Annotated in this window: 34 protein-coding genes, 2 tRNA genes and 4 pseudogenes (1 of these 40 running past the window's edge); 18 read left to right on the top strand and 22 right to left on the bottom strand. The window is 40.7% G+C overall.

Going from position 1 to position 44,578, the window contains the following annotated elements:
* Positions 1-117: 117 nt before the first annotated feature.
* The 5 genes and pseudogenes from QZR76_RS08635 to QZR76_RS08615 form a co-directional block, all read left to right on the top strand.
* Positions 118-783 (top strand): annotated as a pseudogene (locus QZR76_RS08635) (FecR domain-containing protein); the annotation flags it as partial.
* A gap of 36 nt (positions 784-819) precedes the next feature.
* Positions 820-1,353: an antirestriction protein ArdA gene (locus tag QZR76_RS08630; RefSeq protein ID WP_294142248.1), complete on the top strand. Its 534-nt coding sequence runs from the start codon at positions 820-822 to the stop codon at positions 1,351-1,353.
* 43 nt (positions 1,354-1,396) lie between these two features.
* Positions 1,397-1,609: a hypothetical protein gene (locus tag QZR76_RS08625; protein WP_294142244.1), complete on the top strand. Its 213-nt coding sequence runs from the start codon at positions 1,397-1,399 to the stop codon at positions 1,607-1,609.
* A gap of 55 nt (positions 1,610-1,664) precedes the next feature.
* Positions 1,665-1,811 (top strand): DUF3873 family protein, encoded by a 147-nt coding sequence (locus tag QZR76_RS08620; protein ID WP_294142247.1) that lies wholly within the window; start codon positions 1,665-1,667, stop codon positions 1,809-1,811.
* A gap of 159 nt (positions 1,812-1,970) precedes the next feature.
* Positions 1,971-2,816, top strand: a complete 846-nt coding sequence (locus QZR76_RS08615) for a Swt1 family HEPN domain-containing protein (protein WP_294142242.1) — start codon at positions 1,971-1,973, stop codon at positions 2,814-2,816.
* A gap of 219 nt (positions 2,817-3,035) precedes the next feature.
* Here QZR76_RS08615 and QZR76_RS08610 read toward each other — a convergent pair.
* Positions 3,036-3,432 (bottom strand): annotated as a pseudogene (locus QZR76_RS08610) (DUF3872 domain-containing protein).
* A 22-nt stretch (positions 3,433-3,454) separates the two neighbouring features.
* Positions 3,455-4,039, bottom strand: a pseudogene (locus QZR76_RS08605) (conjugal transfer protein TraO).
* Between QZR76_RS08605 and QZR76_RS08600 the strand changes: the two are divergent.
* The 4 genes from QZR76_RS08600 to QZR76_RS08585 all read left to right on the top strand — a co-directional run bounded on the left by QZR76_RS08600 (position 3,971) and on the right by QZR76_RS08585 (position 6,649).
* Positions 3,971-4,315, top strand: a complete 345-nt coding sequence (locus QZR76_RS08600) for a transposase (RefSeq protein ID WP_294142239.1) — start codon at positions 3,971-3,973, stop codon at positions 4,313-4,315. The pseudogene QZR76_RS08605 and the gene QZR76_RS08600 sit on opposite strands and share 69 nt — an antisense overlap.
* 212 nt (positions 4,316-4,527) lie before the next feature.
* The gene (locus tag QZR76_RS08595) at positions 4,528-5,370 is read left to right on the top strand and encodes an ABC transporter ATP-binding protein (RefSeq protein ID WP_294142238.1); all 843 of its coding nucleotides are present in this window, start codon (positions 4,528-4,530) and stop codon (positions 5,368-5,370) included.
* Positions 5,371-5,384: 14 nt separating this feature from the next.
* Complete coding sequence (locus QZR76_RS08590) at positions 5,385-6,287, top strand: hypothetical protein (protein WP_294142236.1); 903 nt, start codon at positions 5,385-5,387, stop codon at positions 6,285-6,287.
* On the top strand, positions 6,284-6,649 hold the full coding sequence (locus QZR76_RS08585) for a GntR family transcriptional regulator (protein ID WP_294142235.1): 366 nt from the start codon (positions 6,284-6,286) through the stop codon (positions 6,647-6,649). The genes QZR76_RS08590 and QZR76_RS08585 overlap by 4 nt, the downstream gene beginning before the upstream one ends.
* 76 nt (positions 6,650-6,725) lie before the next feature.
* Here the strand turns inward: QZR76_RS08585 and bla are convergent, their stop codons facing one another.
* Positions 6,726-7,619, bottom strand: a complete 894-nt coding sequence (bla, locus tag QZR76_RS08580; RefSeq protein WP_294142233.1) for a class A beta-lactamase, subclass A2 — start codon at positions 7,617-7,619, stop codon at positions 6,726-6,728.
* A 588-nt stretch (positions 7,620-8,207) separates the two neighbouring features.
* Between bla and QZR76_RS08575 the strand changes: the two genes are divergently transcribed.
* The gene (locus tag QZR76_RS08575) at positions 8,208-9,107 is read left to right on the top strand and encodes a hypothetical protein (RefSeq protein ID WP_294142231.1); all 900 of its coding nucleotides are present in this window, start codon (positions 8,208-8,210) and stop codon (positions 9,105-9,107) included.
* A gap of 7 nt (positions 9,108-9,114) precedes the next feature.
* Complete coding sequence (locus QZR76_RS08570; protein WP_294142246.1) at positions 9,115-9,336, top strand: cysteine peptidase family C39 domain-containing protein; 222 nt, start codon at positions 9,115-9,117, stop codon at positions 9,334-9,336.
* 415 nt (positions 9,337-9,751) lie between these two features.
* Here QZR76_RS08570 and QZR76_RS08565 read toward each other — a convergent pair.
* Positions 9,752-9,971: pseudogene (locus QZR76_RS08565) on the bottom strand (SLC13 family permease); the annotation flags it as partial.
* A 318-nt stretch (positions 9,972-10,289) separates the two neighbouring features.
* Here QZR76_RS08565 and QZR76_RS08560 point away from each other — a divergent pair.
* From QZR76_RS08560 to QZR76_RS08550, 3 genes are all read left to right on the top strand, one after another.
* Positions 10,290-10,769 carry a 4-fold beta flower protein gene (locus tag QZR76_RS08560; protein ID WP_294142229.1) on the top strand — a complete coding sequence of 160 codons (480 nt, stop codon included), beginning with the start codon at positions 10,290-10,292 and terminating at the stop codon, positions 10,767-10,769.
* A gap of 358 nt (positions 10,770-11,127) precedes the next feature.
* A complete protein-coding gene (locus QZR76_RS08555; RefSeq protein WP_294142228.1) occupies positions 11,128-11,439 on the top strand; it encodes a hypothetical protein in 312 nt (103 codons plus the stop codon).
* Between the two features lie 15 nt (positions 11,440-11,454).
* Complete coding sequence (locus QZR76_RS08550; protein WP_294142226.1) at positions 11,455-12,867, top strand: aldo/keto reductase; 1,413 nt, start codon at positions 11,455-11,457, stop codon at positions 12,865-12,867.
* Positions 12,868-13,046: 179 nt separating this feature from the next.
* Here QZR76_RS08550 and QZR76_RS08545 read toward each other — a convergent pair whose 3' ends face one another.
* From QZR76_RS08545 to QZR76_RS08530, 4 genes are all read right to left on the bottom strand, one after another.
* Entirely contained in the window at positions 13,047-13,898 is an 852-nt protein-coding gene (locus QZR76_RS08545; protein WP_294142224.1) for a GNAT family N-acetyltransferase, read from the bottom strand.
* A 68-nt stretch (positions 13,899-13,966) separates the two neighbouring features.
* Entirely contained in the window at positions 13,967-17,389 is a 3,423-nt protein-coding gene (locus tag QZR76_RS08540) for a hypothetical protein (protein ID WP_294142222.1), read from the bottom strand.
* 69 nt (positions 17,390-17,458) lie between these two features.
* Positions 17,459-20,854 carry a hypothetical protein gene (locus tag QZR76_RS08535; RefSeq protein ID WP_294142220.1) on the bottom strand — a complete coding sequence of 1,132 codons (3,396 nt, stop codon included), beginning with the start codon at positions 20,852-20,854 and terminating at the stop codon, positions 17,459-17,461.
* A 123-nt stretch (positions 20,855-20,977) separates the two neighbouring features.
* Positions 20,978-21,379: a hypothetical protein gene (locus tag QZR76_RS08530; protein WP_294142218.1), complete on the bottom strand. Its 402-nt coding sequence runs from the start codon at positions 21,377-21,379 to the stop codon at positions 20,978-20,980.
* Positions 21,380-21,766: 387 nt separating this feature from the next.
* Here QZR76_RS08530 and QZR76_RS08525 point away from each other — a divergent pair, with 387 nt between their 5' ends.
* Positions 21,767-22,729 (top strand): hypothetical protein, encoded by a 963-nt coding sequence (locus QZR76_RS08525; RefSeq protein WP_294142215.1) that lies wholly within the window; start codon positions 21,767-21,769, stop codon positions 22,727-22,729.
* A gap of 168 nt (positions 22,730-22,897) precedes the next feature.
* Here QZR76_RS08525 and QZR76_RS08520 read toward each other — a convergent pair whose 3' ends face one another.
* The 9 genes from QZR76_RS08520 to QZR76_RS08480 all read right to left on the bottom strand — a co-directional run bounded on the left by QZR76_RS08520 (position 22,898) and on the right by QZR76_RS08480 (position 33,427).
* Positions 22,898-23,674, bottom strand: a complete 777-nt coding sequence (locus QZR76_RS08520; RefSeq protein WP_294142213.1) for a hypothetical protein — start codon at positions 23,672-23,674, stop codon at positions 22,898-22,900.
* 209 nt (positions 23,675-23,883) lie between these two features.
* On the bottom strand, positions 23,884-25,383 hold the full coding sequence (locus QZR76_RS08515) for a PKD-like family lipoprotein (protein WP_294142211.1): 1,500 nt from the start codon (positions 25,381-25,383) through the stop codon (positions 23,884-23,886).
* An 18-nt stretch (positions 25,384-25,401) separates the two neighbouring features.
* Complete coding sequence (locus QZR76_RS08510) at positions 25,402-26,094, bottom strand: DUF4843 domain-containing protein (RefSeq protein WP_294142209.1); 693 nt, start codon at positions 26,092-26,094, stop codon at positions 25,402-25,404.
* 12 nt (positions 26,095-26,106) lie between these two features.
* Positions 26,107-27,570: a RagB/SusD family nutrient uptake outer membrane protein gene (locus tag QZR76_RS08505; protein ID WP_294142206.1), complete on the bottom strand. Its 1,464-nt coding sequence runs from the start codon at positions 27,568-27,570 to the stop codon at positions 26,107-26,109.
* An 18-nt stretch (positions 27,571-27,588) separates the two neighbouring features.
* A complete protein-coding gene (locus QZR76_RS08500; RefSeq protein WP_294142203.1) occupies positions 27,589-30,969 on the bottom strand; it encodes a SusC/RagA family TonB-linked outer membrane protein in 3,381 nt (1,126 codons plus the stop codon).
* Positions 30,970-31,190: 221 nt separating this feature from the next.
* A complete protein-coding gene (locus QZR76_RS08495) occupies positions 31,191-32,243 on the bottom strand; it encodes a FecR family protein (RefSeq protein ID WP_294142202.1) in 1,053 nt (350 codons plus the stop codon).
* Between the two features lie 81 nt (positions 32,244-32,324).
* Positions 32,325-32,843, bottom strand: a complete 519-nt coding sequence (locus tag QZR76_RS08490) for a sigma-70 family RNA polymerase sigma factor (protein WP_294142200.1) — start codon at positions 32,841-32,843, stop codon at positions 32,325-32,327.
* Between the two features lie 361 nt (positions 32,844-33,204).
* Positions 33,205-33,288, bottom strand: a tRNA-Leu gene (locus QZR76_RS08485).
* A 68-nt stretch (positions 33,289-33,356) separates the two neighbouring features.
* Positions 33,357-33,427, bottom strand: a tRNA-Gln gene (locus QZR76_RS08480).
* 188 nt (positions 33,428-33,615) lie between these two features.
* Here QZR76_RS08480 and QZR76_RS08475 point away from each other — a divergent pair.
* From QZR76_RS08475 to rfaE1, 3 genes are all read left to right on the top strand, one after another.
* Complete coding sequence (locus QZR76_RS08475; protein WP_294142198.1) at positions 33,616-36,792, top strand: DUF2723 domain-containing protein; 3,177 nt, start codon at positions 33,616-33,618, stop codon at positions 36,790-36,792.
* A gap of 90 nt (positions 36,793-36,882) precedes the next feature.
* A protein-coding gene (gene prfB / locus QZR76_RS08470) for a peptide chain release factor 2 (RefSeq protein WP_294142197.1) occupies positions 36,883-37,996 on the top strand; the annotation gives its coding sequence in 2 pieces (ribosomal slippage) (positions 36,883-36,945 and positions 36,947-37,996; 1,113 coding nt in all).
* Between the two features lie 48 nt (positions 37,997-38,044).
* The gene (gene rfaE1, locus QZR76_RS08465; RefSeq protein WP_294142196.1) at positions 38,045-38,992 is read left to right on the top strand and encodes a D-glycero-beta-D-manno-heptose-7-phosphate kinase; all 948 of its coding nucleotides are present in this window, start codon (positions 38,045-38,047) and stop codon (positions 38,990-38,992) included.
* On the opposite strand, the gene QZR76_RS08460 is transcribed toward rfaE1, so the two are convergent.
* The 5 genes from QZR76_RS08460 to QZR76_RS08440 form a co-directional block, all read right to left on the bottom strand.
* Positions 38,963-39,361, bottom strand: a complete 399-nt coding sequence (locus tag QZR76_RS08460; protein ID WP_294142195.1) for a hypothetical protein — start codon at positions 39,359-39,361, stop codon at positions 38,963-38,965. The two genes, rfaE1 and QZR76_RS08460, sit on opposite strands and share 30 nt — an antisense overlap.
* Before the next feature lie 283 nt (positions 39,362-39,644).
* Positions 39,645-41,243 carry a hypothetical protein gene (locus QZR76_RS08455; protein ID WP_294142194.1) on the bottom strand — a complete coding sequence of 533 codons (1,599 nt, stop codon included), beginning with the start codon at positions 41,241-41,243 and terminating at the stop codon, positions 39,645-39,647.
* A gap of 47 nt (positions 41,244-41,290) precedes the next feature.
* Entirely contained in the window at positions 41,291-42,316 is a 1,026-nt protein-coding gene (locus QZR76_RS08450) for a DUF6562 domain-containing protein (protein WP_294142193.1), read from the bottom strand.
* Between the two features lie 8 nt (positions 42,317-42,324).
* Complete coding sequence (locus tag QZR76_RS08445) at positions 42,325-43,509, bottom strand: DUF3575 domain-containing protein (protein WP_294142192.1); 1,185 nt, start codon at positions 43,507-43,509, stop codon at positions 42,325-42,327.
* A 710-nt stretch (positions 43,510-44,219) separates the two neighbouring features.
* Positions 44,220-44,578, bottom strand: the 3' end of a protein-coding gene (locus QZR76_RS08440) for a helix-turn-helix domain-containing protein (RefSeq protein WP_294142191.1). Its footprint extends 748 nt past the window's final position; 359 of the gene's 1,107 nt are visible here — the last part of the coding sequence; the start codon falls outside the window, past its right edge; it ends in the stop codon at positions 44,220-44,222.

Raw genomic sequence — 44,578 nt, 5'->3', positions numbered from 1 at the left:
GATCGGAATAGTGTCCGTTTAGTGTTACCTAATAACCAGGTTGTCGCTTTATCCAAGAAGGCGGAGATTATTCCGATTTCGCATCTGGATTCTATAGGCGTATCCCGCTCCTCGGGGATGCCGACGCTGGATTACTCGCGGTTGAAAAATAGTGTGTTGTCAGATTCCATTCAATACCACACGTTGATCGTTCCAACGGGAAAGATGCAATCGCTTGTTTTGTCGGATGGGACACGGGTAACAGTTAATGCCAAGTCTACTTTGAAATACCCGGTTGTATTCTCGGATTCGCTCCGGGAAGTGTACCTGGAGGGGGAGGCTTTATTTGAGGTTACAAAAGATCAAGGTAAACCTTTTATCGTTTCTGGAAAAGATTTTGAGGTGGATGTTTTAGGTACGGTTTTTAACGTGATGAGTTATGACGAGGAACCGATGTCCCGGATCACTTTGATAGAAGGGAACGTGAGAACAACTGCGGGAAAGGTGTCTGTTTTATTGAAACCCGGGGAACAAGCTTCTATATTGCCGGAGCAGATTCACGTGGAAAAAGTGAACACGGATGCTGTTGTTGCCTGGGTGGATAGGAAGATTACTTTTGACTCCGAACGATTGGATTTAATAATGAGGAAAATATGTCGCTGGTATAATGTGCAAGTTCTTTATGAAGCTCCTGTTATGAGAGAACGGTGTTTCACGGGTGCTTTATTGTGTGATCATCCGTTGGAAGCTTTTCTGGAGTGGATGAGTACGACGACAGATATGCAATTTGTATTGAGTGATGGATTAATTACAATTAAAAACATTAAAAATCAAACGGATATGGAAGCAACGACATTATCAGCAGTAAAAGTTTATGTAGGCACTTACGGCAAGTATAACAACGGTTCATTATCCGGCGCATGGCTCGACCTGTCGGATTATTCGGACAAGGAAGAATTTTACGAAGCGTGCCGGGAACTGCACAAGGGCGAGGAAGACCCGGAATTTATGTTTCGAGATTACGAGAATATCCCGGAAAACTTGATTTCCGAAAGCTGGTTATGCGATAAGTTCTTTGAACTTCGGGATGCCATCGAAAAGCTAAGCGATACCCAGCAAGAAGCGTTTTTCGTATGGTGCGACCACCACAACAGCGACCTAAGCGAAGAAGATGCAGACGACCTTATTTCTTCCTTTGAGAATGAATATCAGGGAGAATATAAAGACGAGGAAGATTACGCCTATGAAATCGTAGAGGAATGTTACGAACTGCCGGAGTTCGCAAAGACCTACTTTGATTATTCGGCTTTTGCCCGTGACCTGTTTATGACTAATTACTGGATGGATAATGGTTTTGTTTTCCGTTGCGCCTGATTACTAACCGGGTGGAGCAATCCACCCACAACACACCAAGACAATGAAAGTATATAATAAGATAACAACTTTTTTACGGTGGTTCATACTTGCTTTTATCATCTATCAGGTAGTCACCAGCACCGCCGGAATGTGGATAGCCCTAATTATAAGCTTTTTTATTATCCGGTTCGTTCTCCGGCTGTTTATCTCTGCCGTTTACCTGCTTTGTATGGCGCTTATTTTCATTGTGCTGCTTTCACTTCTGATTATCTGATAACTCATTATAAATTATAGTAGTATGGAAACTTTAAACAAAAACGGGGGTAAGTATTACCCAAACACCGGGAGAAGAAAAATATGTAAAATGCTGCTTAGGCGCATTTAGGGGTCAAATCTATTATCAATATGATTACCGCCATATGGATGGAGAACTATTCTCCACGCTTGCCCAAACACTTGACGAGTGCCGCAAATGACGGGATGAATGGCTGAAAAAACAAAGGTAAAAAGAAAATCCAGCAGGACTACTTTCTTTCATGAGCCTTTGCGGGAAAGAACGTAGCAAAGAAACCTGATTTCATTTCTCCAAATAAGCTTAAAATCATATATTTGCATAATAAATAAATAATAGATATATGGTTGATTTTACTTATGAAATACCTGATGAAAGAGCTTATTTTAAAGCAGTAGTAGATATTGCCAAAAATGACCCGGCACACAAGAGAATAAATCTATATAATATAATAAAAGATGGTTATTGTGAAATATCTGCTGGGAGTAGCTATTCACAAAAAAGATGGAATGCAATGGCTACTACAGTGAACTTCTATATACCTCAATCGCAGTTCTCGGCTAATAGCTCAAACTTGCCGACCTTAAAAACTGCTTTAAAAAGTATATGTTCTGCCGTTATGCCCCCCAATGCAGGATATGATATTTTGGATGTTAATATTTCTCCCGTGTTGGAAAATGATAATGACAACCTTTTAAACGATGTTATAGAAACTGTAAATCAGACAAAATTGGAAATTCTTTCTGATGAAATAAAGGAAAAAGGGAAAGAGATGTCGGAGCTATATATTACTTTATATTGTATCGAAAACTCTCTCCGTGATTTCATAGATAAAACTTTATCAGGTCAGTTGGGGAAGGATTATTTTAACAAAATCACAGTCCCAAATGATTTGCAAAAAGGAATTACTACGAGACAGAGTGAAGAAAAGCAAAATAAATGGTTACCATTGCGGGGAGACAAAGAACTTTATTATTTAGACTTTATAGATTTATCTAAACTTATTCTAAACAATTGGGAATATTTTAAAAAATATTTTCCATCACAAGGATGGATTTCAACTAAATTGGAGGAATTATATAAGGTAAGATGCTTAATTGCTCATAATAGTTATGCAGGTAATGATGAAAAAGACCTTGTAGGATTATATTATAAACAAATTGTTAGACAAATAGCAAATGCTACTTGATGAAGAAAGCCATCAAATTTGATGGCTTTCTTCATTCTACTCTAAGTTGTTTTTCTATAGCTGCTTATCTCACTGACCGCCGGAACTGCGTCCGTTTTCCATGTGGTATTTACAAAAAATGAAATACCGTTTATATCCTATTCTATTTTAACCATGTTTTTTTTTACTTTAATTGTTTTCTTCTTCCTTGCTGTTATCATTATTAAATGAAAACGTAAGCTACTGTAACTGTCCGAAGCTGTCCTGAAAATACACATCTATCGTTTGTTGGTCGGTGGATGCAGAGGTATAGTAAAGCCGGAATGTTTCATCCGGAAACGGGTACAGGTCATTCGGCAGTAAAACCGTCCCATCGGACATTTTCAGCGTTCCCGCCCCGTCCGGCTGGAAATAGCGGAGAAATACTTTGTTTCCTCAAACCGTCCGTCCCGGTGAAGCTGGTAGCGTATTTCCGCCGTTTCATCCACCTTTAATTTTTCGGTACAGGCATCGTTTCGATACTGAACAGGTAAGACTGCTGTATATCCACGTTGTCACTACACGCACCCACCAACAACAAGGTAGCCACCATGTAGCACCCTGTTAGCATCTTATAAATTACATTTCTCATATACATTATAATATAATAGGTTAGTTTATCACATTATAAATTTCAGCCCCACACCAAATTGTGTGTGGAACTTTCCGATTGAAGAACCGAACAGGTATCTTTCCCGTGCGTTAATCAGGAATACCACCCGGTCAGTAATGTAACTTTCCAGTTCCAGCGTCAACGCACTGCCATAGACAAAACCGTCCTTATCCGTCAGCATCGAGCCATCGGGCAACAGCTTGTCACCCCAGTTGCTTGTTTCGTACCCGACAAGGGCAGACAATCCCAGCGAAAGGAAAAAGGTTTTCTTCCTGTCTGAAAGGAAGTTCACGTGGTAACCGCCCTCATCTGTAAAGTGGCTCACGAGTATTTACAAATCCTTATAGAGGTAATGCTTTTCGAGATATTCCCCGCCGATAACCCACCTGTTCCCGTTTTTGGTGTAGGTACTCATGGCAGCCCCGAAGTAATAAACGCAATCTCTTTTACTGTTCCAGTGAACACCGTCCGCTATGCCGCCCGTGACCTGCAAGCCTTTCATGCCCGGCAAATATCGTTGTGCGTGTGCCCGGTTAAAAGTCAGGCACAGCACAATGAGGGATATAATACAACATTTAAAGACTTTATTCAAAGATGGCAGAAGAGTTATCCACCACTCAAAAGATATCAACATGAAAGGTACAGGTTCTACTTTACATACTTTAAATATGAAAGGGAAATCAGGGGCATGATTTACACCACGAACTGGATCGAAAGACTGAACAGGGATTATAAAAGGGTTATTAACATGAGAGGGGCCATGCCAAATCCACGGGCCGTCATGCTGTTAATGGGAACGGTGGCACAAAATGCGGATATTTATAAATATCCTATTTATAATTTCTTAGAATCGAGTTTATTTTATTAAAAAAAATAGATTTGCAAAGATGATAGAAAAAAGGAGTACATACACACTTTTAGGGACACTATCACGAAGTTCCGAGTCATCCCTCTATTTTGCTTTATCAGTTAATTAAAGTTAAATGTCGATCATTCCGTTTGATTACTCGAATAAACCACATACTTTTACAGTGTACTATTTTACTAATGCACACATAAACCAATTAAAGTATAAACACAATGATGATCGAAGTAAAGAACTTATCTTTCAGTTATGGAAAGAGAAAACAAAAAATCTTTAACGACTCCTCGCTGACATTAGACAAAGGTTCAGTTTACGGTCTTTTAGGAAAGAACGGTACAGGTAAATCTACTTTGCTTTATTTAATGACAGGCTTACTTCGTCCCCAAGCAGGACAGATATTTTACAAGGGCGTGAATGTTGCAAGTCGCTATCCGATAACTTTACAGGATATGTTCCTTGTATCTGAAGAGTTTACACTACCATCGGTTAGCCTGAAACAATATTTGAAGCTGAATAGTCCGTTTTATCCGAATTTCAGCCGTGAATTGCTGAGGACCTGCCTTCGTAATTTCGATATGAATGAGGATATTCATTTTGGCGAACTCTCCATGGGACAGAAAAAGAAAGCATTTATGTGTTTCGCATTAGCAACCAATACGTCTCTGTTGTTAATGGATGAACCCAGTAATGGATTGGATATTCCTTCAAAAAGTCAATTCCGCAAAGTACTTGCTTCCGGCATGACAGATGAAAAATCGGTAATCATCTCAACCCACCAGGTGAGAGATATTGATAGCTTGCTGGATCATGTAATTATTATCGACGGTACCCGTGTACTACTGAATACATCGGTAAAAACCATCTGCGATAAAGTATATTTCGCAGAACAAGGAATAAACGAACCAACAGATAATGCACTGTATATTCAATCATCAGTCCAAGGAAACAGCGTAATCTTCCCGAATACGAATAACGAGGAATCGAATCTGAACCTGGAAGTATTATTTAACGCTATGCTGACAGAAAAGGAAAAAATGCAATCAATATTTAACAAGTAACATACGAATACATTATGAATACGAATAACTTTTTTAGCCTATCGCGCATGGTCATGGTAATGAAACGCGAAATTCTGGAAAATTGGAAAACGAACCTATATCGTTTGATCGGCCTTTATGCGGCATTCGCACTAACGTTGATATTCGGTATGATAAGGGTAAATAACGAATCGCGTTGGCTGGATAATCCCGATTGGGCGATAGGACATTTTTGTCAAGGCATAATGATCGTCTTTATGATAATTACCGGGATCGCATCTTTTATTTATGCGGCCAATATCATGGAAAACATGAAAACGAAGGAGGAACGTATATCATTTCTTATGCTCCCGGCTACTATGATTGAAAAGTTTGTAGTAAAATTCTTATACGTTACGGTAGGTCTGTTTATAGCTATCCTGATAACGGTATCGTTAGCAGAGATTACCCGTCTTCTCCTGCTCCCTTTATTTAACGTTCCTGTTACTTTGCATCAGACAATATTACCGAAAATGTTCTCTATGTTTATGGATATGATTCGTATAAGTGGTAAAGATAGTCTCGTTGTCTACACTGGATACGAAGTTCTCAATTATGGATTGGTTACAGCATGTATCTGGACTTCGGTGATTTGGCATCACTCTTTGTTCATATTAGGCGGTAATTATTGGTATAAAAAACCTTTCTTAAAAACATTGGGAACACTTTGGGCCGTAATGTTTATATTAAGCTCTATTACATCAACTGTCATAAAATGGACGAGTACCGGAAATACATTTGTTTTGTGGGACTCGGCGAGGACCAATTGGACAACAATAAATAGTGTATTGGCTGTAAGCATAGCTCTCTTCGCTTCATTTACCATTTTCAACTGGTGGTTGAGTTACAAACTCTTTACCCGCTCGCAAATTATTAAACCGAAATTCCGTTTACTATGAAATTTAAAGAGAGTAAATCCATTTACTTGCAGATAGCCGACCGGATATGTGATGAAATCCTGCAAGAACAATATAGAGAAGAAGAGCGTATTCCATCAGTCAGGGAATACGCCGCCACCGTGGAGGTAAATGCAAATACAGTTGTCCGTACTTACGATTACCTTCAAGGACAAGAAATTGTCTACAATAAACGCGGCATCGGTTATTTTGTATCGGCAGGAGCTAAAGACCGGATTATGACTCTGCGCAAGGCTACATTCCTGTACGAAGACCTGCCGGAATTTTTCAAACAAATGAAGACATTGGATGTTTCAATAAAGGAAATAGAGAGGAGGTATGAGGAATACCTGACTCAGAATTAACATGATAACCGAAGCAAAACTACTCTTATAGAATTTTTTCGCTACCGGAGGGGAAATAAATCTTACCGGTAACAACCTATGTCTCACTTATATATTGATATACAACTCGTGAAATATCAGCTATGATTTGAGAAGTCTCTTGTATGGTTTCCGCGGAGTCTTTTATAAAAACGGCAATCGTGTATCTCTCTCCGTTTGGCAGATATACAAAACCCACATCATTGATTCCAATAATTTGACCTTTAGCATTAAGGTCTCCTGTTCCCGTTTTATGGCCAATAATTGCTTTTGTTCCCTCCAAAGGAAAGGGTAATCGGTCTTTTCCGGTCTCGCAGGTAATCATCGCCCGTTTAATAAAGTCCTGATACTCTATATCGAACAATGCCCGAGTAAGCAGCAATTCTATGACTTTGGCCGCTTCAAGCGGAGTACTCCAATTTAGATAGCAGGTATTCACGTCTTTATGCATTTCATCTTCAGTTACTTCAATGGAAAAATCCCGGATACCCAAACTTCGTATATATTTGTCGGTTGCTTTTGTCCCAACGGTTTGAGCGAAAAGAATATCACATGCATTATTATCGCTTAAATGTAATGTGTATTTCAACAAATCTTTAATCGAAAGAGAGATTTCTCCTTGGGGATATTTATCACGAAGCGGACTATATGTATCAGGTTTCAGATCGGATTGCCGAATATAAACAAACGTATCGAAAGACAACTTCTCTTTTTGACAATAATCAGCAACAGCCAAGGCTTGGTACAGTTTAAATACACTCATCATAGGATACTGATAATCATTGTTTACCGTAACCGTATCCCTGCCGTTAAGAATAACGGCTATACCGACCTGTGCTCTCTTTCCGGCGATCACTTCCTGCAATTGTTTTTGTAACTTTTCATGTTCTGCCTTTACCATTACCGGCAAAACAAGTAAACTTAAAGTAAACCACAAATCTTTTAACCTCATAAAATCATTTTATGTTATTCAGTAATGCCCAAAACTACACCCAATTTTTATTATATACAAGATTCGATTTCCCAATCTACAAGCGAAAAATGGCTCGATTAATACTCAAATAATAATTATTTATTTTTTACAAAATACTATAATTAACATCAATATACATGTTACAAAATAGTTTTTTTTAAGAATTTCCCTATCTTGGAGCAAACTCATTTATTAAATTTAATTTATTTACAACAAATAGCTATTAATGATTCCGAAATAGTTCGGATCATAACCTTTAAAATCTTGAAGCTATGGAAGCAGATATTGTCAAATACCCTGCCATATTTTAGTAGCCGTTTATCAGGCGATACTATTGACATATCAAATTCTTAGGGATTCCAATGGAGTACCGGGAAAAACGAATGAAATTGAATTTAAAGGTATTGCTGACGAGACTGAATTTGTCCGTATAGCATGCCCTAAGCATGGCATTCACGAGATGCAAGCGATGCCTGGACAGCAATTTATAATAAAATGCTCTTGGATACAGGAATATTAAAACAATACAAAATAAATAGTCTACCAATCTACTAATTTACAATAACCATGACAGGAATAAGATTCTATTATTTTATTATTTTAATCGTGATGACAATATCTTGCCAACAGCAACAACGCATTGAAGTTAATTTTAAATACGATGATGAGTCTAAGATGCTTCTTATTCCTGTCATTATTGATTCATCTACTCATATGTTCAATTTTGACACAGGGGCAGCTGGATCTATTATTGCAGATTCCAATGCTTTCGGATTAAAAATCAACAAAAAAGATAGTGCTATAATCGTGTGGAGCATTTTGGACAAAAAGATTCCCGCATACTATACGTTTCCACAAGCTCATTTTATTTTGCCACTCAAAAGAAAAGTTAAATTTTTAATTGAGCCCAACATGGGTAGGTCCGTAATTGGAACAAATATCATAAAACAGTTTTACTGGTGGTTTGATCTGGGAAAAAAGAGACTAAAAATTTCAAATAGGCGTTTTGAAATTGACGATTTAGAGAAGTGGTTAAAAATACCTTACAAGTATGTCAAAGGAGCAATGACTATTGATGTTGTAATCAATGATAGTATTCAAATGGGCGAATACACTTTTGATACGGGTGCTGGACGTAATAGCGCCGATCATGTGCCCGTAATTCTTATGAACGAACTTAAAACCAGCGAGCAAGGGAAAGCGATAGAATCCAAAATAAACAAAACGAATATAACTTGGACACAAATAATAAACGATGGGTTTGATAATAATCGCGGAGGCGTATTTGTCTGTTACGATACGATAAACATACTGGGACATCATTTTTACCATTGTGCCATTTCAATTCAGAGGAATGATCATATGAATGCTAAAGACGGGTTAAAGCTTGTCACCTTAGGTTTTATCCGCCAATTCAGCCAGATGTACCTCGATACCCGTAACAACACGATATATTTAAAGCCATGAAAAAAGTATATTAGTCAAACAACGGGATATTACAGACTGCGGAGCCGCCTGTTTGGCGTCCGTTGCCGCATACTACGATTTATATCTATCCGTTGCCAGAATACGACAAATCGCCCACACGGATCGCCAGGGCATTAACTTCCTTGGGATGGTCGAATCCGCCCAGCAATTGGGATTTGCCGCCAAAGGGATTAAGGCCATAGAAGAGGTTAAAGGTAAAAAAGAGTAGTTTATATAAGATCCCACTTCCGGTAATTGCATACGCCATCGTTAATCAAACTCTATTATTACCTATATCTCAAAAAATCCCACGATCACGTATCAAGGGAATTTTTACAAAGTACGGTGTGATTTTACTCCTAAATACCTTGAATTGAAAAATGGACACAAAGGATATATAAAATACGGAATGAATGCAAGTTGCCGTTTTATTGTTGCACGCCGTAGTGTTTTTGAACTACTATACGACAAAATAGAAGATTGGATAAATCCTTTAAACAATAAAAAAACAGCTGACATTTCCAAGAAAGGCAGATAAAACGACCATATAAAACAGAAGCTTTTCTTTCACTACCCTCCGTTCTTATTCCTTCCTCTTCACTTTTAATTTTTGGTCACAGTTTATGATTTAACTCTTTGTTTGTAAAGGTATATTGCCAGGCAGACATCACCAAAGCATTAGGAGGAGTTGAAAACGGAGAAACAAAACACATGCTGCACCAAGCGTTACCGCAAAAAGAAATGGCATGGGACTAGTCCCTATTTAAACTGCACTCTGCATCGCAATGGGAGCAAGAAGTACCGCCGTAGTCGTATTACTGATAAACATGAGGTCGTAAAATAAATCCCTGCCATCATAAGCATAAATATCAATTAATGTTTTATAATTCGTTACTATGTTTATTGCAAAATAAGAAACAATCTTCTATTTATTTTTGATTTTTAATTAAATTGCAAACTATCAACTACTTAACATACAAATCACATCATTCTTTCGTTCTTTGTTCTTGTTATAATAAACCAGATATTAACACAACCGAAACAACCCTTATTATTTTGTACTTCTCTAAAAGTATATATATTTGCACTCTGAAAAATAATGGATGATCCGAAAGACAAGCCAAAACTATTGAAGTCCCTTTCCGAACCGCCATTTTCAAAAATCTTTACAGCATTATTACTATGAAAAATTTATATTTGACAATATTTTCTATTCTCGCTTTGTGTGCCGGATGTAATTCCGATGACAATGGTGACGACAATAAGCCTCAAGATGAGTTACAAATAACATTATACGACGAAAACAAAGAGGCGATCGCTTATATTGATTATAAAGACGAAGCGACAATATATACATTTGAGGGAGAACCTGTCGCTTACATTGAACCGAAAGAGCAGGTCTATAGTTTTAATGGCAAACTCTTGGGATGGTATTCGGATGGAATTCTATATGACAATAAGACTTATCATGCCGTCGGTGCAAAACACGGAATTGTAAAAGGGGGAATTAATACCGTAGTCACACATCCCGAAAAAATAAAAGGCGTTAAACAAGTTAAACCGATCAAGCCTGTCAAAGGAAATGACTTTACCTCTCCCGTCCTGATAGATAGCTGGAGCGAAACGACCCTTACAGATTTTTTCGATATCGGGAAAAAATAAAAATTCACCGCAATAAATTTTTAATACAAGAATTTCATTTTTCCAGAATATATTATTGTCTCCTCCTCCATTTCAATTATTAAGACTCTCAATTACTTAATCCCTTGTTAATTGCAGAGTGAAGATTTTTAATTTAAAATCGTAAACATTTTAAGACAAGACATTATAGTTAAATACAACAATCCGTAAGATTGGTAAGAAAACCTGTAATTCATCTACTACCCGGTTAAAAATAACACCGTAATTTTGTAATGTAAAAAATTAATACGACGAGGAAGTATCGTCTATTGTAATCAGAAAATTATTGTGACATCCGCCTGAATGCCCGATAAAAGTAATAACATTAATAAAAATGACTATGAATCGAAAAACGATTTTTACAGCCATACTGATGTCGGTATCATACTTTGGCACTTATGCACAACAAGTCAAAAAAGAAAAAAACATACAAAAAGAGAGGACGTTCCAACAGATGTTCCAGCAAGGCGAGAAGTTACCCGCAGAATTTTCCAAACATTTTATTGATCAGACCTATCTTGCACCGTTAACACGAAATAAAACCCTTAATGTTCCCGTATCAAACATCAGTTCGTCACACACAACTGCTACTCTATATCGGTTGTCCGCATACACTCAACGCGATTCCCTGTTTAAACAAAGTAATACCTGAAAATAAATAGGAAAAATGGAAAACAAGAAAAAGAAAGAAATAGACCGCCGTGACTTCCTGAAAATATTGGGAACTGCCGGAGCCGCAATAACCGTAACCGGACTGCCCGGTTGCGGAAATAACAAAAACAGTTCCGCCGACAATATATCAGGAGAGAAACAACCGGGTGAAATGACCTATCGCACCCATCCGACCAACGGAGACCGCGTATCGATTCTTGGCTACGGTTGCATGCGTTGGCCTACAATCTCCAACAGTAGTGCCCGGGAAAATGGTGACGAGATCGATCAGGAAACCGTCAACGAACTGGTCGATTACGCTATTGCCCATGGGGTAAACTATTTCGATACGTCACCTGCCTATTGCAAAGGACGTTCGGAACATGCGACGGGCATTGCACTCAGTCGTCATCCGCGCAACAAATATTTTATCGCTACCAAATTATCGAACTTCGCCCCCTCCACCTGGAGCAGAGAGGCATCGATTGCCATGTATCGCAACTCGTTAAAAGAGTTACAGGTTGACTACATCGATTACCTATTACTGCATGGCGTTGGAATGGGAACCGGCATGAAAGAGTTCGAAGCACGCTACATCGATAACGGAATATTAAATTTTCTACTCACGGAACGGGAAGCTGGACGTATCCGTAATCTCGGATTCTCTTATCACGGGGATATCCGTGTGTTCGATTACCTACTCTCCCGGCACGACGAAATCAAATGGGATTTCGTGCAAATTCAGCTCAATTACGTGGACTGGAAACATGCTAAAGAGGTGAATACCCGCAATACGGATGCCGAATATCTTTACGGAGAGTTGGAAAAACGGAGTATTCCGGCCGTTATCATGGAACCGTTGCTGGGCGGACGTCTTTCAAATGTACACGACCATATCGCCGCCAAATTGAAACAACGCCGTCCCGAATCGAGCGTCGCATCCTGGGCGTTCCGCTTCGCCGGTTCGTTTCCGGGTGTACTAACCGTTCTGAGTGGTATGACCTACATGGAACACTTGAAGGACAATTTACGCACCTACTCGCCGCTCGAAGAACTGACCACCGAAGACAAAGAATTTCTGGAGGAAACGGCTCAACAACTGCTCCGTTACCCGACCATCCCCTGCAACGACTGCAAATACTGTATGCCGTGTCCTTACGGGCTGGATATTCCGGGCATTCTACTCCACTTCAACAAGTGCATCAACGAAGGCAACATGCCATCTTCATCACAGGACACGAACTACCGCAAAGCCCGCCGGGTATTCCTTATCGGCTACGACCGTTCCGTTCCGCGTTTACGGCAAGCCAATCATTGCATCGGCTGTGACCAATGCAATCCGCATTGTCCACAAAACATTAACATACCTGCTCAGATGCAACGCATTGATAAATTCGTCGAGGATCTGAAACAAGGACGGGTATTCTAAGATGAATATAATAATACGACTCTGAAAAAACAACAAGCTATCGATATATTATAAATTGAAAAAGTGCCGCTTTACTAACGGCACTTTTTTCAGGACATTTTATTCTTTCTCCAAAACCTATCGGATAAAAATCGAACAGCAAAAGAAACATAAAACAGTAATTTTACTATAAAATCACGCTATAACTGTTTTATCATTTCAAATTGCTTTCCTTGTATATCTATATTTCTCGCCTTTAGGAAATCCGTGATCGAAGGTGATAAAATATCCGTATTTATGATTTTCACTGTATCATTTTGATTTAATTTAATCATTTCATGAAGTAACACGGAAGCAATTCCTCTCCTTCTGTATCGTTTATCGACCGCTATTTGGGTTATATCTCCGGAAGCAGGTTCAAAAACACAGTAGCCGACAAGTTTCTCTCCAGTAAAGACGCCCAAACAAACAAAATCATCGGTAGCTCTTTGGATGGATTCAAAACTATTCTGCCAGGATGGGGTAAAATCCCAAAATTCAGGAATAGAATCAAACTCCTCAAGATCAATTTGCCTAAGTATACCGGAGGTATTCGAATTTTTAACGTCATCTCGAACATCCTCATTTTTAGCAATAAAATAATTAAATTCACGGGTCACCTCGAATCCGAGATTCCTATAAACAGAAACAGCCTTTGTATTGTGTTGCAACACCTCCAGCAAATATTGCTTAATCCCCATTTTTTTTAAATACGGAATGGAATAGTTAAAAACCTCCGTAGCCAACCCTTTTCCTCTATAATCTTTCAAAGTCCCGGTACCCGTATCGTAAGCCGTTGACATCCCACCGAAATTTCCGATACCATTAAACGTAAAAGCAACGATTTTACCTTTGTCAAAAGCGGCAAAAGAGAGTGTAGGATCATATCCCCGCCTTTTTAACATGGTTTGAAGCTGCATCCTATTTAGCTGAACCTCATAATCGACAAAAGCCTGATAAAATGCTTCAAACACAGTCTCAAAGTCCGTCTTTCCAAGAGATTTTATTTCCATATCGTTACTTTTAATCGTACGTTAAAATATATAGCACTTTACCCCCGTCCCCAAGTGCTACCCAAGTGCTATTTATCTTCCAGGTAGATCCATTTTACGGCATCGGCATAGATATTAAAATCCGAGGCGTTGGATTTATCACTTAAAGTAACCACGTGTTCTCCGGGTGTCAATTTAAAACGTCCCAATGATATCCATTTCCCTTTTTCCGCTTGCCAACCGATATTAACATCCAAGGGAATCTCTTTCACACCCTCGTCACACGTGACCGTGTAATACTGAAATAACTGAATGATATTAGTAGGAATTGAATTTCTCAAGTTATATATATAGCGCTTACACGTGAAACAAGGGATGGGAGTCATATAAACAAAAACTTCATACATCCCCGTCTTTTCTATTGAAGCATGCCATTCCACGCTAAAATCACCCCTACCTGCTTTCTTAGATAAAAAACCCTCCGTGATATCACCGTAAGCGTAAAAAGGTGCGGCAAAATAAGTCCACTCAGGAAGCTCTCCGGTATACGGAGAACTACCATCAATAGTGATATATCCTTCTTCCCGTTGACCGAGTAAACGACCGAGCAACAAGCGGGATCTCGGTTGTATCACCCGGAAGCCCTCGTCATCCTCGTTGACAATAATCTCGTTGGCCGGAGGTTGAAAATAACTAAAGGGTAATTGCTCTATCCGCTGTGTAGTGTCAGTAGTAGTAGAATTTTCATATACATATCTTATTCCCGGATTATTCCGGGCTATATTGGTAATTAAATCAACACTAAAACTCATCTGTTCTCCTATCCATTCTATTCTCTGCCCCTCACTCTTTTTTACTAGAAAATTTTTCCGTTGAATTCCTCTTGTAGAAGCGTAATTAAATGAAATGATTCCATCCACTTCTCCAACATTATATATACTTACCTGCACTTTATGGCGTTGATTACCTATACCATCCTCATTTGCCCCAGGCTCGATTATCTTAGTCATTTTAAAATCTCTTATGATATATGCCGGAAGTTTATTTCCCGAATACCATTGCGGTAAAAATTCTGACAAATCAATTCCAAACTTCTGTTTATATGCAACATTAAGTATTTCAAAATCAACTTGTTCAAATGTATGCTGCCCGACAAAATCAATCAGGAACTTGTTCAATTCCTCTGAAGAAGAATACAACAAGAGTATATCTTTAAGCTGATCGACTTTTATCCCGAACAAATCATTCAACCAAACTGACGGAAACGAGGTATCTAAAAGAGCATCTGAGAAACTATTTTTAGAAAGATAGTATCTTACACTAGAGTTATCAATTACTCTTCCTATAGCATTATGATTTGTAAGTCTCATGTATTCTTCAAAATCAGCCATATAGGTCATCTGATTAAACAGAACATCAAGCACCGGGTATTCTCTCGAACGAAAACTAATCGTGTAGTCATAATAAAGTGGAAAATCGGTATATGGATTATTCTCGAAAACGTATAATAATTTACCATTAAAAATTTGTTTCTCTTTTTTGATAAACTTGTTCAACAGGTTATCAGATTGAATCTTAACCACTTTACTACTAAATAACATCTGCCAAACGATTCTATCTAATACCCTTACTTCACGCTCGAATTGCGTGTACTCTCTTCTACCTGCCATCCGATCATCTTCTCTCATCCGAGTAACCTCTTCTTTAAAGTTCGGGAGAGGTATACCGATCATCTGCTCAGGAAAAAAGTACATCTCCGGCTGCACGTACCCGCTTCCATTCCGAGAGACCCGGTAGAAACTACAAAACGAGAGCGGGGTCTCCACAAAAAGATAACGATCGAAAGGGTAAGACTTCCCGTGTCCCGCTTTTGAAAAAGAAGAAATCACCCCAGGGAGTGAATCCGGCACGACCTCCAAACCGTTAAAGTAATCACCGTGTCCCGGGTAAACATAATAACCGTACTGCACCGAATCCACCGGCAACATATCGCCCGTGTAAGTACCTACCACCAGCAATAACCCGACAAGAGGCTTTGTCGAACGGAATAAGGTAACATCTCTTTCCTTGGACGACGCTCCTTGAGAAAAAACAGCCTTGTCCCCAGTGCCGCTTACCTTTAGCGTCGAATTGAAAAAATGTTTATCAACAGCGTATACATTCCCCGGGTTAACCGGGGGTGTACATACCGGGTACCACAAGCATTCTGGGGTGAGAAGAGTGTAAGCCTCTCCCAAGTAAGCGAAACGCTTCCCGAAACGACACGTGAAATCTCCCCGGTCCGAAAGATCGAAAAACGTTTTATCCGGGATGTCCACGTGACATACACGTTCATCGATCTTTCCGCTGTAACGTATATCCACCTCGCACTCTTCCCCCGCCGCCAAACCGCCAGAGAGCAGGAGCACCTGTTCATCTCGCTTCCACGGGATATCCTTCCCGTCGACACGTGCCGATTCTAATTCTAAAGAAGGATTCAGGTAAAGAAGAAGATTCTCCACGCGTTCCTTGTTTTGATTCCGAACACGTAAACGACAATTGACAGACAATCGATTTCCACGAGACTCGTAATCCATATCCAAATCGAGCAGGGTGACTTTGGGGTAGGAATTGTAATGGACGTATACATCACGATAGAGACGACGAGCCTCGACAGCACCTTGATATCTTAGATAAAAAGTCATGCCGCTACCGACTCCAAGAACAAAACATATCACGCAGACAAACCTCCATAAACGCTTCTCCCGTGCACTATTCGGGAGACGGCGGGACAACACCACCGCGGCGCTAAAAAAACCTATACCACACAACAACCAGCAAAACCGGTGAAAAAAATAACCCCACGGGTCAGGGAAACCGACCATATCGGAAAATATATTGGGTACATGACGGGCAAAAGGATCAAACAAGCCCTGGCATGCATCCGGCAAGAGAACGACGGTCAGCAATAAATACCCGATTAAGAGAATAAAAGAAAAAAGACGGTTACGGGTTAAGTATACCACGAAAAAAGAAAAACCCGTCAAAAAGATCGTGGTCGGTACAATATAAGTAAAAAGATAAAACAAGGAATACCACCCGTTAAAAGCCAGTTTACTGGCAAATAAATTAACGAGTATCCCCAAGAACAAACTTATCGCACCGAAAAACAAAAAAACAATGACTATACCTAAACTCATACCACCCGTGCAAGAAGCGTTACCCTGTGCACGGGAATCGATAACGGCAAGAGTATCCAGCTTGCGGTTCCTGTAAATATAATTACCCGAGAGGTACAATAAGGGCAATACCTGCAAGAGATTAAAGAACCAGGCGTTGGTCGCGGGAATAAAAGAGGGAAGCATCGAGTAAAAATTACCACCCGTACCGGAAAAAGTACCCTGGGTATTCAGTTGATAAATTAAAGTCGTGACCAACAGCGCCAAAAACAAAAGCCATAAAATCCAATCACGAAATAGTAATTTCACCTGGTAACGAACTATCGTGAAAAGGAAGGATAATGCCATAATCATAAATTCTTTATATCACAAATACACTATTAACATGAATCATAAATAGCACTTTAACCCCGTCCCCAAGTGCTATTTATCTTCCAGGTAGACCCATTTTACGGCATCGGCATAGATATTAAAATCCGAGGCGTTGGATTTATCACTTAAAGTAACCACGTGTTCTCCAGGCGTCAATTTAAAACGTCCTAAAGACACCCATCCTCCTTTTTCCGCTTTCCAATCGATATTTACATCCAAGGGAATCTCCTTTACTCCTTCGTCACATGTAACCTGATAATATTGAAACAACTGAATGGTATTAGTAGGAATTGAATTCTTCCAATTGTACACAAAACGTTTACATGTAGAAGTTGGTATTGGAGTCATGTAAACAAAAATTTCATACATTCCTGATTTTTCTATTGGAGCATGCCACTCCACGCTAAAATCACCCCTGCCGGCTTTTTTAGACACAAAACCCTCCGTGATATCTCCGTAAGCGTAAGAAGGTGCGGCAAGATAAGTCCACAAAGGAAGCTCTCCGGTATATGGAGAACTGCCATTAATAGTGATATATCCTTCTTCCTCTTGTCCATACAATCGCCCGAGTAATAAACGGGATTTTGGTTGTATCACCCGGAAACCGTCATCATCCTCGTTGACGATAATCTCGTTGGCTGGAGGCTGAAAATAACTAAATGGTAATTTTTCTACCCGCTGTACCGTATCACTGGTAGTGTACCCTTTTCGAGGAGCAACACTTCTTGCTTCCGGGTTATTCCGGGCTATATTGGTAAGTAAGCTCATATCATATCCAACTTTATCCTCAATCCATTCAATTCTCTGTCCCTCCTGTTTTTTTATCATAAAATTTTTCCTTTGAGGTCCTCTATCTGTATAAAAAGCAAATGAGACAATTCCGTCAACCTCTCCCGTATTATATATACTTGCCTGCACTTTATAACGCTTATTATCAGCAAGATTTTCTGTCATTCCAGGCTCTACGATCTCTACCATTTTAAAATCTCTTATGATATATGCCGGAAGTTTATTCCCTAAATACCATTGCGACAAAAATTCTGCCCAGTCAACATTAACCTCTTGTTTATAGGCGATATTGAGTGTTTCAAAATCCACCTGCTCGAAGGTATGTTGACGGACAAAATCAATCAGGAACTTGTTCAATTCTTCTGAAGAGGAATTAAGCAAAAGTATATCTTTAAGCTGGTCGACTTTTATACTTAACAAATCATTTAGCCACGTGGAAGGAAATAACATGTCTGAAAGGGCATCAGAAAAACTATTATTAGAAAGATAGTGTCTTACTCGAGCATTATAAATTACTCCTGAGATTACGTTTGGATATACAACTCTTAGGTGCTCCTCAAAATCGGCCCTTCCGACCATCCGTTTCAACACGGCATCAAGCACGGGATATTCTCTCGAGTAAAAACTAATCGTATAGTCATAATAAAGCGGAAAATCAACATATGGATTATTTACAAAATGTTCTTTCTCTTTATTACTAAACATATTCAACAAATTATTAAGTCGAATTTTTGTATGAAATAACAATTGATTAACAGTTCTATCTAATATTCTCATTTCATATTCGAATAGAGTAAGTATTTTTCTGCCTTTTACTCGATCTTTCTCTCTCATCCGATACATCTCTTCTTTAAAATCTGGAAGAGACATTCCGATCATCTGTTCCGGAAACAAAAACATTTCCGGTTGAACGTACCCGCTTCCATTCCGGGAAGCCCGGTAAAAACTACAGAAAGAGAGTGGTGTTTCTAAAAAAAGTAAACGATCGAACGGATAAGACTTCCCGTGTCCTGTTTTTGAAAAAGAAGAAATCACTCTCGAAAGAGAGTCAGGAACGAGTTCCAAACCGTTAAAGTAATCCCCGTGTCCCGGATAAACATAATAACCGTAAAGCACGGAATCCACCGCTAACATCTCTCCCGTGTAAGTACCCACTACTAACGACATCCCGACAAGAGGTTTTGTCGAACGAAATAAAGTAACCTCTTTTTCTTTAGACGGAGCCCCTTGAGAAAAAACTGATTTTTCTCCCGTGTCACAAACTTTCAGAGTCGAATTGAAAAAATGTTTATCAACGGCATAAACATTCACCGGGTTGACTGGAGGGGTACACACCGGGTACCACACGCATTCCGGGGTTAGAAGCGTGTAATCTTCTCCTAAATAAGCGAAACGTTTCCCGAAGCGACACGTGTAGATTCCCCGGTCCGAAAGATCGAAAAAGGTTTTATCCGGGATATCCAAGTAACATAACCGTTCATCGATTTTCCCACCGTAACTTATTGCGATATCACACTTCTCGCCAGCAACTAACTCGTGATCAAGTAGGATAACTTGCTCTTCTCGTTCCCAAGAAATATCTTTACCATCTATCCGTACTGATTTTAATTTTAAAGAAGGATTCAGGTAAAAAAGAATTTTCTCCACGCGTTCCTTGTTTTGATTCCGAACCCGTAAACGACAATCGACCGACATTCGATTTCCCTGTGGCTGATAATCCATATCCAAATGGAACAGGGTGACTTTAGGATAGGAATTATACTGAACGTATACATCTCGATAAAGACGACGAGCCTCCACGGAACCTTGATATCTTAAATAAAAAGTCGTACCGCTGCCGGCACCGAAGATAAAACATGTCATGCAAACAAGTTTCCATAAACGTTTGTCCTGCGTGTTATTTGGGAGACGACGGGACAACACTACCGCCGCACTGAAAAAACCCACGCCACATAAAAACCAACAAACCCGGTGAAAAAAATAACCCCATAGGTCGGGAAAACCGATCATATCGGAAAAAGTATTAGGGATATGACGGGCAAAAGGGTCTAGTAAACCTTGAAATAGATCCGGCAAAAGAACAAGAGCCAACGACAAGTAAATCAATAAAATAACAAAAGAACAAAGACGGTTACGGGTTAAATAGACCACGAAAAAAGAAAAGCCTGTCAAAAATATCGTCGTTGGAAATATATAGGTAAAAAGATAAAACAAAGAATACCACCCGTTAAAAGCCAGTTTACTGGCAAACAAATTTATAAGCACTCCCAAAAACAAACTTACCGCTCCAGTAAACAAAAAAATCGTAACAAGACCCAAACTCATCCCACCAATATAAGATGCGTTACCCTGTTCCCGGGAATCAATAACGGCAAGGGTATCTAACTTATGATTTCTGTAAATATAATCTCCCGATAGATACAAAAAAGGCAAAACCTGCAACAGATTAAAAAGCCAAGCGTTGGTTGCGGGAATAAAAGAAGAAAGCATCGAGTAGAAAGTACCTCCCATGCCGGAAAAAGTACCCTGGGTATTGAGCTGATAAAACACGACAGTAACCAAGATTGTTAAAAACAAAAGCCATAAAATCCAATTACGAAATAATAACTTTATTTGATAACGGAAAACCATTGTAAGAGAGGTTAATGTCATAATCATAAAGTTTTAATATTTTAATTTATACGGTTTATCAAAATTATGATTATAAATATATACCCATTTTTACTATCACAATAAAATGTTTTAAATAATCGGCCAACCCCACCAAACCGATTATATTTATTATGCCTGAAATACAGTTATTGTCAGTACTACTTGAATCTCAAAACGAAAAGACCAGTTAGTTTCCATATCTTTTTGGTATCCCGCAATTGTAATAACTATATTATGCACTCCTGGGGTTAACCCCTTGGCAGTAAATTTTTTTATATAATCTTCTAATTTTCCTTCTGTAACTTCTACAGATGTTATCGCTCCTGCAATTTTAAACGTTAATCCCTCTAGCTTAAAACCTGAGGCAGGCTCTAATTCAATTAAAACCTCTCTCTCAGTACCTTCATATAAACTAAAAGCTGTTGGCCTAGCTGTTGCGTCCGGAGGTAGTGGAGCTTGCGCCTGTACTTTATTAACGCCAAAACACAACAAGAACAAACAAATGGTCATTAAAGTAATTTTATTTTTCATAATGTTAGATTTTTATGTTAGTAAATTATTTTGTGGAGTTTATTGTAAGTTTTGATTTAGTTCATAAAAAAATTCCCATCATTTCTAGAACTCTAGAACAATTGCTATTATCATTAGTGATAATTTGGCAAATTTATAAAAAAAATATAACAAAACAAACTATTTATTCGGAATACTTTAGAATTTAACCCTTTACACCTGTTTACCAATCTTTGATTTACTATATAAACTATCTATTTTAATCTCAAAATCACCTAAATCTCTCAATCCTTTAATTCCAAACCGTCAATTTACAATCTGCCATCTTCCCTATTTGTTATTCCCAAGATTATTTCCGAGATTTGTTCGGGTGTTAACCTCACGTGTAAGGAATAATTTAGAATCATAATGATAAAGCTGTTTTTCGAGTATCTGGCGACCAGGCGATACAAAGAGAATGATTTGTCGGACATTACCTGGGCATTATGTCATGCCTGTCCGGATTTTAAACGGATTTTTATTCATTTCTTTTTTCCCGATTTGGAGATAGACCTGATCGAATACTTCGAGAGGGAGACAAGGGATGACGACGAGGGGGACAGTCGGGTCGATTTTTTAATCAGAATAAAAGGGGACGACAAACCCTTCTTAATCGAGGTTAAGATTGGAGACCGGAATCATCATTTCGGCCAATATGAAAAAGCATATCATGTGGGTAAAGAGAGACTCGGGTACATCACCAATTACTCGTTACATATGAGTGGGTATATGACCAAAACATGGGAGATGTTTTTCGATGAACTGGCCGAACAGATAAAATATATTCAGGAGGATGATTCCCTTAAACTTATTAACGGCTACTCTTCCTATCTTCAGAATGTTTGCGGCATAATAAAATTCAATAAAGCTATGAAATTAGACGGTATGTATTCTCTGTATCAGTTGATGATTGAATTACGTAAATTAATCAACCGGTCAGAAGAAGATTTTACGTTAGAACTGTATTCCGATAAAAACGGGAACAGAAATGGAGTTCAGGGACTTTATTTCAGGATTGATTATACTACGGGTAAAATCGCTCCGACTTGGGCTTGGATCGGGATCTATTACAACAGAGAGAAACCTTTAATTTGTATCTCATTTTCAAAAGATGAAGGGTGGGGAAAACCCGTTCACGATATCCTGTCCGGATCAACAAAAGAAAACGGTATATACACTATTACTCCCTACGAGGAGGGTAATTCCTATTGGTTCGAATTATCGGAAGAAAAACACGAAGAATTTGAGGCGGTTTCATTACAGGAACAACGGGAACTATTAAAAAGCTTTATGGATGAAGTGATCAGGTATCCGCTTAATATATTAAAATAAAAACATCAGAGATATTGGAAAAATTGATCGCAACGATTCCGAGGGATTACGTGTCGTTTTTTAAGGAAAACAAACCCATCATACAAATGGAAGCTACCGGCAAGTCGTTTGAAAAGCTCCTTAACACGTTTATCAACGACTTCAAACATCCATTACTAATGATTGTGTCTACCTTAAAATCCCTCCCGGGATATGCATGAAATAGTTCATATATCCATCAGCCTCATAAATGGTATTCACTTCTGTCAGGTGCAGAACATAAATTTGAGGGCCGACGCTACGGGAAGAATTCTCCGACAACTTCTCCCACCCCAGTTCAAACATCGTATTCAAAATGTCAAAGACAATGCCATCGCTTCCCGATAAGCAAAATTTACGAATCTCGACACCTTCCGTCTCATCCTTATAAACAAGGGTTAAATAAGGTTTGTTGTTTTCAATTGCAATCTTATAGTTACCTTTTAGAACAGGGTCTCCCACAGGCCCGTTAAAGTCCTCCGCTTGGTCAAACAGGTAAAATTCTTTTAGATCATTCTTCACGAGAAATAGATCCGTCTTTGATTTAAAAAACGGAAGATCACTATTAACCAGTACAAAGCCCAAATAAGAATCCGTTATTTTTATTTTCAATTTTACCGTCTCTCCCACCCTGTTATCCGTTACCGAGAGAACCGTCTCACCCTTCTTTTTCGCGTTAATAAAAAGATTATCCGTATTTAAACTGATAGAAGCATCCAATAATTGAGGATTTTCCACATCAATCGTGTAATCTCCGCTACCATCTACAAAAGAAATACTCTCCCTCATGCCCATTCGAACCTCATAAGAAGAATCAGAAAATCGTATGGGATACACCTCTTCTGTTTTTTTATCATCATTACAACTAACAAAACAGCTTGTGAACAAAAGCATAAAACACACTCTCGATAAATGACCCCATTTCATAATAAAAATCTTTTAATACAGCAAACTACATTTCACTTTAAATACCCAAAATATCCCATCGCTACGCCCGGCAAATATAAAGATTATACATCGTACCGACTCTCTTTATACATTAAAATTCCTATTTTATATACTTTAATTATCCCCAAAAAGAGTCCGGGAAATGAATTCCCGGACAACCTTACTATATAAACACAAATACTAAAAAATCAATCGTAAGTAAAATTGTCTAAATTGCCATACTTATAAATAGCGTGAACAACTTTACCTAAATTATCTACACTATGCAACACTTTCACTTCCCGGCCAAGCAGGTGATCGGCCACATCAAAAATAAAGAACTTACCGTTTTCAAGAGCAACACCTAAATTTTGACACGTCTTATCAGCGCATAGAGAAACGATTCGTTCTCCTTCAAAATCTTTATAAAGATTTGTCTTATTCGTCGCCAGATCGAGATAATAAAGTTGATCGGAATTAGCTCCGGTTGTAAAGAAAATATAAGGACGCCTTCTGAGCAGGAAATAAAGACTTTGCTCGTTAAATAACCCATTACCTGTGGTTTTCGGTTTCTCTATCTTCATGACTTCGAGTCCTCCGCCCAATATATACTGGACCATATATTGTTGAAGCTTATATTGATTTTGCGGATCTTTAAAAATAGAGACAAACTCGCAAGTCTGTTGGCCCTCCAAATAAGCTCCCGTGTAAACCATCTTGTTCTCTCCGATATTATTCAACGGTATTGCTTCTTCCGGATAATTTTTACAATACAAATCCGTTAGTTTACCCGCAAGACTATTATTTCTCGTGAGCGAACCGACAAGACGATTGTTGGTCTCATCAAATAAAACGGTAAACTCGGCCCTCGACTCGGCCACGGAGATCAAAGCCCCGACCTTCAGCTCCTTACCGTTATCCGCCAAAGGAAGAGTACTGTAACGATTGGTATGCAAACTGCCGGGATTGGCTTTACGACTGAACACCCTGCCGTCTTCGTTCAGAATATAGTTGATATATCCGGCATAGGAAGCATCCACCGGAGCAAAATTTTCCGGCAACGTTTCCCCGATAAACTCCTGTTGAGTCGTCACCTTTTTCAACAAACTTCTTCCGTCTATCTCCACGCATCCTAACCCTCTACGCTGAATAACAAGGACTTCAGATATACCGCTATTCGTGGTATAGTGTTCAACCATTTTCAGGGGTGTAGAACCCAACTCCTCTCCATTTAGCTCCTGATAAAAATCGACATAATCGGTATACACCCCGTCTTTTTCCTGAATATAACAATACTCTGATTTCCCACTTCTATCGTATAATACCATCCATCCGGTCTCATAAGGAGTAACTTGATCCACACTAAAATTAACAATATACTGACAATTCGTTATTGTATCGACAACGCGAAATTCTCCGTAAGTTTCTCCTAATTTCGACCAGGTAGCATTACAATTCCGGGACGTGGATATCAACTCGGACGCCAAATACCATTCATATTTAAAATAAGCGGTATCCTTGGGATTCTTAAACGTTATCTCAGGTTCTATCACGATTGGATCCCCCATAATCAGGTTGGGAAAATACTTTTTGGGCAACTTAACCGTCACCTCGTTGATATCCTTATAATCATAATTTCCCTTATCATCGTAACAGGATTGTAGAAATAAAATTCCTATCATCCAATAGAATATAAATTTAATTTTCATAGACCAACATTTTAAAGTTTAACCAATAACAGGCACATTCATGTTATTTCCGTCTTCGTCAATGACGGGAGTCCCCGCTTTTTCCATTTCCAACAAATAGTATTTAAAAGAGCGAGCCAGATACCATATAGTATCAGACGACAAGTCGGTCAGATCACCTACTCCGGTTACCTTCATAAATTCCCGAAATTTCTTTTCGGTATAAGGTCCCAGGTAACTGTCTATAATCGTCTGATTCCACCATTCCGGTGGAGCGATAATATCACTAAAACGGATAACATTCCGGGTATACTCGTATTGTCCCGGCAAAAAAAGAGCATTCTCTTCGATCTTCAATACAAGTCGCACGCTCTTCTCCCTTAAATCGGCGGCATTATTGATTTTAACATATACCGTATCAACGACCCTATTGGCCCGGAAAAGAAATTTCTCCGGAAAAGTGTAATGTCTGGATTCAACGGTACTGTTTTTCGTATCCACCGATAACTTAAATTCCCTGTCATAATTCGCCGTATTTCCAATCAACTTAATTCCGATAGGAACGGTAAGAGAAGTTGAGTCCGGATAATAGAAAAAAGAATAAGTTATTGAATCCGCGTAACTCTTTTCAAAGAAAAGGTATTGTTTAGTGGTATTAAAAACCTCTATCTCATCTTTTGAGCAAGCTCCGATCAATAGAATTCCGATGATGTAACAAATATATTTTTTCATGATGTCATTGTTTTAGTAAATAGTCTCGATGTCCGGTAAAGGAAGTACAAACTTGTTTCCCATCTGAATTTGCTTTTTACCATCTAAAACAGGACGATTCAAACGCTTATACATAAAAAACAACTGTCCCTCTCCTATAAAATCTTTTCGGGCATCGTACACCAGTTCATCCATAAAATTAGCCTCTGTCATGGTATACGGAATATCCGTCTTACACCCCCGGGCCAAACGTAACTCATTCAACAAATCTATTGCTTGCTTTTTATCCGTATCCACCAAACATTCACACATGATATAATAGATTTCACTTAACCGGATGTAAGGAATAATCGGTCCCTGATAATTGTTCACGTTATTTATTTTTTCATCCGCCCGCATGTATTTCAAAGCCTCCTGATGCCCTTTATTATTACCTGTAATCAAATAAACCAACCGATAGTCGTCTTCGTTCCCCTCGAACATCTCCGCTACATTCTTCAAAGGCATCTCTCCCCGTTTGTTGTAATACTCCTCATATAGATCCAGTAGCTTTGAATTATACAGTCCTAAAATAATCCCGTCATATAATTTTCTGGAACGTTTCAGGATAGAACTTGTAATATCATTAGCCGGAGTCAACCTCAGATGATCGTAATAATTGTATTTCTGAACATAGGAATCATATATATAACGGGCATGTTTATAAGCATTCGTCTTATCTCCCGCGTACAGATATACCCTTGCCAACAGCGCATCGGCTGCATACAAATTAAACCGGGTTCCTCTCATCTTGAAAAACATATCTTTATCCGTCATCAAATTCCCGGAAAGCCGTCCGGAAAGCCGCTCGAGATCTATATTCAAACTATCGTGTGCGGCAACCAATCTACGAGCCTTTAACAAATCGTCTATTACATGCCCGAGAAAATCGTCTACCGTGAGATAAGGTTCAGACGTCGAAGGATAAATCGTGAAATAGGGAATATAATTCCCGGAAGGATTTGTTGCCGGAGCCGGAGCAAACAACCGGAGCATGTCAAAGTGAAGCATAGCCCTTACGCCCAGGGCCTCTCCTAAAATTAAGTCCCGTTCCTCTTCCCCCAATTCAAATTTTCCCGGTTCTATATTGTTAATATTGGTAATGATGTTATTACAGTTAGCAATCGCATTATAGGTGTTTAACCATATATCCGAGATAATCGTATTGACCGAGGCATTTTCATAATCATATTCCATCGCAGCCTTATACTCGGTAGAAATAACGGGATCGTAATATTGCGAGATCGCACTCAGAAATCCCCAACTCAACTCTCGACCGTAGAGTTTCCCTTCTGCCAGATTGAGATATATACCGTTTAACGCATTCCGGAATCCCTGAGCTTCACTCAACAGGTAATCCGAATCGATCTCGTCTTCCGCATCCAAAGAGAGCCAACTGTTACAGGAGTTTGCCCAGAAAAGGATCGTAAGCAAATATAAAATAGTATATCGTTTCATAGTCTATCTATCATTAAATTAGAAACTTGCATTCAAAGTAAAATTAAACGTCCGGGCAAAAGGATAGGTAAGTCCCCGTTCCCGCTTAATACTGGAGAAATGAGCTATATCCTTCATATTAAACTGTAAACGAAGCATACTGAATCCTATCTTCTTCAGCAATTCGGGATTAAAATCGTACCCCAGAGTCAACGAATTAAAATCCAATGTATTGTTATCTTGACAGAAACGGGACGTCGGACGAGTTACCTTTTTGTCCGCATCTTTTATTGTTTTAAATTTAGCAATATCACCCGGTTGCTTCCAACGATCCGTCAATACGCGTTTATCCGCGTTATTGCGAAAATCCACATTTTCCACGTTATCCACAAGAGTTTGATTATAAGCCTGACCTCCCAGTTCATACATAAAAGTTGCCGACAAAGTAAAACCTTTATACCGGGCATTGATACCGAAAGCCCCCTGTACATCCGGTTCATTATCCCCGATAATCACCTGTTCCGAAGAGTTCCAATCATACGTAACCGATCCGTCTCTATTGACAAGAATCTCGTTGCCGTCCGCTGGATTTATACCCAAAGATTTCATCCCCCAGATAGAAGTCAACGATCCTCCTTCCGTATACTTCATAAACGGTTTGGCATATTTGGTATCCATAGCCGTATTCGCATTCTTGTTATACTCATCAAAGTATTCATCAACCCGGTCATTGTACTCCTTTAACGAATTGGAAATCTTCAATATCTTATTTTTATTATGCGCCAGATTGACAAAAGCGGAAAGGTAGAGATCCCTTTCATTAATAATATCTCCTTTAAGATCCAATTCGACACCCCTGTTCTGTACCTCTCCCATGTTATCTGTATAAGTCGTAAAACCGGAAGAAGCGGGAATCGTAATGGAATTCACCATATCGATCGTTTTTTTGTTATACCATGATCCGACGATCTTAATACGATCGTTTAAGAGCCCTATATCGGCACCAATATTCAACGTATTTGTCGTTTCCCAACCGAGTTTCTCGTTACCCATGTATTTCATGTATACGCCGAACCCCGTAGAATACCACTTATCATTGATGGTCTTATAGGTATGCTTGGCAGCATAGGGAGCAAAATTAACCTTTCCGGTCTGTCCGTAGGTAGCCCGCACTTTCAATTGACTGAATATACTGTTTCCTTTCAAAAAATCGTAATTGTGGAAATTGATTCCAACCCCACCGGACCAGAAGGGAGCCGTCCGGTTATCGTTTCCGAATTCGGAAGAACCGTCGAGCCTCCCGGAAAGATCAAGAAGGTAAATATCATCATAGGTGTAATTCAATGAAATAAAGGTTCCGAACAGACGGGTATGACTTTCTGAAATCGTCTTTTTAGTCGCTTCTTCCGCGGCATAATTTACGGAATGAAGCTGGCCAGAAGGGAAACCCCGGTAATGCTCGGATCCACTTTTGGTTTTGGTCTCGATAAAATTAACTCCGGCAGAAAAATTCATATTGTGTTTACCGATGACGTTATTATAGCTGATCAATACGTTACCGTCCATTTTGGTTGTTTTCGTATCATCGATATACAGATCTCCTCTTTTCCCGTAGTCTGAAGAGGAATAAGACATATAAGTACTGGAAAGCGGATCCGTAAATTTCTCGTGTTCGCTATAATATTGGGACAAGCTAAGCTGACCTTTGACAAGTAACTGGTCCAGAACGTACCAATTAATATTCAAATTATCCGTCAATTCATTATAATTACTCTTATCGTAATTATGCAGATGTGCTTCATACATGGGGTTCAACCGTTGAAGCGTTCCGATGGAACTATTCCAGCCCTGGGTCGTCTGCATATAACTACCATCTTCATTTTTATAATAATCATAGGGATTTTTCTTCGTGTAATCGGAAAAACTACCGTAAGGAGATTCGCGGGAACTCATCTTATCGTAGGTAACCATATTTCGTATCTGAATCTTTTTGAAACGATAATCCAGGTAAAAATCACCGCCATAAGTATTTCGATAAGATTTTTTCATTACTCCGTTTTGACCGTTATAGCGAAGGGATATTCCGTAACGTATCTCGTTGGTTCCTCCTTCCACGTAGAGAGAGTGCTTATGATTGAATTGAGTGGTCAACGGCAAAGAGAGCCAGTAGGTATCCACACCCTTGATAATATTATTTAATTTGGCATGATACTCGGCATTTTTTTCCGCCTGTTCTTCATCATCTTTCCCTTCAAATAATCCGGCCAAAACTTCCGTCTCCAACTTTTCTTTGGCATTCATTAAATTATAATCGGACAGATCGGGAGTTGTGATGGCACCTGTAAAGGTATAAGATACCTGTAACTCTCCCGGCTTGGGTGCTACCGATTCGATAACAATCACACCGTTGGCTGCTCTTGAGCCGTAGATCGCCGTGGCTGCCGCATCTTTCAAAATATTAATACTCTGTATCCGGTTCGGGTCCAAATCATAAATCTTTTCTATTTTGACCTCATATCCATCCAGAATAAAAACCGGGTTATTCGGATTATTCTCCAAAGAAGTTCGGGAAACATCTCCCTTGTCCAACTCCTTTACACCGATACCCGAACGACCGCGGACATAAAACTCCGGTAACGTATTGGGATCGGAGCCCATCTCGTTATTCCTCACGATACGCAAAGAAGGATCATACACCTGCAACACATCGATCACGTTCGTGGGAGATACCTTCAAAATATCATCCTTCTCCACTCGGGTTGATGCTCCTGTAAAACTGGACTTTTTAACATTGGTATAACCGGTAACAACCACATCCTGCAAATTTTCTTTTTTCTCTTTCAGAGTCACTTTTACCTCTTTCTGATCGGTAATTTTAATCTCCAAAGTCTCGTAACCCAAAAAACTGATAATCAACGCCAGCTCTTTAACATCAGGGATGTTCAATTCAAATTTCCCCTCCGAATCTACGGCTGTCCCCACTCTTGTTCCCTTGACAATCACAGTAGACCCCGGTAAAGGGATTCCTGCCTCATCCAAAACGATTCCGGTAATTTTCCGTTCAACCAAAACATTTCTTTTCTTCTCTTTTATTTTAATAACCACGGTACTATCTACAAATTGATAGGTGAAATCCGTCTTCTCCAAACAAAGTTCGAGTACTTGTTTAAAAGGCTTATTATCTGCTTTTACGGTTACGCGGGGAGCCTTATTGACAAGTTCCAGATTATAAAGAAACTCGTACCCCGTCTTCATTTTCAATTCTTTAATCACATCAGCAAGTGTCTCATTTTTAAAGTCAACGCTGATAATTTTATCCTGGGTCTGCCTTCCTGATCCTGCAAAAGCAAGAGGAATATAGCATAAGGTAAATGTAAATAACAGATACCATCGTAGTTTGTTGTAAACGTTTTGTTTCATAAATTACAGTTTGACAATGTATTAGATATTAGTTCTACAAATTAACACATGAATAACTTTATTGCATACTATTCTTTTAATGGTTAAACATAAACACATAACTCCCCCTCTTACCGGATTTATCATCCGGTAACAAATGATTTTGATCAAAAACTATCGAGTCATTTATCGTGCCATTTCAGATTGATATCAAGATACAAAAACGGCACGCCATACGCGTATTATTCTTTTGTTGCTACAATTATTTCATTGTTTTCCAATTCAAATCTTACGTGAGTCGTTAACTCTATCACGTTGCATACATCTTTGATATTCCCATATTTAGGTACACTTCCGACAAAATGATAACTCTTTGCCTTCTCGTCACGGAATTTTGCCTGTACCCCATACCATCTGGATAATTTTTTCATGATATTTTCCAAACTCTCTCCATCAAAATAAAAACGATCCTTCATCCATGTCGCATAGTAATCTACATCGACCTTTCTGACCGAGACCTTTCCCTCCTTGACGAGAGCCTGCTCTCCAGGAGTCAGGATTCGCTGTACATCATCATGTTGCATTTCAATTTCCCCCCTTACCAATGTGGTATGAGAGTAATTGTCATCGCTATAATCCATAATATTAAAAGCCGTTCCCAATACCCGGATCGTATAATCTTTTGTTTTTACAATAAAAGGCTTTTCCTTATTCTCGGCAACATCGAAAAAGGCCTCCCCATCCAGGTATACTTCCCGAATCGAATCGGAAAAAAGCACAGGATATTTCAAGGAAGAAGAAGAGTTTAACCAAACCCGGGTTCCGTCAGAAAGAGTAACATCATACTCTCCCCTCACGGGAACCACTAACGTATTATAGATTTTTTCCACACTATCCACAACCTGAGGAACATAAGTAATTCCACAGTTACTTTGAGTAAATATACGAGTTCCGTTGCTTTCCGTCACATGAAGCGTATCTTCGGTAAGAATAACAGACTCCCCGTTAGACATATAAAGAGTCGCTTTCTTCTCCCCCGGAGAGATTGTCGACAACGTCAAAACAGATTTTTTAGAAACACGATTCGAATCAACATATAAAAAATAGAAACAACATCCTAAAACAGGCAAAATAAATATAGCGGCATATCTCATTAAACGAATTCGGCGCCTTCGTCTGATGATCTTTTGCGCTTTCCGATTCATCTCTTTCCAATACTCCGGTCCTTGCAATTTTTTCATCTCGGCCCAGTCTCGAAGAAGTTGTTCATCTATATTTTCCTGTTCATCTACCATAATTCGATTTGGTTTTCTAAATTAATAACAAGCAAAAGCTAAAATCTACCTAGTCCATTTTCAACTTTTTTTTGCAGCATGTTAAGATTTAACATTTCGGAAGAAAATAAGCAGGAGTAACAACTGCTTTCGCAAATGCTTAAAAGCAGTAGACATATGAGCTTTAACCGTATGATAAGATATATTTAATTGCACAGCAACATCCTCATAACGTTGTTGTTGCAAATAAACACGGGTAAATATATCTTTACATTTATCAGGTAAAGCCTCTATGGCCTCATCAAGCTGTTCCAATTGCTTCATATGATCGATCTCTTCCTGAATCTCTTTATCGGGTATTTGATCTTGCTCAGAAGATATAGGAATATATTTATTCAAAGAAGAGTGAAGGTAATTCAAGGAGGCATTTTTCACACAAGTAAATAAAAAAGAAGGGGAAACCTGTTTTAGTCGCCCGGATTCGAATAAACGTAAGAATACATCCTGAACGATATCCTCTGCGGCTTCGGAATTTTTTATCAATTTTCGGGAATAGAGCACCAAATGGCTGAAATAACGATTAAATAGCTCCTCTAATACTAATATCTGATCCTTTTCCACCTGTTTCGATATTACTCTCTCTTTTTTTGATCGTTCCTGATCAAAATTCAATTTACATACGGACGTGGAACCATCAACTCACTCACAAGATTATTCTTTACACCTGAATCAAGAAATAACCTCTACCCTCTGAATGAAATTAAACGCCCTTCATCATTTTTAATTACCACCATTCATAACACAAGGCCAAACAAATGTATAATTTCTTCTTTAATGAACAAAACTCTCCGAAGAATTAAGTACAATCTTCGTCCACAATCAATCTATAATTGTTATTCGTTTCATTTGCAAAATAAAAAATGGATAAGTAGGTTAGCAAATAAAAAAACCTGATAGCATATGATGCTATCAGGCCATTGTGTACCCAGAACAGGACTCGAACCTGCACAGCCGTACGGCCACTAGTCCCTGAAACTAGCGTGTCTACCAATTCCACCATCTGGGCATAAACCGAAGAACTTGTTTAGGAAAAAAAACCTTGCAACTCACCTGCTGCAAGGCCTTCCGTCCACGTTGTCCAACCAGGATTCGAACCTGGACTGACAGAACCAAAATCTGCTGTGCTACCGTTACACAATTGGACAATCTTTTTCTTATCGCAACGTTATTTTCCGTTTTTGACGCTGCAAATGTAGAACATTTTTCTATTTCCCACAAAGAAAATGCGGAAAAATTCAAACAAAATAGTTATTTTCGTGCTGTCAAATGAACACATTTTTTGGCACTCGATTGAATATTAACGCGTAATAATAAATTCATAACACTAAAAAGCATGTGCAAAATTAAAAATCATCCTACGCTAAGTTATAAAGTAATTAACAATGTGACCGGTTGGGTAGCATTTTTAATTGCCAGCGTAACTTACCTGCTCACGATAGAGCCGACGGCCAGTCTTTGGGATTGTGGGGAGTTTATCACGACCTCTGTCGGTTTACAAGTAGGTCACCCTCCCGGAGCACCTCTATTCATGATTATATCGAGGCTGTTTGCTATTTTTGCTCCGAGTCCGGAAACACAGGCAATCATGATAAACAGCATGTCGGCCCTGGCGTCCGGATTTACGATCCTATTCTTGTTCTGGACCATTTCACACTTAGCCAAAAAGTTAATCATCGGGAAATCGGAAGAGTGTACCCTGGGACAAATGCTTGGCATTATGGGTGCGGCTTTCGTGGGAGCATTGACCTATACTTATACGGATACATTCTGGTTCTCTGCCGTTGAGGGTGAAGTATATGCTCTCTCCTCCTTATTTACGGCCGTTGTATTCTGGGCTATTTTAAAATGGGAGAATGTGGCGTTTCAACCCTATGCCAATCGTTGGTTGATCTTCATAGCATACATGATCGGGCTTTCCATCGGTGTGCACTTGTTGAACCTGTTGGTCATTCCGGCCATTGTATTTATCTACTATTTCAAAAAATACGAACCGACAAGAGCCGGAATCATCAAATCGGCAGCAATCTCTATTCTGTTGTTGGGTGTCATCATGTGGGGAATTATCCCGGGAGTAATCGTTGTTGCCGGGTGGTTCGAACTACTGTTCGTTAACGGAATGGGACTACCGTTCAACACGGGAGTAGCCGTTTACGCCCTATTATTGGTTGCCGGATTGACTTATGGTATCTATTATACGTTAAAGCACAATCATACGGTATTTAACACGGCACTGACCTGTGTTATCGTTATGCTGATCGGATACTCATCTTACGCGATGGTCGTTATCCGTTCCTTAAGCGATCCTCCTATTGACGAAAACAGTCCGGATAACGTATTTGCGTTGCAATCCTACCTGAACCGGGATCAATACGGACACGAACCGTTGTTATACGGACAATATTTCAATGCCGTTCCCAAAGAGATGAAAGAGGGAGGTGCCGTCTATTATCAGAATAAACATACAGGAAGATATGATGTAGTGGGTCATTCCTCGGAAATGGTATACGACGAACGCTTTTGCACTATTTTACCGCGTATGTGGAGTTCTTCCCGCCCGGAAGGAGCCTATACCCAATGGTCAGGACCGTTAGCAGGCCCTACCTATATGGTTGATAACAAAGCCGTACGGATACCGAGCTTCTGGAACAATTTGAAATTCATGTTCCGCTATCAGTTGGGACATATGTACCTTCGCTATTTCATGTGGAATTTTTCGGGGCGCCAGAATGACATTCAGGGACACGGAGATTTCCGTTACGGGAACTGGATCACCGGTATTCCGTTTATAGATAATATTTTGGTCGGCGATCAAAGCCTGATGCCGGACTCGTTAAAAAACGACAAGGCACGTAATACCTATTATCTTCTACCCTTTATCCTGGGTCTGTTGGGTATGTTTTATCAATACCAGAAGAACAAACAAGGGAAAAAAGATTTCTGGGTGGTTATGTTACTTTTCTTTTTCACGGGTATAGCCATCGTACTTTACTTGAATCAATACCCCGGACAACCGAGGGAACGGGACTACGCTTATGCCGGATCGTTTTATGCTTTTGCCATTTGGATCGGCTTTGGAGTACTCTACTTATGGGATTTGCTTCAACGAAAGATGAGTTCCCGAAATGCGGCTATCGCAGCTACACTCGTGTGCTTTTTTGCCGTTCCGGTAAATATGGCAGCAGAGAACTGGGATGATCACGATCGAAGCGGACGTTACGCCACCATAGCTCACGCTAAAAATTACCTGAGTACTTGTGCTCCCAACGCCATTCTGTTTACCTTCGGGGATAACGATACCTTCCCTCTATGGTATGCACAGGAGGTAGAAGGATTCCGGAGAGATGTTCGCATTGTCAACCTGAGCCTGTTAGCCGGAGATTGGTATATAGATCAAATCAAACGGAAGACATATGAGACTCCGGGGGTTCCGATCTCTTTCTCGAAAGATCAATATCATGCCGGACTAAGGGATTTCGTGCTCCTTGTGGACAAAATACAAAAACCTTTCGATCTAAAGGAAATCATGGCCTTTGTGGGCATAGATAAACCGGAAGCTAAAATAAACATATACACGGGAGAAGCTATCAACTATATTCCGACACGGAACGTTTATATTCCGGTAGATAAAGAGAAAGTTTTAGCTAACGGAACCGTTCGACCGGAAGATGCCGACAAGATTGTAGACAAGGTGGAAATTCAACTCCCGAACACGAGTTCATTGAACAAATCCCAGTTGATGGTACTGGATATATTAGCCACGAATAATTGGGAACGTCCTGTCTATTTCGGAGTCGGTATGGGCAAAGACAGTTATTTAGGATTCGAAGATTATTTCCAGCTGGAAGGTGCCGCTTACCGGGTAGTTCCCATCAAGACTCCGACGAATGATTACTCCTATGATTTCGGACGAGTGAACAGTACGATTCTGTACGACAACCTAATGAACAAATTCGTATGGGGGAACATTAAAGATCCGAAGGTAAATATAGATCACTTCCACGACAACACGATCGCCGTGATGAAGTATCGAAATACATTCTTAAGACTGGCCGACAAGCTAATGGAAGAGGCTCAAATCTCGAGCGATTCGAATCAGGTCGTTCTGGATACGGCAAAAGTAAACGCGGCTGTAAGAGTGTTAGATAAATCCTTGGAGGAAATTCCATTGTATCAGGTTCCGGCCGATAATTTCCTAATCAATTATATCTCTGTTTATTATATGGCAGGAGAAGATGAGAAAGGAAACAATTTATCCCGGGCTTTAGTCGTAGATAATATCCAAAACTTGAGGTATATCTCCTCTCTCTCTCCGGCACGGAGAGCAGCCGTTCAGGATGACGAGAGAAGAAGTATTCAGGTCGTTCAGGTATTGTTGGATATGGCCACAAGGGCAGGACAAAGAGAGTACGTGGAAGAAGTTCAACGTATGGCGGAAGATATGTTTGCTCCTCCAGCCGTGCCTCAAAGGCGGACAAAACCTTCTTTGGACTCCGTAAATGAAAATAACTGAATAAACAATACGTATTGTCCGGAAAGACAAAGCAATCGATGCTGTCTTTTCGGGCAATATTTTTCATGTATAAACTATAAACGATAAACAATGATCACGATTGACCATATCAAAGCATTGGCGGAAAGAGGTGAAGCATTGAGGAGGTATCTTTGACATCGATCAGAAAAGGGTACAACTCTCGGAAGAAGAATTAAGGACACAAGACCCCGCTTTATGGGGAAACCCGAAAGAAGCCGAGGCATTAATGAAACGGGTTCGGGAATTAAAATCCTGGATCGAGGGCTATGAAAAAACAAAAGCTTCCATAGAAGATTTAACGGTTCTTTACGACTTTGCCAAGGAAGGAGAAGCAACGGAAGAAGAGGTAGATAAACAATACGAAGAGACGGTTAAGATCATCGAAGAGATCGAGCTTCGTAACATGCTCAGAAAAGAGGAAGACCATTTCGGGGCCGTTTTGAAAATAAACTCCGGAGCCGGAGGTACGGAGAGTCAGGACTGGGCTTCCATGTTGATGCGTATGTACATTCGCTGGGCAGAGGACAACAAGTACAAAGTCACAATCAGTAATTTGCAGGATGGCGATGAAGCCGGTATCAAAACCGTAACCATGCAGGTGGAAGGGGACTTCGCCTACGGTTATTTAAAAAGTGAAAACGGTGTGCATCGTTTAGTGAGAGTTTCACCTTATAACGCACAGGGTAAACGAATGACCTCGTTTGCGTCTGTTTTTGTTACTCCTTTAGTAGATAACACGATAGAAATCGCAATTAATCCGGCAGACATCACGTGGGACACATTCCGTTCGGGAGGTGCCGGAGGTCAGAACGTAAACAAAGTAGAAACGGGTGTTCGATTGCGTTACAACTACAAAGATCCGGATACCGGAGAAACCCAGGAGATCCTGATCGAGAACACGGAAACCCGTTCCCAACTGGACAATAGAGAAAATGCCATGCGTTTATTACGTTCTATGTTATATGATATGGAATTAAAAAAACGAATGGCCGCACAAGAAAAAATAGAGAGTAGTAAAAAGAAAATAGAATGGGGATCGCAAATCCGAAGTTACGTGTTCGACGATCGTCGGGTCAAAGATCACCGTACCAATTACCAAACTTCAAACGTACAAGCAGTCATGGACGGAGATATCAGTGAGTTTATCAAAGCCTACCTGATGATGTTTGGAGGAGAGGATTAAAAAAACGACATCACATCCATTTAATCATAAATCGTAAATCGAACTATAGTGGATTTCTCAAAATGTAACATACTGATTGTCGGGGATATCATGCTTGACAAATACTATTTCGGAAAGGTCGAGAGGATCTCCCCGGAAGCTCCTGTCCCTATCGTTAACATCGTCTCTGAAGAATCCCGTTTAGGAGGAGCTTCCAATGTGGCAAACAACATCAGCAGCTTGGGAGGAAATGCTTTTCTTTGCGGTGCTATCGGGCATGATCTTTTCGGAAAAGAAATCGAGCGGATGGGCAGACAAAAAAATATCCGGACCTCATTTATCAAAACCGAACAACCCACGATTGCCAAAGCCCGGGTTATCGGAGGACTCCAGCAAATTGTCCGTATTGATTACGAGCAAAAATTACAACTCAACGAAAGAGGATCCCAACAATTAAAGGAACTCATTTCAAAGCTAATAAAAGAGGTTCATTTGCTGGTTATCTCCGATTATGGAAAAGGATTTATTTCCCAGGAGGTTTGCTCTTTTCTCATTCAAACGGCACAAGAACATCATATTCACGTGATCGTAGACCCGAAAGGACAAGAGTGGGAGAAATACGCCGGGGCCGATTTAATAACTCCCAACGTAAAAGAATTGGGAGAAATCACCGGGAAAACGATAAATAACGATGACCGAGAGATTGAAATAGCCGGAAAAACGATTCTTGATCGTTATGGTCTTTCCGCCCTACTCGTGACAAGAAGTGAAAAGGGTATGAGCTTGATCAATCGGCAGGAGACCATTCATATCCCGACCTATTCACAGGAAGTTTTCGATGTTAGTGGAGCCGGAGACACGGTTGTTGCAACTCTTGCTTTAGCTCTATCTGCAGGAAAAGACATAAAAGAGGCCATGTATATTGCCAATGTTGCAGCAGGAATCGTCGTAACCAAATTGGGTACGGCAACCGTGACACAAGAAGAATTAAACAAACACCTTGAAAAGAGTTGTTGAACTGACAAATAAATAAAAATAAAAGAGGTTATCTTTGTAGGGTGCTTTGCATTTGAAAGAATCTTTCTTTTCCCCTTCCAGCCATGCGGACAAGATTTTGCCGTCATAGACTATGGCAATGGAATACCAATGGTCGGTGACAAACTCAGTTACCTTATATTCCGAGAACTTAATGGCACACCAATCTATTGCTGCAACATAGAGCAATCCATCCATGATGCCCATCTGAAACATATCCTTCTGTTCGAGAATCGATCCGTTCTGTGTATTTTTGAAACAAACCGTAGTGAAGATTGTGAAAGGTTTGTCGCCTTTCAAGGAAAATTCAGGAACAGAAGTCGCAGGGATATAGGCATAATCGAATCCCACGATGCCGTAGCCTGTTATGAGGGCTTTGAATGCTCCCGGTATTGACGCAAGCTGTCCGAATAGCTGTTTGAATTGAATTTACAGTGGGTTTGAAAGGAGGCGGACGGAGAGGCACGGACTTTCCCGGTTGAGTCCGTCCGTACCTGCCGTTTTACACCTCTTCAATCAAACTTCGCCATTATTCATTTCTTTCACTTATACGGGCAGTTTTTGATTGCTGCGCCGCAAAGTGTTATATTGCCCGTCAAGGCGGGTCGCTAAAGGGCAAATCAGCCTTGTGGCATTAAAATACCCGGATGCAACGCACCATGAAGTTGGTGGTTTTCCCGAGGGTGCCCGTGCCGCTGCCGCTGAAGCTCGTGTACCAGCTGTTGGTGCTACTGGACTCCGTCGAACTCAGATAGTAGTAGTCTTTGAACTCTGTTCCACCTGCTGTGGTTAGCTTAGTATTGAAGTCATCTTTACCGTAAGTATCATAAGCTGTGTAAAGTGCGCTAAACTCATCTTTGGCAGGGAGATACCACTTGTCATTTGTGGCATCCCAGTTGCCGGTATTATTGTTCTGCTCTGTCACCCACTTGAAGGCAGGGTAATTATCCCAGCTCTTGCTGCCATTCGAATTTGCAATCAAGGCAGCGATGGTTGCCATATTTGCCCGACCGTCGGTTGTATTGGTTGCTCCCGTTTCGCCATTCTCTGTGCTCCATTTCTTTGAATCCTGCATCCCGTTCTGCGTCAGCCCCACAATCTTACCGCTCTTGCCGTCGGCGTTCACTTCGTACACGATGCCGATGCAAGTCTTGGTATTGTCGAAAGTGGTTGAGTAAGTTTCATCGTCGTAGTAGTAATCGCCCAGATCAACATCTTTTTCTATCGTACCATCGCTCCAGCCATCGCTGACGGTGACGGAGAGCTTGGCAGCCGGGCTCGGCTTATCGGAAACCGAAACGATGTGTCCGCTGATGTTGGTGCGTTTGTTGCGCACGACGGGCATGTTGGCGGGGATAACGTAGTCGGCTATCACGATATTGCTCCAAGGCTCTTGCGCGAAGGTCACGGTCATTTCGCCCAGTGTGGTCTGCCCGGTGGCGGGGGTGAAGACGTAGTCGTAATAGAGGTTGGCAGTGAAGTCTCCGGTACCCAGCACATCCAATTCCTGAATCGTCTTGGTCTGCACAGTGGTTTGGGTAGGCTCGCCGCTCTCTACGTTGAAGCCTGCGGGGACGTTGTAGGCAAATTTCACTCTATACACATTAGCAAGCGCATCCGCATCCTTCTCGCTGATGTTGATTTGCCCGAAGGGACGGGTAAGCACTACTGGTTCGGCGTATGCCCCATCCTTTTTGCTTATCGTGTGGCAGGCGTAGAAAGCGTCGAGGGAGGTACGTGGTGTTATAGTACCGAAACTGGTTCCTTCGCCATCCAGGGCTAATCTTGAAATGGTTACTGTCTTCAGGTCGGGGATGGTCGTGTAGTATTGGTCTTCGTAGTGGGTGTAGCTGCCGCCGGAGTAGGTTACCGTCGTTTCACCAGTTCCTTTTACAAAGTCTGCCCACAACAAGGCTTTGTAGTCTCCGTTGTCGACGAGGGTAAAGGTGAAGTCCTCTCCTTCGCCGGTACTATTGGTCTTTTCCTCGCGGTATATCAGTTCCGGATTAGCGCCTGTCGTCCATACTTCGAGGATGTAGCGCAGCTTGAAAGCAAAGTAGGGTATGGTGACCTTGCCGTCGGCGCGGGTGTGTATGCCCCCGTCCATATTTGCGCTGAGGGTTACGCTGGTAGGTTCATTGGTCTGCGGCCCGTCCATATCTTCCTGGCTGCACGATGCGAACAGTCCTGCAAGGAGAACCGTCAGCAAAAAATAAAGATTGTGCTTTTTCATTGTCTTTTGTTTTTAATATTTATAAATCAAGTTTATTCACTCCTTTGTTAATGTAAATCGTCGAGGTCGATATTTATATCATCGTCGTCGAAATCGGGATTGATGCCTACGCCCGGACTGACCTTCGAGGTGAGGAAACGCCCCCGCAAGGTGGTGAGGTGTCCCCGTTGGTAAGGCACGTTCAGTCCGGTGGTCAGGCTCACCACGTAACCATCGCTGTCCGCTATCCTTATTTCGAGCGGCACGTAGGATTCCTCACCGTTCACAAAGATGAAGTCTGTGCCTATCGTATATTCTTCCCGTCCGTCATCGGGGACGGTGAGTGGGGCGGTAAACGCGACGTTCATCTGTGATTTTTGCGGCTTCCCGGTCAGCACGTTGAAACCCAGCGGGAAATAGAAGCCGTAGGAGAAGGTGACACTGTGAGCCGTGCCTGCCTCCCGTTGTCTTTGGGACTTGGCGAGGAACTCCTTTACGTCCGTGGCGATAATCTCGTATTGTGCCAGCGGGCGTACCATATCCACCTGAACCTGTACTTTGGCGTTCCATTCGTCGCGATACGGGCGCAAATCGAGCGGTGCCGTTCCGTAAAGGCAATCGCGGTAAGGGGTGTTTCCTATATAGGGCGTGGTGCAGGACACTTGCTGCAAGTCCTCCGTGTTGTAATAAAGGTCGGCTTCCGTACCTGCCGCCACGTAGTCCGTCCAGACTGCCAGCGTGTATTCCAATGCGTGCAGTTTCAGGTTAATGGGCAGGGTGATTTTGTCACTTCCGCTTTCTTCCGCTTCTTCGAGCACCGTTACCTGCCGCTGGGCAACTTTGCCGTCGTGGTAGGCGTCGATGATGAAGCGGCGGCGGTAGGTATCAGTAGCGGCTTTCGTGGTTCCCGAACGTGCTTTATCGGTTATAATTTCCAAGGGCACAAGCTCCAAATCAAGTGTCACTTCGGTATTTACTTGTACGAGTGTAGGGTCAACGCCTTCCTCGCCATCGTCTGTCATCGTCGGGTAGTCGTGTACGCAACCCGTAAGCAGGATGATAAATAAGAATAGCAAATAGTATCGTTTCTTCATATCGTTTATTATTTAAGATTGAACCGATATACAACGGAAATACCTACACGGGTGATGCCCCAATAGTTCTTTGTACGGGTATCTATCCGTGCGCCGTTGCCTATATTATAATAGGTGTCGTACTTCATGTTGGCATAGCCCGCACCGAGGGTAAACTCGCCTGCCCAGTGTTCGCCGAGCGGCAGCAAGTAACCGTAACTGATACCTGCACCCAGAAGCGGACGGGAGGTATCCTGATAGCGGTCGCGGTTCCACTTCACGTTGAACCAACCTATGTGCGCATGTACGCCGAAGAAATGCCCTTCGCCGGGACGTGCCAGCCAATAGCGGCCTTCCGGCTGGATGGTAAAGGTCTTCACGGCATGTTTGTCGCTGACGTACCACGGGCACCAGAGTACGGGCAGTTCTACAGAGAAATGTTCGCTCACCTGCACATCGGCGGCAAGGTTCATTATCGTACCCGCCCATGCTGCAAGGTTGGTCTTGACGGCCACGTAGCGGGATGACGTTTGCGAAACGGATACTAATTCGTCCGTTTGCATCGGTTTGTCCGTCCGTTCCGGTTCGGACTTCACCTCTTGCTGTACCGGGGTGACTTGTTGCTCCACCTGCTGTATCTCCTCCTTTATTTCCTGCTCTTCTCTAACCGGTTCCGTCTCTTTTTCCACAACGACCGGAGTGATTTCTTCGGTTTTCTGTCCTTTCTCTGCCGGAAGGGATTTCGCTGAGAGGTAAATCACTCCGGCTATCTCGGCACGCCGTGCCTCGTCGTTGCTGGCTGCCTGTGTATCAACGCCACGTCCTTCTATGCTGATACGTCCGGCGGCAACGCCTTTACTCACTAAATAGTTGCGGACGGTACGGGCACGGCGCAACGACAGTTGCCCGTTGAATGTTTCCGTTCCCGTCGAGTCCGTCCATCCGACGATGGTAATCGGGGTGATGGTGTCGGACAGTGCCCATCGCAACAGACGTCCGGTTTTCTTGTATTCCGACCGTTCGATCCAATCCCCATTATTCAGTGAGAAATAAATGATATCGGAGTAAACCGTCAGAACACTATCGCCGGTTTGCATCGGTTTGCCTGTCCTGCTGTTTTGTGCCTGTACATTAGGTAGAAACGAGTAAACCAACAGCAAAAGGACGCACAAACGACCATTCTTATACTTTCCTATTCCAATTGTTCCATTCATATTTGATAGTTTTATGTTTTGAAAATAATCCGGGGATAAAAGCAACTCCGAGAGAGTGCAGAAAACCAATCGATTACTTTTGAATACGAGAGGTATGTACATGACGAATCGCACAAAAAAAGATGAAACTGATTTTATGAAACGTCTATAAATTAGTAAATTACGCGCGGAAATCAGGCGGTGCCCTGTGTATATTAGCAAAATTATCCATTTTGCCCAATAAAAACGGGAATTTTTTCGCATAACCAGTAACACTTTTCATCTTTTTAATATTTACAGTCCATAATCTTTCATTTCATGTCATTATGCCAAAAAACTTTTCTCTCCAACAGGAATTTTTTGGCATAACTCTAAGCCCCAACTTTCACTAATCGAAAAAATATTGCCCGATGCCGGGAATCATTTTCCCAATGACCTATTCCGGCCTCCCGACGTTCTGTATATTCCCAAATACAGTTCTTGTCACCTATTTTTTCCCTCTATCCTAATACAAGAATAGCTGTTTCCGATTCTCAAAAAAGAAGAAAACGGAAAATACAAACATTAACAACAGCAAACGGAAGCACCGTAGCGTTTCCGTTGACCTGCACTATAAAGTTAGGAAATGAAAAAATAGCACAAGATACGTTTCTGCACTAATTTGGGTATCAAAACGCATAATACGCAATTATTTAGGTGTCAAAACGCACGAAAGGTATCAAAACGCATTTTTAAGGCGTTTTTGTCTTTTTTTTGAGCCTTAGCTGTAAATATTCACTCGGGAGCATTCCGGTATATTCCTTGAAGTTACGGAGTGCTGTCGCTTTAGAACGGAAGCCTACTTTAAAGAAAGTGTCTAATACATTTACGTATTTATCACTATCTGCAATTTTTAAAAATTCATTAATCCGGCGGCGGTTGATAAACTCTTTATAACCATCGTAGCCTTTCTCCTGAATGATCTGGGTGAGCTTATTACGGTTTGTAGCCAAAAGAACAGCCAACTTGGTTATATTCGTATCCGGGTTTCTCCAGAGTTGTTCTCTATCTATCAGTTCATTGAGTTGTATCCACAAAGGATTTTCCTTAT

Origin of the sequence: uncultured Sanguibacteroides sp., from assembly GCF_900543425.1 — a bacterium.
GTDB lineage: Bacteria > Bacteroidota > Bacteroidia > Bacteroidales > Marinifilaceae > Gabonibacter.
Note: the sequence above shows the minus strand (reverse complement) of the source record. Positions and strands in the feature narration are given on the sequence as shown.

Coding starts and splice junctions, on each gene's coding strand:
- QZR76_RS08585 (WP_294142235.1), top strand. CDS start 6,284: ATGAAATTTAAAGAGAGTAAATCCATTTACTTGCAGATAGCCGACCGG.
- QZR76_RS08595 (WP_294142238.1), top strand. CDS start 4,528: ATGATGATCGAAGTAAAGAACTTATCTTTCAGTTATGGAAAGAGAAAA.
- QZR76_RS08575 (WP_294142231.1), top strand. CDS start 8,208: ATGACAGGAATAAGATTCTATTATTTTATTATTTTAATCGTGATGACA.
- QZR76_RS08535 (WP_294142220.1), bottom strand. CDS start 20,854: ATGATTATGACATTAACCTCTCTTACAATGGTTTTCCGTTATCAAATA.
- QZR76_RS08545 (WP_294142224.1), bottom strand. CDS start 13,898: ATGGAAATAAAATCTCTTGGAAAGACGGACTTTGAGACTGTGTTTGAA.
- QZR76_RS08505 (WP_294142206.1), bottom strand. CDS start 27,570: ATGAAACGATATACTATTTTATATTTGCTTACGATCCTTTTCTGGGCA.
- QZR76_RS08555 (WP_294142228.1), top strand. CDS start 11,128: ATGAATCGAAAAACGATTTTTACAGCCATACTGATGTCGGTATCATAC.
- QZR76_RS08590 (WP_294142236.1), top strand. CDS start 5,385: ATGAATACGAATAACTTTTTTAGCCTATCGCGCATGGTCATGGTAATG.
- QZR76_RS08540 (WP_294142222.1), bottom strand. CDS start 17,389: ATGATTATGGCATTATCCTTCCTTTTCACGATAGTTCGTTACCAGGTG.
- QZR76_RS08530 (WP_294142218.1), bottom strand. CDS start 21,379: ATGAAAAATAAAATTACTTTAATGACCATTTGTTTGTTCTTGTTGTGT.
- bla (WP_294142233.1), bottom strand. CDS start 7,619: ATGAGGTTAAAAGATTTGTGGTTTACTTTAAGTTTACTTGTTTTGCCG.
- QZR76_RS08520 (WP_294142213.1), bottom strand. CDS start 23,674: ATGAAATGGGGTCATTTATCGAGAGTGTGTTTTATGCTTTTGTTCACA.
- QZR76_RS08445 (WP_294142192.1), bottom strand. CDS start 43,509: ATGAATGGAACAATTGGAATAGGAAAGTATAAGAATGGTCGTTTGTGC.
- QZR76_RS08560 (WP_294142229.1), top strand. CDS start 10,290: ATGAAAAATTTATATTTGACAATATTTTCTATTCTCGCTTTGTGTGCC.
- QZR76_RS08625 (WP_294142244.1), top strand. CDS start 1,397: ATGAAAGTATATAATAAGATAACAACTTTTTTACGGTGGTTCATACTT.
- QZR76_RS08475 (WP_294142198.1), top strand. CDS start 33,616: ATGTGCAAAATTAAAAATCATCCTACGCTAAGTTATAAAGTAATTAAC.
- QZR76_RS08495 (WP_294142202.1), bottom strand. CDS start 32,243: ATGGTAGATGAACAGGAAAATATAGATGAACAACTTCTTCGAGACTGG.
- QZR76_RS08500 (WP_294142203.1), bottom strand. CDS start 30,969: ATGAAACAAAACGTTTACAACAAACTACGATGGTATCTGTTATTTACA.
- QZR76_RS08615 (WP_294142242.1), top strand. CDS start 1,971: ATGGTTGATTTTACTTATGAAATACCTGATGAAAGAGCTTATTTTAAA.
- QZR76_RS08510 (WP_294142209.1), bottom strand. CDS start 26,094: ATGAAAAAATATATTTGTTACATCATCGGAATTCTATTGATCGGAGCT.
- QZR76_RS08455 (WP_294142194.1), bottom strand. CDS start 41,243: ATGAAAAAGCACAATCTTTATTTTTTGCTGACGGTTCTCCTTGCAGGA.
- QZR76_RS08450 (WP_294142193.1), bottom strand. CDS start 42,316: ATGAAGAAACGATACTATTTGCTATTCTTATTTATCATCCTGCTTACG.
- QZR76_RS08525 (WP_294142215.1), top strand. CDS start 21,767: ATGATAAAGCTGTTTTTCGAGTATCTGGCGACCAGGCGATACAAAGAG.
- QZR76_RS08550 (WP_294142226.1), top strand. CDS start 11,455: ATGGAAAACAAGAAAAAGAAAGAAATAGACCGCCGTGACTTCCTGAAA.
- QZR76_RS08630 (WP_294142248.1), top strand. CDS start 820: ATGGAAGCAACGACATTATCAGCAGTAAAAGTTTATGTAGGCACTTAC.
- QZR76_RS08515 (WP_294142211.1), bottom strand. CDS start 25,383: ATGAAAATTAAATTTATATTCTATTGGATGATAGGAATTTTATTTCTA.